General features: G+C 45.6%; 46 protein-coding genes and 1 other annotated feature (2 of these 47 only partly in view). Of the genes, 10 read left to right on the forward strand and 36 right to left on the reverse strand.

Annotated features, from left to right (window positions below; translation table 11 throughout):
• Positions 1–95, reverse strand: partial view of an ATP-binding protein gene (locus NST33_RS19420; protein ID WP_339304754.1) — the 5' end (the start) only. It extends 718 nt beyond the left edge of the window; only the first 95 of its 813 coding nucleotides appear in the window; it begins with the start codon at positions 93–95; its stop codon lies beyond the left edge, outside the window.
• A gap of 344 nt (positions 96–439) precedes the next feature.
• Between NST33_RS19420 and NST33_RS19425 the strand changes: the two genes are divergently transcribed.
• Positions 440–592, forward strand: coding sequence for a DUF1540 domain-containing protein (locus tag NST33_RS19425; protein WP_076209985.1), 153 nt, complete (start codon positions 440–442; stop codon positions 590–592).
• Between the two features lie 202 nt (positions 593–794).
• Entirely contained in the window at positions 795–2,252 is a 1,458-nt protein-coding gene (locus NST33_RS19430; protein WP_221820416.1) for a 4-hydroxyphenylacetate 3-hydroxylase N-terminal domain-containing protein, read from the forward strand.
• A 20-nt stretch (positions 2,253–2,272) separates the two neighbouring features.
• Here the strand turns inward: NST33_RS19430 and NST33_RS19435 are convergent, their stop codons facing one another.
• From NST33_RS19435 to NST33_RS19445, 3 genes are read right to left on the reverse strand one after another with little or no spacing between them, the layout of a single operon-like run.
• Positions 2,273–2,839 carry a nitroreductase family protein gene (locus tag NST33_RS19435; protein WP_221820415.1) on the reverse strand — a complete coding sequence of 189 codons (567 nt, stop codon included), beginning with the start codon at positions 2,837–2,839 and terminating at the stop codon, positions 2,273–2,275.
• Positions 2,840–2,891: 52 nt separating this feature from the next.
• A complete protein-coding gene (locus NST33_RS19440) occupies positions 2,892–3,698 on the reverse strand; it encodes a hypothetical protein (RefSeq protein WP_221820414.1) in 807 nt (268 codons plus the stop codon).
• A gap of 5 nt (positions 3,699–3,703) precedes the next feature.
• A complete protein-coding gene (locus NST33_RS19445) occupies positions 3,704–4,156 on the reverse strand; it encodes a flavodoxin (protein ID WP_221820413.1) in 453 nt (150 codons plus the stop codon).
• 227 nt (positions 4,157–4,383) lie between these two features.
• Between NST33_RS19445 and NST33_RS19450 the strand changes: the two genes are divergently transcribed.
• The 3 genes from NST33_RS19450 (at position 4,384) to NST33_RS19460 (ending at position 6,626) form a co-directional block, all read left to right on the forward strand.
• Positions 4,384–5,247, forward strand: a complete 864-nt coding sequence (locus NST33_RS19450) for a class I SAM-dependent methyltransferase (RefSeq protein ID WP_221820412.1) — start codon at positions 4,384–4,386, stop codon at positions 5,245–5,247.
• A gap of 2 nt (positions 5,248–5,249) precedes the next feature.
• On the forward strand, positions 5,250–5,981 hold the full coding sequence (locus NST33_RS19455; protein WP_221820411.1) for an RNA pseudouridine synthase: 732 nt from the start codon (positions 5,250–5,252) through the stop codon (positions 5,979–5,981).
• 300 nt (positions 5,982–6,281) lie between these two features.
• Entirely contained in the window at positions 6,282–6,626 is a 345-nt protein-coding gene (locus tag NST33_RS19460; protein ID WP_221820410.1) for an MGMT family protein, read from the forward strand.
• A gap of 110 nt (positions 6,627–6,736) precedes the next feature.
• Here the strand turns inward: NST33_RS19460 and NST33_RS19465 are convergent, their stop codons facing one another.
• The 23 genes from NST33_RS19465 to NST33_RS19575 all read right to left on the reverse strand — a co-directional run bounded on the left by NST33_RS19465 (position 6,737) and on the right by NST33_RS19575 (position 40,044).
• Positions 6,737–8,248 carry a DHA2 family efflux MFS transporter permease subunit gene (locus NST33_RS19465; protein WP_221820409.1) on the reverse strand — a complete coding sequence of 504 codons (1,512 nt, stop codon included), beginning with the start codon at positions 8,246–8,248 and terminating at the stop codon, positions 6,737–6,739.
• Complete coding sequence (locus tag NST33_RS19470; RefSeq protein ID WP_036613308.1) at positions 8,245–8,691, reverse strand: MarR family transcriptional regulator; 447 nt, start codon at positions 8,689–8,691, stop codon at positions 8,245–8,247. The genes NST33_RS19465 and NST33_RS19470 overlap by 4 nt, the downstream gene beginning before the upstream one ends.
• 275 nt (positions 8,692–8,966) lie before the next feature.
• On the reverse strand, positions 8,967–9,407 hold the full coding sequence (locus NST33_RS19475) for a MarR family transcriptional regulator (RefSeq protein WP_221820408.1): 441 nt from the start codon (positions 9,405–9,407) through the stop codon (positions 8,967–8,969).
• 228 nt (positions 9,408–9,635) lie between these two features.
• Positions 9,636–12,098 carry a DNA gyrase subunit A gene (gyrA, locus tag NST33_RS19480; RefSeq protein ID WP_339304761.1) on the reverse strand — a complete coding sequence of 821 codons (2,463 nt, stop codon included), beginning with the start codon at positions 12,096–12,098 and terminating at the stop codon, positions 9,636–9,638.
• 12 nt (positions 12,099–12,110) lie between these two features.
• Positions 12,111–14,090, reverse strand: coding sequence for a DNA topoisomerase IV subunit B (gene parE, locus NST33_RS19485; protein ID WP_221820406.1), 1,980 nt, complete (start codon positions 14,088–14,090; stop codon positions 12,111–12,113).
• A gap of 76 nt (positions 14,091–14,166) precedes the next feature.
• Positions 14,167–15,156, reverse strand: a complete 990-nt coding sequence (locus NST33_RS19490) for an ABC transporter permease (protein WP_036613298.1) — start codon at positions 15,154–15,156, stop codon at positions 14,167–14,169.
• Positions 15,149–16,114 (reverse strand): ABC transporter ATP-binding protein, encoded by a 966-nt coding sequence (locus tag NST33_RS19495; protein ID WP_100527270.1) that lies wholly within the window; start codon positions 16,112–16,114, stop codon positions 15,149–15,151. Before NST33_RS19495 ends, NST33_RS19490 begins: the two co-directional genes overlap by 8 nt.
• On the reverse strand, positions 16,115–17,002 hold the full coding sequence (locus NST33_RS19500; protein WP_339304763.1) for a GDSL-type esterase/lipase family protein: 888 nt from the start codon (positions 17,000–17,002) through the stop codon (positions 16,115–16,117).
• A 277-nt stretch (positions 17,003–17,279) separates the two neighbouring features.
• Positions 17,280–18,077, reverse strand: a complete 798-nt coding sequence (locus tag NST33_RS19505; RefSeq protein WP_221820404.1) for a CAP domain-containing protein — start codon at positions 18,075–18,077, stop codon at positions 17,280–17,282.
• A gap of 316 nt (positions 18,078–18,393) precedes the next feature.
• Positions 18,394–18,852, reverse strand: coding sequence for a GNAT family N-acetyltransferase (locus tag NST33_RS19510; protein WP_036613284.1), 459 nt, complete (start codon positions 18,850–18,852; stop codon positions 18,394–18,396).
• A complete protein-coding gene (purT, locus tag NST33_RS19515) occupies positions 18,842–20,029 on the reverse strand; it encodes a formate-dependent phosphoribosylglycinamide formyltransferase (RefSeq protein WP_221820403.1) in 1,188 nt (395 codons plus the stop codon). The genes NST33_RS19510 and purT overlap by 11 nt, the downstream gene beginning before the upstream one ends.
• A 256-nt stretch (positions 20,030–20,285) precedes the next feature.
• Positions 20,286–21,308 carry an NAD(P)/FAD-dependent oxidoreductase gene (locus tag NST33_RS19520; protein ID WP_339304765.1) on the reverse strand — a complete coding sequence of 341 codons (1,023 nt, stop codon included), beginning with the start codon at positions 21,306–21,308 and terminating at the stop codon, positions 20,286–20,288.
• 62 nt (positions 21,309–21,370) lie between these two features.
• Positions 21,371–22,360: an ABC transporter substrate-binding protein gene (locus NST33_RS19525; protein WP_339304767.1), complete on the reverse strand. Its 990-nt coding sequence runs from the start codon at positions 22,358–22,360 to the stop codon at positions 21,371–21,373.
• A gap of 131 nt (positions 22,361–22,491) precedes the next feature.
• Positions 22,492–23,994: an AraC family transcriptional regulator gene (locus NST33_RS19530; RefSeq protein ID WP_339304769.1), complete on the reverse strand. Its 1,503-nt coding sequence runs from the start codon at positions 23,992–23,994 to the stop codon at positions 22,492–22,494.
• A gap of 354 nt (positions 23,995–24,348) precedes the next feature.
• Positions 24,349–26,199, reverse strand: a complete 1,851-nt coding sequence (locus NST33_RS19535) for an ABC transporter ATP-binding protein (protein WP_036613270.1) — start codon at positions 26,197–26,199, stop codon at positions 24,349–24,351.
• Complete coding sequence (locus NST33_RS19540; protein WP_145322364.1) at positions 26,196–27,968, reverse strand: ABC transporter ATP-binding protein; 1,773 nt, start codon at positions 27,966–27,968, stop codon at positions 26,196–26,198. The genes NST33_RS19535 and NST33_RS19540 overlap by 4 nt, the downstream gene beginning before the upstream one ends.
• Before the next feature lie 324 nt (positions 27,969–28,292).
• Complete coding sequence (locus tag NST33_RS19545) at positions 28,293–31,979, reverse strand: dynamin family protein (protein WP_339304772.1); 3,687 nt, start codon at positions 31,977–31,979, stop codon at positions 28,293–28,295.
• 308 nt (positions 31,980–32,287) lie between these two features.
• Positions 32,288–32,560: a hypothetical protein gene (locus tag NST33_RS19550; RefSeq protein WP_017687779.1), complete on the reverse strand. Its 273-nt coding sequence runs from the start codon at positions 32,558–32,560 to the stop codon at positions 32,288–32,290.
• Positions 32,561–32,583: 23 nt separating this feature from the next.
• Positions 32,584–33,279 carry an endonuclease III gene (gene nth, locus NST33_RS19555; RefSeq protein WP_036607558.1) on the reverse strand — a complete coding sequence of 232 codons (696 nt, stop codon included), beginning with the start codon at positions 33,277–33,279 and terminating at the stop codon, positions 32,584–32,586.
• Between the two features lie 163 nt (positions 33,280–33,442).
• Positions 33,443–36,181 (reverse strand): S-layer homology domain-containing protein, encoded by a 2,739-nt coding sequence (locus NST33_RS19560; protein WP_221820396.1) that lies wholly within the window; start codon positions 36,179–36,181, stop codon positions 33,443–33,445.
• Positions 36,182–36,253: 72 nt separating this feature from the next.
• Positions 36,254–36,934, reverse strand: coding sequence for a GerMN domain-containing protein (locus tag NST33_RS19565; RefSeq protein WP_036671957.1), 681 nt, complete (start codon positions 36,932–36,934; stop codon positions 36,254–36,256).
• A 35-nt stretch (positions 36,935–36,969) separates the two neighbouring features.
• Entirely contained in the window at positions 36,970–38,379 is a 1,410-nt protein-coding gene (locus tag NST33_RS19570) for an N-acetylmuramoyl-L-alanine amidase family protein (RefSeq protein ID WP_036607564.1), read from the reverse strand.
• A gap of 258 nt (positions 38,380–38,637) precedes the next feature.
• A complete protein-coding gene (locus NST33_RS19575; RefSeq protein WP_221820394.1) occupies positions 38,638–40,044 on the reverse strand; it encodes an N-acetylmuramoyl-L-alanine amidase family protein in 1,407 nt (468 codons plus the stop codon).
• Between the two features lie 276 nt (positions 40,045–40,320).
• Between NST33_RS19575 and NST33_RS19580 the strand changes: the two genes are divergently transcribed.
• The 3 genes from NST33_RS19580 to NST33_RS19590 are packed head-to-tail and all read left to right on the forward strand — an operon-like array spanning position 40,321 to position 43,613.
• Entirely contained in the window at positions 40,321–40,995 is a 675-nt protein-coding gene (locus tag NST33_RS19580) for a response regulator transcription factor (RefSeq protein ID WP_221820393.1), read from the forward strand.
• Entirely contained in the window at positions 40,980–42,077 is a 1,098-nt protein-coding gene (locus tag NST33_RS19585) for an ATP-binding protein (protein ID WP_339304776.1), read from the forward strand. Before NST33_RS19580 ends, NST33_RS19585 begins: the two co-directional genes overlap by 16 nt.
• 51 nt (positions 42,078–42,128) lie before the next feature.
• Complete coding sequence (locus tag NST33_RS19590) at positions 42,129–43,613, forward strand: serine hydrolase domain-containing protein (RefSeq protein ID WP_339304778.1); 1,485 nt, start codon at positions 42,129–42,131, stop codon at positions 43,611–43,613.
• Between the two features lie 188 nt (positions 43,614–43,801).
• Here the strand turns inward: NST33_RS19590 and leuD are convergent, their stop codons facing one another.
• From leuD to NST33_RS19615, 5 genes are all read right to left on the reverse strand, one after another.
• On the reverse strand, positions 43,802–44,404 hold the full coding sequence (gene leuD, locus NST33_RS19595; RefSeq protein WP_036607574.1) for a 3-isopropylmalate dehydratase small subunit: 603 nt from the start codon (positions 44,402–44,404) through the stop codon (positions 43,802–43,804).
• A gap of 31 nt (positions 44,405–44,435) precedes the next feature.
• The gene (gene leuC / locus NST33_RS19600; protein WP_036607575.1) at positions 44,436–45,857 is read right to left on the reverse strand and encodes a 3-isopropylmalate dehydratase large subunit; all 1,422 of its coding nucleotides are present in this window, start codon (positions 45,855–45,857) and stop codon (positions 44,436–44,438) included.
• A 370-nt stretch (positions 45,858–46,227) separates the two neighbouring features.
• Positions 46,228–47,685 carry a glycoside hydrolase family 1 protein gene (locus NST33_RS19605; protein WP_221820389.1) on the reverse strand — a complete coding sequence of 486 codons (1,458 nt, stop codon included), beginning with the start codon at positions 47,683–47,685 and terminating at the stop codon, positions 46,228–46,230.
• A gap of 45 nt (positions 47,686–47,730) precedes the next feature.
• Entirely contained in the window at positions 47,731–48,570 is an 840-nt protein-coding gene (locus NST33_RS19610; RefSeq protein ID WP_221820387.1) for a PRD domain-containing protein, read from the reverse strand.
• A gap of 36 nt (positions 48,571–48,606) precedes the next feature.
• The gene (locus tag NST33_RS19615; protein ID WP_221820385.1) at positions 48,607–50,505 is read right to left on the reverse strand and encodes a beta-glucoside-specific PTS transporter subunit IIABC; all 1,899 of its coding nucleotides are present in this window, start codon (positions 50,503–50,505) and stop codon (positions 48,607–48,609) included.
• A 368-nt stretch (positions 50,506–50,873) separates the two neighbouring features.
• Between NST33_RS19615 and NST33_RS19620 the strand changes: the two genes are divergently transcribed.
• Positions 50,874–51,794, forward strand: a complete 921-nt coding sequence (locus NST33_RS19620) for a LysR family transcriptional regulator (protein WP_339308730.1) — start codon at positions 50,874–50,876, stop codon at positions 51,792–51,794.
• 234 nt (positions 51,795–52,028) lie between these two features.
• On the opposite strand, the gene NST33_RS19625 is transcribed toward NST33_RS19620, so the two are convergent.
• From NST33_RS19625 to NST33_RS19640, 4 genes are all read right to left on the reverse strand, one after another.
• Positions 52,029–52,214: a hypothetical protein gene (locus NST33_RS19625; RefSeq protein WP_339304781.1), complete on the reverse strand. Its 186-nt coding sequence runs from the start codon at positions 52,212–52,214 to the stop codon at positions 52,029–52,031.
• 90 nt (positions 52,215–52,304) lie between these two features.
• Complete coding sequence (locus tag NST33_RS19630; protein ID WP_339304783.1) at positions 52,305–53,126, reverse strand: carbon-nitrogen family hydrolase; 822 nt, start codon at positions 53,124–53,126, stop codon at positions 52,305–52,307.
• 73 nt (positions 53,127–53,199) lie between these two features.
• The gene (locus NST33_RS19635; protein WP_339304785.1) at positions 53,200–54,822 is read right to left on the reverse strand and encodes an AraC family transcriptional regulator; all 1,623 of its coding nucleotides are present in this window, start codon (positions 54,820–54,822) and stop codon (positions 53,200–53,202) included.
• A gap of 202 nt (positions 54,823–55,024) precedes the next feature.
• Positions 55,025–56,020 (reverse strand): ABC transporter substrate-binding protein, encoded by a 996-nt coding sequence (locus NST33_RS19640; RefSeq protein WP_339304787.1) that lies wholly within the window; start codon positions 56,018–56,020, stop codon positions 55,025–55,027.
• Positions 56,021–56,280: 260 nt separating this feature from the next.
• Between NST33_RS19640 and NST33_RS19645 the strand changes: the two genes are divergently transcribed.
• A complete protein-coding gene (locus NST33_RS19645) occupies positions 56,281–57,489 on the forward strand; it encodes a pyridoxal phosphate-dependent aminotransferase (RefSeq protein WP_339304789.1) in 1,209 nt (402 codons plus the stop codon).
• A gap of 64 nt (positions 57,490–57,553) precedes the next feature.
• Positions 57,554–57,671 (forward strand) — a binding site (T-box leader) (it continues 97 nt past the right edge of the window).

A 57,671-nucleotide genomic window follows, 5' to 3' on the forward strand; every position in this document is an offset into this window, starting at 1 on the left:
TGGGCTTTATGCCTACACTCTTTTGGCGTGTAAAAAGCAGCCATATCGATCCCTTTCGCGCGGGGAATCCGGTTCATATGGTTTATTTTGCTCATGTATACACATGCTCCTTCATTTATAGTTTCGTGTAAATGTTTAGTTCAATTTATATAGAATCAATTAGACTTTTAATCGTAATTATTACTATTAAATAATAACATACTACTGCCTTTTTGCAAATATAACCACAGCACGTCCACTATTTTGCCACAGATGGGGGCATTTGGTTGCAAGCTTCAATTAAATTTGCTATTCTAAGTGTGCATCGTTGTGTATAACGCAAAAAAGCCCTCTAGATTCGTGAGAGCAACAAAATTTTCCAGATTGACAAGCGGCAACTTGTTATATCCGGATTCTTTATACCAACGACTGTAATCCATTTAAAGTGAGGTTAACAATCATGGCAAAAGACGTATTGTGTGAAGTTAATTCCTGTCGTCACTGGGCTCAAGAGAACAAATGTAATGCTTCCTCGATCTACATCGTGAGTCACAGTAACAAAGAAGCAAGTCAGTCTGCTGAAACAGACTGTAAGACTTTTGAAGTAAAATAAGTAATTTCATGTGATTCACTTAAAGGAGCCCTTACCGGTTCCTTTTTTCTTTGTCTATTGTAACAAGAATGATAATTATTATCAAGCCCTATTCTGTAAAAATCCTTCTCACCTCTTCAATGCACATTGGACAGATGACCTACGTACACTACGTAAGAAGTCAGTATGCCCATGAACGATTAGAACCAAGAGGTGAATAACAATGCCTGTTAAAAGTGGCACACAGTATCGCGAACGAATTGATGCACAGTCCGTCCCTTGTTGGTATAAAGGTAACCTTATTACTGGAAAACGCTCTGAACATGTAGCATTTGCTGGTCTAATGGAGACTCAGATGTACATGTATGATCTGCAATCTGATCCTAAATTTGCAGAAACGATGACGTATGCCTCCCCGGCAGACGGCAAACCTGTGGGCATATCCTTCCTGCCTCCAACCAGTGCCGACGATCTCCGTAAACGACGGGAAGGGATGAATATCTGGACAAACGTGCATCATGGCTTTCTTGGTCGCTCACCCGATTACATGAATACAGCCATAATGTCCTTTTACACAGGTGCCGATCTCCTGAACGAACTATCTCCCCAATATGCAGAAAATCTCAAGAATTATTATGCGTATTGCCGTGATCATGATATCACGCTATCCCATGCCTTCATTCAGCCATATGCCAGCAAAATCTCAGGGCAACTGGATGCTACTGAGGATGCTATTGCTGCAAAGGTCGTAGATCGCACCGAGGAAGGCCTCATCATTAGCGGAGCATTCATGATGGCTACACAAGCTGCCACATCGGATGAGATTTTTGTCTATCCGTCACCTTCTCCCGCCCCATTTGATGACGAAAATCCATTTGCATTCTCTTTTGCTGTCCCCAATGATCTTCCGGGAATCAGTCTGGTCTGCAGGGATACCTACGCAGCCGAATCTCACACCAACTATCCCCTGAGTTCCAGATATGAAGAAATGGACAATATCGTCATCTTTGACCGGGTGCTCGTTCCGCATGAACGGATATTTTTTGCAGGAAGTGAGGAAATGTCCTCGCGACTCTTCAGTGGTAGTAACTTTCATATTCACGCAGGTCATCAGGTATTGTGTCGTTATATTGCCAAAACAGAATTTGTTCTCGGTACAATCCAGCTTCTCACGGATACGCTGGATCTGAATACGGAAGCACATGTTGTCGAGAAAACCGCGCGTGTGTTCGCAGGTCTTGAATCGTTAAAAGCATTGGCCTTGGCCGCGGAGGCAGGTGCAATCCCAGACGGAAGAGGATTTGTATTACCTGCTCCCAAACCATTGATGGCAGCCAATCTCCTTTTTCCGAAACTTTATCCTGAGATGATTGAAATTCTGCAGCTCTTGGGTTCGAGCGGGGTGATTATGATCCCTCAGGAAGAAGAGTTTCAATCCGATATCGCTCCTTCACTGAATATATATCTGAAAGGGAACGATATGGCTTCTCACGAACGCAACGCTCTGTTCCGCCTGATCTGGGAGCTTGGGGCTGGATCATTTGGGGGCAGACAGACCCAATTCGAACGATTCTTTTTTGGCAATGTCCTTACCGTATCCAATCGGTTGTTCTCCGTCTACAACAAAGATCAGACGAATCGTCAGCTCGTTCGTGATTTTCTATTCAACACCAGCAAATAAGAGAACTAATGAATCTTTTTTTACACCAGATGGTCATAGACCGTCATCAGTTCAGAGGCTGGTCTGCTTGCATCCATATCCCGCAATGCAGGCTGGTCTCCGTAACCGATATGGAATACCCCCAGCACCTTCTCATCACTTGTCAAACCCATCAAATTCATAAACACAGGATGTTGCTGATAATCATTGATCTTCCAGACAGCATTCAAACCCTGTTCCGCAGCCAGAATACTAAAGCGTTTGCTCCAGGCTTTGGCCGGCAGAAGATCATCCTCACGGGCATTTCTAGGCGCCACAACAACCAGATGGGTAGGGATTGCTTCCGTGTATTGATATGTAGCCCAATCGCCGTAGCGATCAGCCAGATGGGGTGGATAGCTCTGTCTGACCGCTTCCAGATAAAGCTGTCGTCCTTCGCCTGCAAACAACATAAACCTCCAGGGTTCTGAACTCATTACATATAATGAAGGATCTGCTTCATCAAGCAACTTTCGTATAACCGACTGGGGTACTGGCAACGGACTGAATTCGCAAGTGCCTGCACGTCTCTTGCCGCTGCTTATATCTTGACTTAGACCGGTAGACATGGCAACTTCCCCTCCTCTATCTGCATGATATATCTTTATCCTTCAATCGCCTTCACATCAACCATGTTTTCTTCGGTTCAACGGCTTCCGTTCTCCAGCGATCCACCTCTTCGTGGATGCGCGCTTTATCACGCGTCGTAAACTGTTCTGACTCCAACACTTCTGCTTGAGGCATGCTGTCACGTATCAAGCGAATGTAGTCCATGGAACGGATCAGAGACTGGCGTCCAGGGATGTACCTAATTTTGCGTCCTTCCAACAAGCAGTATATCTCGATCATACCCGGTAATTTACCGAAGGCTTCCCAGCAGAATGCACTGACCATATGCTGAAACGCCTCAACTACGTTTGGATCGTGGACAACCATATATTTCTGAATAAGCAGCGAATCCCAGCCTTCTGGTTGCCAGGCCGCCTGAAATATCATCGACAAATGCATGGATAATGAAGGTAACTCCGTTCTCCACTGTTCAAAAAGAATGGCTGGATGCTTCAGATCATCGTTCATTGCAATGGCGAGTGACAATTCATCCGTAATCTTGTTCTTCACATCCCAGTAATGGAGAACAGATTCGAAACCATCCGCCTTTCTGGGCCACCACTTCTCAAGTAAATACTGTACGGGTACCTCTTTGCGAACATCGGGGTCGAGACTGTAAAAGGAATTGACCGCGTGACTCACCGCATATTGTACACGATGCCTCCATTGCAGTGGAGAACGCTGCTCAGACACTGGTTCAGGGCGGATGAATCGGTGTGGGCTGCGCAGCATTTCTTCCAATCTGTAATCTTCAAGCAGACGTCCAGGAAGGTCATTCCTTCCCAATGGTATCGCTGCCTGAACATTATGTCTTAACATGATCTTTAGGATACCTGTAATCCGGCAGCAGCGAAGCGTTTGCCAAAGTCACGGCATGTTTCCTTCTCCTGCTCAAGCGGACTGTATTCAATTTTCAACATCTCTGGAGATACCTCCGCCCCACGCTCTTGCAGCTTGGCAGCCGCGAGATCAACCGCTCCGCAGAACTGCTCATAAGACGTGTCACCACTACCGAACACTGCTGCTCTCTTGCCGCTCAAGTCAAGCTCATCCAACTCTTCATAGAAATCAAGGAATTCATCTGGCAACTCCCCGTCTCCCCAAGTGTAGACGCCGATCATGAATCCGTCATAGTCCAATACATCGGATGCATTACAATCCGTTACGGATTTCAGATCTGCGTCGTGACCTCCCTGTGTAATTCCTTCCACAATCAGTTCTGCAATTTCTTCTGTATTTCCCGTCATGCTTGCATAAGCCACTAACAATTTAGCCATCTATTTTTCCCTCGCTTTAGTTTGATCATGTTATATTCTCTTCATGAAGAAAGAATGAATTTTGGATTAACAAAATCATATGTGATAATGATTATCATTGTCAAATTAATTTTTTGGTTATCTTTGTTTTTCAGTATATGGTACACTCCCGTCCCCCAACTGGCGTACAAGCCCTTTTTTGTTGTACAATAGTATCCAAATGACTTTTGAAGGATGGATAAATCATTATGTACGTAGCTAAGAATTGGAAGGACTATGAAGTAATCGATACAGGAGGCGGCGAGAAACTGGAACGTTGGGGAGATGTAATTTTACGCAGACCCGATCCACAGATTATCTGGCCCCTTGAGCAAGAAACCAATGAATGGCGTCAGGTGCATGGTCACTATCATCGTAGCTCTTCCGGTGGCGGTAACTGGGATATGAAAAAGCCCATTCCCGAGCGTTGGACGATCGGATACGAAAACCTGAAATTCCACATTAAACCTACCAGCTTTAAGCACACTGGCCTGTTCCCTGAACAAGCTGCCAACTGGAGCTGGATGATGGATAAAATCTCCAATGCAGGACGCCCTATTTCTGTCTTGAACCTGTTTGCCTATACAGGTGGAGCAACGGTAGCCGCAGCTTACGCAGGCGCTTCTGTTGTGCATGTGGATGCAGCTAAAGGCATGGTTCAATGGGCCAAGGAAAATGTTCAATTATCTGGACTGGCTGATCGCCCTGTTCGTTTTATTACAGATGATGTATTCAAATTCGTACAACGGGAACAACGTCGCGGAAATCGTTACGACGCCATTATTATGGACCCTCCTTCATATGGCCGTGGCCCTAATGGAGAGACATGGAAACTGGAAGAGAACCTATATCCTTTCTTGAAGTCGTGTATGACGATCTTGTCGGATAATCCATTATTCATGCTGGTTAACTCTTACACTACGGGCATTTCCTCTACGGTTCTGCGCAACATGTTGACCATCACGATGTCTGCTCAGTACGGTGGTGACATTACTGCAGGTGAAATTGGTCTGCCAATCACACGTAGTGGTCTTGATCTGCCTTGTGGTATTCTGGGCCGTTGGGAGTCTTAATCATGTCAGAACATCGGCATGACCACGATGCGATTCCGATTCTGTTCGAAGACAACCATCTGTTAGGCATTACGAAGCCGGTCAATGTACCTACCCAGGAAGATTCATCAGGTGATCCGGATTTGCTTACATTGCTGAAGCAGGATCTGAAAGAACGATACAACAAACCTGGCAATGTGTATCTCGGGTTAGTACACCGACTTGATCGTCCTGTTGGAGGGGCAATGATTTTTGCCAAGACTTCCAAAGCAGCTTCGAGATTGTCCGAGACTGTGCGGGGACGGCATTTCCGTAAAATATACGCGGCTGTTGTACATGGCAAGTTGCCTGCGAAGCAGGGAACGTTAAAACACACGCTTCTGAAAGAAGCACGCACAAATACCGTTACTGTTGTACCTAAAGGTACGGCTGGTGGTAAGGATGCCGTTCTGGATTACCGGGTTATTGGAGAAACAGATCGATACAGCCTCGTTCATATCGAACTGCACACCGGCAGATCTCATCAGATTCGGGTGCAAATGAAAGAAATCGGCTGCCCTCTATACGGGGATCAGAAGTACGGCGCAAGCGTGAATAAACCCGGCCAGCAGATTGCTCTATGGTCTGTGATTGCAGCTTTTCCTCACCCGGTTACCAAGGAAGAAGTTATTTTGCAATCCTTGCCTGCAAGAGAATTCCCTTGGGCAGAATGGCCAGCTGCCGTGTACCAAAAAGCTTTTGGACAACCTCAATAAGTACGTGTTCAAAAAGACTGGTTTTCAGTACCGAGAAGATGGGATGAAGATAGAAATGGAGTAGCGGAGCGTAGAAAAGCTACGTGAGCAACGGACATTTCGGCTGAATTCCATATTCGATGCTTATGATGCCGATAGGCATCATTCGTAATCAAAAGCGGTTTTTTTGAACAACCTCTATAAGTGCACAGGATCAGGTTACATCTGTCCATACAACGTGTCGTTCAGATTCTGTATCTGAACGACACGTTTTTTCATATTTTCAGCTATATACCTAAGATACAGAGAGGAGACATCATAGTGACCCCATTTACCAAACAAGTCATTGCGATCATCGCGGCGATTCCTGAAGGTAAAGTGATGACTTACGGTCAGATTGCAGCCCATGCTGGAAGTCCAAGAGCCGCGAGACAAGTCGTCCGTATTCTGCACTCGATGAGCCGAAAGGAACGTCTTCCCTGGCACCGTGTCGTCAACGCAAAAGGCGAAATCTCCATAACGGACGAACACTCGCGCATGATGCAGGAAACAGAACTGATTAGCGAAGGTGTCGAGTTTCAACTGAACGGAACCATTAATCTCAAACAGTTCGGTCATGAGCCCGATCCTGTATTTCTTATCGATCCAACGATCCAGCCCGAATAATAAAAGTGCTCTCCTCCTATCTACGCACACCAAAAAAAAGAGAACTCAAGCAGTTAGGGTTACCCCTTTTCAACTGCTAGAGTTCTCTTTTTGGTTTTATCTGATGTTCGTTACGCTGTAGCCGTCGCTTTTTCCTGTTCTACAGTAACAGGTTCAATAGCTGGTTTTGTTTTCCGAATAAAGAACGCCATGATCAAAGCAACCACGGTCATTCCTGTAGCCACGATGAATGCATAGTTAACACCGTAAATCGTTGCATCTGCTGTAGCAGCTATCATTGCTGTCTTATCACTAGGGTCAACTTGGCCAGCAGCCACTGCATCCGCCAGATGTGTTTTGAGCTTGCTACTCATGATGGTTACGAGAACGGCTGTACCGATCGCACCGGCAACAGTACGCAATGTGTTGGACATCGCTGTACCATGCGCGTTCAGACGTTGAGGCAGTTGATTCAGACCTGCTGTCTGGATTGGCATCATCAGCATCGACATACCGAACATACGAGCCGTGTAGATAAACATCATGTAGGCGTAGGTCGTATCGATTGCCAGACGACTCAGTCCAAAAGTTGTAATCGCCGTAATGGCAAGACCCGCAACCGAAAGCCAGCGTGCGCCCACTTTATCAAATATGCGACCTGTAATTGGGGACATAATCCCCATCAATATCGCACCGGGCATCATCAGAAGTCCTGATTCAATCGGTGAGAATCCACGAATGTTTTGCAGGAAAATAGGAAGCAGGATCATACCTGCAAACATCGCCATTGTCACGAGCATATTGATAATCGTTGTTAATGTGTACATGTTGTACTTGAAAATACGGAACTCAAGGAGCGGATGATCTGTTGTCAGTTGACGAATAACGAACAGAATCAGGGATATCGCACCTACGACGAGACATCCAATGACAATTGCACTGCCCCATCCATCGGTACCCGCATCACTAAATCCGTAGAGCAAACTACCAAAACCTAGTGTAGATAAAATAACGCCTGGATAATCCAGTTTAGGTCTGGATTGACGTGTTACGTTTTTGACAAAAGCAATACCAATTGCCGTTGCAATAATAGAGAATGGCAAGATGATGTAGAACAACAATCTCCAGGAATAATGCTCAACCACATAACCTGAAAGTGTAGGCCCAATCGCAGGAGCCAGAATCATCGCGATCCCCATGGTTCCCATGGCCTGACCGCGTTTCTCAATCGGGAAGATGGTCAGGAATACAACGGTCATCAGAGGCATCAGGATACCTGCACCTGCCGCTTGAATGACACGACCTACCATCAGAATGGTGAAGGTTGGACTAAGACCACAGACTAATGTACCTATGGTAAATAGAGTCATGGCTGTAATGAAAATTTGACGCGTTGAAAATTTGGCAATCAGATATGCCGTAACCGGAATCAGTACACCGTTCACAAGCATGTAACCCGTGGTTAACCACTGGGCTTTGTTTGCATTGATCGCGAGGTCTTCCATGATTTTAGGAAGTGCTACGTTCATCAGGGTTTGGTTCAGGAATGCCACAAAGGCACCAATTAACAATGCCGCTACAATCGGGCCTTTCTTGATGTTGTCCATCGCTGAGGATGGAGCTGCAGCAGTAGTCGTACTCATATGTTGTTCATCTCTCTTCCTTCTAACTTTTCAATCATTTGACTATGAATTCTAAGTAGGTGCTCAAGGTCTTCCTTCGATATATCCAGAATGGGTGACACTCTTTCCATCCACAAATGGTGCGTTTCCTGTTGGGCCTGTTCCCCTTTATCCGTAATCTGAAGCTTAACGGATCGGCGGTCAGCATCTGAACGTGTCCGAACGATATACTCGCCTTTGACGAGCCGCTCCACAACAGCGCTCATGGAACTGCTGCCCATATGGCATAGCTCAGCCACTTCGTTGATGCCAATGGAAGGACGCTCCCTCAGGATGGATAACACCATAAACTGGATCGAAGTCAGCTCGATCTCCTTGTTTTCATTCCAAAATGCTCGAAAAAGCATTTGATTCACTTGGCGGAACGAATTAATAATATAGAATACTTCATACGTATCAGTCATTGATTCACCCTTTTACTTTTGGAATATAATATTTCGTACACGAAATATCAGGGGAACAATTATTTATTATAACAAAAATATTTACATAGTCAACTCTTTACATATGAATTCACAAAAATAATATTAGGACATACTAACTGTGTTACATCCATGCCTTTACTCAACTAACCTGGACACAGTCTGTATCATATGTAATTTGTAAATAAAATAACCATAGGGTTCCTGCATGAAACGAGCAGGCACTCCTATGGTTATTCAGAAGAATCAGCATGGTATCATACCGAAGTAGATAAGGCAGGCTCTTTGGTCTTGGGTGAGGTCATTTTGCCTAACAGATATACCAGCAATTGTTGATTGTGCATCGAAATGTTACTGAGAACAGAGTTCATGAATTCATTACGGATGGTGATTCCCCGTTCTGTTTCCATTCTTCCTTTCTCTGACAGAGATACCCACACAATGCGTCGATCCTGATTATCCCGATTCCTGCGAATCAGATCATTCTTCTCCATTCGATCGAGCAGCATGGTTACAGCAGCTGGCGTAGTAGACAGATAAGGAATCAGATCCGAAGGTTTCATCTTCTGATGATCTTCAAGTACCTCCAGAACAGCCAGCTGAGCCTCCGTTAATGAGGGTGCCAGCTCTTGATCCATATGCAATTTATAATCTTTGGTCAACCTGGACCAGCACTTGGCAAAATCGGAATTATACATCTTCCATCGCTCCTCTCTGCAACCGGTTATCACTTCACCTGCTTAAGTTTTCGCGCTCCAAAGCCGCATTCCTGCTGCCTTTTTTCAATTTCCTAGCGATCGACCGTAATCGACGAAGGTTGTTAAACTTCGCATGAATGCCCTCTTCTAATCCGCCTTCGAACAACAAAAAAAGACTCCTCGCATGACAGGATTAGCTGTTCTGCGAAAAGTCTCGTTTGTTTGTTTTTATGAAGATGATGCTGGTTGATTCTCATTGAAGTCCCTTAGAAGTTCAACGATCTCGTCCTGTTTATCCACATGAACGATCAGCTTGCCAATATGTTTGCGCTCTGTAATCGGAACACCTTCCGAAGAGATCGGGAACACTTGGCCTTCTTTGGTCATTACAGTGATCTTACGTTGCTCTTTGCAATAAAATGCTCCAGCAATACGGCTACCATTCGGTTTCACACGTTTGCCTTCTTTGAACTCGAATGTGGCAAGCCCCTTGCCTCCACGGCTCTGTATAGCGTAATCCAGAAGTAATGATCGTTTACCATATCCCAGATCGGACAACACGGCAACTTCACCTTCATCTCCTTCTACCCATAGAGCGGATACAACTTCATCTGTATCTCTTAACTGAATACCACGAACACCACCGGATACACGTCCCATTGGATTAACCTCATCCTCTCGGAAACGAATCGCCATAGCTTCTTTTGTAATCAACATAATATCTTGACCACCTGTACTTAGATGTACAGATAACACTTCATCCTCCTTGCCCACTTTACAAGCCGCAACTGCACCGGAACGCTTGGTAACGTAATCCTTCAGCTCCGTTCGTTTCACCTGTCCTCTTCGCGTAACGAAGACCAGACTGTGATTTGGCTCTTCAAAGGATTTCACAGCAAGCACACTTGCAATACGGTCATCTTTCGCAAGGGGAATGACATTCACAATGGCTGTGCCTGGATCTTTCCACTTGAATTCAGGTACCTGGTGAACAGGTAACAGGAAGTACTGACCTTTCCTCGTAAAGACAAGCAAGTTCTCAAGCGTATTTACTTCCAGAACCTGAGCGATATAATCGCCGTCTTTCACACCACTTCCGCTCCGTTCACCACCAGAACGTGTAAAGGACTGCATGCCTGTACGTTTCACGTATCCTTCTTTGGATAACGTAACAAATACATCTTCCGCGTTCACAAGTACTTCGAGATTAACCTTGAGTTCTTCCACTTCACCCTGAATCGCAGAACGACGGTCTATTCCGTATTTATCGCGAATCTCCATCAATTCTTTGCGGATGACTCCGATGAGCTTGCGGTCACTATCCAGAATGGATTGTAGTTGTGCAATCTTTTTCATCAGTTCACCGAGTTCCTTCTCCAGAGAATTGATCTCCAGATTCGTCAAACGGTACAATTGCAACGTAAGGATGGAATCCGCTTGGCGTTCCGTGAATCCAAACATCCACATCAGGTTATTTTGAGCATCTTGACGGTTCTTCGACGCTTTGATAGCCGCAATGACCTCGTCAAGGATGTTAAGTGCTTTTACCAAGCCCTCGAGCACATGCGCACGGTCTTGCGCCTTCTCCAGCTCAAACCGGGTACGGAATGTTACAACTTCCCGCTGATGGGCAATGTAAGCCTCGAGAATCGATTTCAATCCTAATTGATGAGGTGCTTTATTCACAATCGCAACCATATTGAAATTATAGGTGACCTGCAGGTCGGTTTTCTTCAGCAAATAAGCCAAAATACCTTGTGCGTCCGCTTCTTTTTTCAACTCAACCACGATTCGCAGACCTTCACGTCCGCTCTCATCACGCACTTCGGCAATACCTTCAACCTTCTTCTCAAGTCGGATGTTCTCCATCGCTGTAACCAGACGAGATTTCACGACTTGATAAGGAATTTCGGTAATGACGATCTGCTGTTTGCCACCGCGCATGTTTTCAATCTCGGTTTTGGACCGGATATAGATCCGTCCCTTACCTGTGCGATAGGCATCCAGAATGCCGTCACCGCCCATAATCAATCCGCCTGTTGGAAAGTCAGGACCCTTCATAAACATCATGATTTCGTCCAGCTCAATCGACGGTTTCTCCATCACAGCGATCGAAGCATCAATGACTTCACGCAAATTGTGTGGAGGAATCTCCGTTGCAAATCCAGAGGAAATGCCGCTGACGCCATTAACCAGCAAGTTCGGATAACGGGATGGCAATACAACCGGTTCTTTGGCCGTATTATCAAAATTATCCTTAAACAGAACCGTCCGTTTCTCGATATCGCGAAGCATCTCCATCGCGATGGGCGACAAACGGGCCTCCGTATACCGCATCGCCGCTGCCGGGTCATCATCCTGTGATCCCCAGTTACCATGACCGTCCACGAGCATATGGCCCATTTTCCATGGCTGAGCCATCCGCACCATGCCCTCATAGATGGATGAGTCACCATGTGGATGATAATTACCCATTACGTCCCCAACGGTTTTGGCAGACTTGCGGTAAGTCTTGTCAGGCGTATTACCTGAATCGTACATGGCGTACAGAATACGCCGTTGTACTGGCTTCAACCCATCCCGGACATCCGGAATGGCTCGATCCTGAATAATATATTTGGAGTAGCGACCGAAACGGTCCCCAACGACCTCTTCGAGAAAGGCCGGCATAAATTGTTCTGATGGACTCATTCCAAGCACCTTCTATTCTTCGTACTCTGTAAAGTCGACGTTCTCTACAATCCAGCGTTTTCGCGGATCAACCTTATCACCCATGAGCGTAGATACACGACGTTCTGCTTTTGCTGCATCAACAATCTGTACCTTCAGCATCGCACGAGTTTCCGGATTCATTGTGGTCTCCCACAGTTGATCCGGGTTCATTTCACCTAGTCCTTTATAACGTTGAAGCTCAACATTATTACCGAATTCCTTCATGTAATTAGCCAGCTCTTCATCCGTCCATGCATATCGAACTGTCGCAAGCTTACCAGACTTACGAGTAAGTTTGTATAATGGCGGCTGAGCAATATATACTTTGCCTGCATCAATTAAAGGCTTCATATAACGATAAAAGAAGGTCAACAGCAGCACCTGAATATGTGCACCATCGGTATCAGCATCGGTCATAATGATAATTTTGGAATAATTGCTGTCTTCAACTGCAAATTCGGTTCCAATGCCCGCCCCGATCGCCGCTGTAATAGCGCGGTATTCTTCATTTTTGAGAATATCAGCCAGCTTCGATTTTTCCGGATTGAGCGGTTTTCCCTTGAGCGGCAAAATAGCCTGAATCTTCGAGTCGCGTCCCTGTTTGGCAGAACCACCTGCGGAATCCCCTTCGACAATAAATAACTCATTTCGGGTAAAATCCTTCGATTGCGCCGGCGTCAACTTGCCGTTCAGGTTGGAACTTTCACTGCGCTTTTTGCCTGTACGCATATCATCCCGTGCTTTGCGAGCCGCTTCTCTGGCTCTGGAAGCTTGAACCGCTTTGCGAATTAACGTTTGCGCTACCTGCGGGTTTTCTTCCAGGAACCGCTGAATATTTTCGGACACGACCGAATCCACTGCACTTCGAGCGGAAGCGCTGCCGAGCTGATCCTTGGTCTGACCTACGAACTCAACATCTGACATTTTGACACTGATGACGGCCATCATACCTTCACGCAGGTCATTACCTTCGAGATTTTTATCTTTTTCCTTGATCATGCTGGTACGCCGCGCGTAATCATTCATTACACGGGTATACGCAGCCCTGAATCCGGTCTCATGAGTACCGCCGCCCCGAGTAGGGATTGAGTTCACGAACGAAGCCAGTGTTTCCGTATAACCCGCGTTATACTGGATTGCCACTTCGACTTCAATGTCATCCTTCTCCGCATAGAAGTGAATTACATCATGCAACACATCTTTATTTTCGTTAAGAAAAGCAACAAACTGGCTTGCTCCGCCTTCATACATGTATTCATCCTGATTGCCCGAACGTTCATCCTTGAGTACAATTCTCAGACCCGAATTCAGAAAAGCAATCTCCTGAAGACGTTCTGCCAATGTATCATAATTGAATTGAATGCCGCTCTGGAACACCCGAATATCCGGTTTAAATGTAACTTTTGTACCTGTCCGATTGGTATTGCCCAACACCTCGAGACCGGAGACCGGTTCACCGACATGTTCAATCCCTTTTTTGTCCTTCCAATACTCGAATCGCTGACGATGAATCTTGCCATCACGGAAAATCTCGACTTCAAGCCACTCGGACAATGCGTTTGTAACTGACGCACCTACACCGTGCAAACCGCCTGATTTTTTGTATCCTGATCCACCGAACTTTCCGCCTGCGTGCAAAATCGTAAACACGACCTGGGGAGTAGGAATCCCTGTTTTATGTATACCTGTCGGAATTCCCCTTCCGTTATCCTGAACCGTAATAGAACCGTCCTTATGCAGCGTGATATCGATTTTGGAGCAGAATTTGGCGAGATGTTCGTCGACAGCGTTGTCGACAATTTCCCATACCAAATGATGTAAACCTGAAGTGCTGGTGCTGCCGATATACATCCCCGGCCGTTTCCGTACCGCTACCAACCCTTCAAGTACTTGAATGTCGTCCGCGTCGTAGCCTGAAGACCCCTGTCCTCCGCCTGTCGAACCTGCCGACATATCGATTTGCTCGACCATTCATGCTCCCCCTTCTTAACTTGCAACTAAAAAAATGCCTAAAATGCAAACAGATGTTTTCTTATCCTTGTCCATTTTAATTCAAGATATCCCGTTTCGTAAAGACAAGGAATGACACAATGAGTGAAGCAATGCCCCAAACACTAAGCACAATAAGGGAAAAACCTAAATTCATACCCTCGATTGGAGGTAACCCGCCTGACAAATAATTCGGAAGTTCGAGGTTAACCATGAACAAATACTTCGCTGTCTGCCAAGATGCTGCCATACTGGTCAAGATTGTTCCTGCAATCAGCGCGGCCATCATGATAACGATACTTGCAGCAGTACTGCGCACGAGCACGGATACCATAAATGCAAGCATAGCCACAATTACACTCACAAACCAGATCAGTCCTGCCTGCATGAGCATATACAGCCACTGGTCTACAGCATGCACTGCCGACATATCGACATCTGTTCCCACAACTTTGAATCCTGTGAAGATTGGCATGTTGAAGCCTTTATAACCAAAGACCGCACCCGATATGACATAACATATAATGTAGGCTGATACCACTATGATCGAAACAAACATAATCAGCGTAATTAATTTACTCAGAAGCACTTTCCAGCGTCTAACCGGACGCGTTAAAAGCATTTTAATCGTCCCTGTCGTACGTTCACCAGAAACAAGATCTGAAGCAATAGCCATGATTAACAGTGGAATAAACAATCCAACCGCGTTGTTCATGAACTCCCGCGTAAAGGTGACACCGCCCGGTTCTTTGGGATTGATGTCATTCTCAAGATAATACTGCATCTGCTGGATATATACTGTTCTATATTTTTTGTACTCTTCAGGTACCCGATCGCTACCGAGCGAATTTTGATTGTCTGTGATGGCCTGTTGCAGTTCAAGACGCCAATCGCCGCCAAACTTGTCGCGATTATTCTCCGCAGATTTCATCTGGGCATACGTAAACATCGGTACGAGGACCGCAAGTACAATAAATATAATATAAAGCCGTTTTTTCTTCACCATCTTAATCGTTTCATTGCGGATCAGCGGCATGATATTACTCAATGGATTCACCTTCTGTCATTTTTAAGAATAGTTGTTCAAGCGTAGGCTGAATCCGCTGTACCCCTTCAACCTGTACACCAGCTTGAACCATCTGTTGCACCATATCAGGAATTCGATCTTCGTGCATCTCGGCAACCACAGCGTTGGGACCAAGGCCCGCAACAATGGTATCATCCATCACATCCGCAGGTCGACCTACCAGAGCAATGCCTGCATCCTGCAACATTTTTTTGCCTTGCTCCAGTGGTGAAACATGCCATATGGCCAACTTGGAATGATCTTCAATCAGTTCGCTTACACCTCCAACAGCAAGCACACGCCCAGCACTGATAATGGCTACTCTGTCACAGAGAAGCTGGATCTCACTTAACAAGTGACTGCTGACAAATACAGCCATACCTTCACTGGCAAGTTGCTTAATAAAGACACGAAGTTCCTTAATCCCTTTTGGATCAAGACCATTTGTCGGTTCATCCAGAATAAGCAGACGCGGTCGCCCAAGCAGCGCTTGTGCAATACCGAGCCGTTGACGCATACCCAATGAGTACGTTCTGACTTTATCGTGAATCCGCTGATCCAGACGCACAATATCTACAACTTCCTGAATTCGTTCATTGTCCACACCTGGTTGCATGCGAGCGAAATGCTCCAGGTTCTCCCACCCTGTCAGATATGTATATACCTCCGGATTTTCAACAATGGAGCCTACATACTTCAAAGCACGCTCAGGGTCCCGATTCACATCATAACCACAGACTTTAATTTTTCCTTCTGTTGGTTTGATCAGATCGACCAGCATCCGTATCGTAGTTGTTTTGCCGGCACCGTTGGGACCGAGAAATCCGAAGATTTCACCCGGTTTCACGTCAAATGTAACGTCCTTAATGATCCATTTGCGTCCGATCCGCTTTTTCAGATTCTGTACGGATAGGACGGAATCATACTGCTGCTCTGCCATTTAATTTCCGCTCCCTTCTGCCGATGTATCTGCCTGGAATTCCTGTGCAATCCGAACTGCAATTTGCTCATAACCTTGTCCGTTGGGATGGAAATGATCTGACGAGAGATACTCCCCCAGATGATTTTCAAATAAATCGAATGTAGGGACCAGTGTCATCTTGTCCTCATTGTTCAAAATAGCCAGTGCAGCATCGTTCCATGCAGCAACTACTGCATTACCCGGCTTCTCCAGTTCCTTCACATCACCAAATGGATTGTACAGCCCTATGTACGCAACCTGTGCATCGGGATTAATTTCTTTGACTTTCTTCAATATCTCTTGAAGGCGCTTGGACGTTTCCGGCAAAGCCGCTGCCAGCTGCTCTGCTGTTGGCGGATCTTCCCCCTGGAGAACTTGTCCTCCCTGGAACAAATCATTTGCGCCGATCGAGAGCAAAATAAAATTGGACTGTTGCAGGACGTAACGCACGCCTTGCTCATCGAGTTTTTCCAATAAAGCATCTGTTCTCAAACCGTTCACACCCAGATTATTAAGAACCTGAACATCATATCCTTTATCTTTAAGCAGATTCCCTGCACGTCTCACAAAACCGAGTCCTTCATCATCCCCCGTGCCTCTTGCCAGGGAATCGCCGATGACGGCCATCCGAATCTTGCCATCTTCCACGACAGCGGGTTTCCCCTCGATATCCTTAGATGGAGCAGTTGCCTCCTGACCTGTAGTTAATGCGGAATCTCCCTCGGGGAAAATCACGTCTTTTATGGCGTATCCAAATCCAAATAACAACAGCAAAGTTGCCAAGATGGATACTGTACTGACAGTTCTCCAGATCCATGGTGCTGAATCAAGGCTTTTTTTCTTTTTCATCATCACATCTCCGCTCATGTACACCAATCCGGGTGCTTTATAATTTATAATGACTTTACATTAAGGCGTGTCTGAAAATCCGCTTACTTCGGAGTTTTCAGACACGCCTTGATGATGCTATTCCTAAATAACATAAATGTTCTGTCGTTAATTTGCAAACTTTGGCGCTGCATTCGCAGAATTCATTTTTTATATGTCATTTTACGGAAAAAAGGTTATACCATACACAGATATGAACTGTGTACTGGCATAACCTTGTGGAAAAGAAAATCATACTTTCTTCATTATAAATCGATTACTTACCGATAAACTCTTGTGCCCAGTATCCGTTATAGAAACCTACACCGATATGTGTAAAGTTTTTGCTCAAGATATTAGCGCGGTGACCTTCACTATTCATCCAAGCTGTAACCACTTCCTGTGGTGTTTTTTGTCCTTGGGCAATGTTCTCACCTGCATAGCTGTATGTTACTCCGAATTGTTTCATCATATCAAACGGAGAACCATACGTAGGTGACTGGTGGTCAAAATAGTTGTTGTTACTCATATCTTTTACTTTCGCAACAGCTACTTTGTCCAGAAGTGCATCTGAAGTCAGTGCGTTCAGACCTGCTTTAGCACGCTCAGCGTTCACAAGTTTTACAACTTGAGTAGCAAAGTCGGATTGTGTGCTTTCGCTACCATTATTACTTGTATTGTTACCTGTGTTTGAAGGATCTTTTGCCGGTGTAGTTGCCGGTTTTTCTTCTTGAGCTGGTTGTGCTGGTTTAGTCGGTTGCTCCGGCTTAGTTGTAGGCTCAGCGGGTTTTGTTGTTGGTTGAGTTGGTTTTGTGGTCGGCTCAGCAGGTTTTGTCGTTTGATCAGGCTGCGTAGCAGGTTTCTCTACAATTTGCCCCTCGGATACGGTGTATCCATTTTGTTTGAGCCATTTCTCAATATAAGCTTTCAAGCTGTCTGTGCTTGTAATTTTGTACGTTGTGATAGTCTTATATGTTGAATCTGCAGCAGACGCGGAAGCAGGAAGCATTACCCCTACGGCCAGTACGGCTGTCAGACTACTCGTTACGACAGTTTTCATCCATTTCTTTTTCAAATTCATTCATCTCCTTAAGATTAGTTATTACAACTTTGTAATTAATACTCTAGCAGTATATCAATTCAACCGGAGATTGTGAACCTATAAAATATGGAAAAGTAACTTTTTTGTCATTTTTTAGAATGTTACAGATTTGACTGAGGGCTTATCCTGTAAGGCTCTCCCCCCATCGACAAAAGCATAAAAAAAAGACATTCGGACTAAAAATGCTAGTCGAATGTCGCTTCACCATCTATTTATCATTCACCACACAAGAATCTGCAGATCAGGATATCATGAGAATTTCCATGCAATAGAAGAAACTTTATTTATACTATAGAAGAACTTTACTGAACCGATAACCTCTCTTCTGAAAACCAATGTGCTCATAAAAAGAGTACGTTGTTGAAGTCACTTCACGGTTTGCACCCGTGACAAACAGTTGTTTACCACCTTGCTGTCTGCCCCAATCTTCGGCACGAGCCATCAGACGACGGGCAATCCCACCACCACGATGTTCTTGACCTACAATCAGGGAAGTAATTTGTGCGGCAGGTTCTGGATAGGCATGACTTTGCACGCATTGCAAGCCAATCACACCAATAATTTGTTCATCCACTTCGGCAACAAGCATGCATGCATTTGGATTGGTTTCCAAACATTCAATACGTTCTTTCATGACATTGGTTGTTGTCGGATAGCTGACCTCTCGCATCAGTCCCGTTACCGCTTCAGCATCTCGCAGCTCACACTCTCGGATCATCAGTACAGGGGCCTCAACATTATTGGACATGATTTACCTCCACTTTCAGCATATTAGCGGCTTGCACCGCTGTTTTACGAGCTTCTTCCACATCTTGGCCAGCACTTAAGGCTACAGCCATTCGGCGTCCTACTTTGGTCTCAGGTTTGCCAAATACACGAATCTGAGTACGAGGAAGAGCCAGTGCTTCTTCAATCCCGCCTACAGTAAAGTCAGATGTTTCATCATTAGCCTTCAGCGTTGCTGAAGCTCCCGGTGTCAACAGATGTACACCTGTGACCGGAAAACCAAGAATTGCACGTACATGCAGCGCAAACTCGGAACTGTCTTGCGTCACCATTGTAACCATACCCGTGTCATGCGGACGAGGAGATACCTCGCTGAACACAACCCCATCCGATGTGAGGAACAATTCCACTCCAAACAGTCCATACCCGCCAAGTTCATCCGTGACGGATTTGGCAATATGACAAGCTTGCTGCCATTGCTCAGGAGTCATTGCATGAGGCTGCCAGGATTCGACATAATCCCCATCCTTTTGAATATGACCAATCGGAGGACAAAATACGGTGCCTGATACAGATCTAACGGTGAGTAATGTAATCTCACTGTCAAATTGCACAAAGCTCTCCACGATAACACGAACGGATTTGCCACGAGCCCCCGAAAGAGCAATATTCCAGCAATCCTCCACGTCGTCCGGTGTTCGGCATACACTCTGCCCTTTGCCGGAAGAACTCATCAATGGTTTAATGACACAAGGTGTGCCAAGCTTACGTACGGCTTCCTGAAGTTGTTCCAGGTTGTCCGCAAAAAGGTAGTCAGCTGTCGGAAGTTTCAATTGTTCGGCTGCAAGCCGACGGATGCCTTCGCGATCCATCGTTAAACGTGCAGCTCGGGCAGTAGGTACTACACAAAATCCCTCTTCCTCAAGCTCCAGTAAAGCTTCTGTTGCAATAGCTTCAATCTCAGGTACGATGTAATGAGGTTTTTCTTTACGGATCAATTGTTTCAAAGCTTCGGCATCCAGCATGTCGATGCAGTAAGACCGGTGCGCGACCTGCATCGCAGGTGCGTTCTCATAACGATCAACAGCGATCGTCTCTACTCCCAGTCGTTGGGCCTCAATAACGACCTCTTTTCCCAATTCTCCACTGCCTAGTAGCAGCATTTTTTTGGCTTGAGCCGTAAAAGGAGCACCCCACATGTTCTTTCCAATCCTCCCAAAGAGAAATCTTCTATATCTGTCTGTCTCTCTATTTTCGGGGTTTTGGTTAAAGATTGCAAGAGTGCTCCCTATTTTTCTTGTGAATTTTACAAGATTTTTTGTGTTTTTTCGATCAAATTTTACAATTACTGCTCTCGGATTCGATACTCCTTCCATTCCTCCCAAAATTAAGGAAATGTTAACAGAGCAGACTTTAATACTCCAACGAATCAAAATACGCAAACAAATCCCAAGTTTAAAGACTTGGGATTTGTCGATTTTTTTCTCTAAAGATTTCATTATGGGAAGAAACATAAGCCATCTTTGGTGCACCTGGCGTCATATATTGTTTCGCACTATTAACTGCCACGATCGCATCATTGAAGGCTCCTGCAATGAGTCTAACTTTGCTTTCGTGCGTCGCACAGTCTCCTGCTGCAAAAACACCCGACAGACTCGTCTGTGCATGATGACTCATTAGAACCATTCCATCGTCCATTGCTAAGCCACAACTGACAAGATCACTTAGATTGCTTTTATACCCATGACTAATGACGACTTCATCCACATCTAAAAATACATTGTCCTGACTCTCCATATGCGTAATTACAACCTGATGGATACGTTCACCATGATTATGAAGCCGTGTGATGCTATATGGTGTTCTGACATCCGTTACATTGTTCATCTCGCTAACATTGCGTTCCATTGCACGAAACTCATTATTCCGGTGGATTACAACTACACTGCGAGCAAGTTGAGCAAGTTCAATTGCCCAATCTACTGCACTGTTGCCTCCTCCTGAAATGAGCACACGTTTCCCTGAAAAATGTTCTGGATTTTGGACGGTATAATGAAGATTTTCATACTCACATTCCATTGGCTCTTGAAGCTTCAATTTTTGAATTTCTGCGATACCGCGGCCCACTGCAACAATGATCGTGCGCGTATAATGTATCTTCCCTCCAGTGGTATACATACTCCATATTCCGTTATCCAGTCGAGTGAACCTTTCCACTTTGCAATTCAATACAACCGTTGGATTAAATGTATTTGCCTGCTGAACAAGCCACTCGATCAACTTCGAACATTTCATAGGCGGTAGACCGCCTACATCCCAAATTGTTTTTTCCGAATAGGTGTGCAGAAATCCACCAAGCTGGTCTTTACCTTCGATGATTTTAACTTTCATATCACGCATCCCTGCATAAAAAGCCGCATACATGCCAGCAGGGCCGCCTCCGATGATGGTTACATCATAGATATCTTCTTCATTCATTTTAAACACACCTTGTTAATTTAGTTATGAACTCTAGATACATGTCACTTTACCCGTTTGCTTTATTTGTTTTTTGCTTCAAAAGTAGCAACAATATCATCAATGACATATTCATCGGCAAGTGGAGACATTCCCAGATTGAACCATTCCTTGCCACCCACCATATAGACGTGGTCCTGCTTGACTGCTTTCAGATTTTTCCATAATGATGAAGATAACATATCTTCAAATTTCTTTTTAATTTCCGGATTAGTCTCATCATCCAGCTGAACGATCAGATGATCTGCGTTGTATTCAGGCAGTACTTCCAAGGATACGGACATGGCAGTTTGATCTTTCGGGAAATTAGGAAGTGGATTCATTCCCAATCGTTTGTGGACAAAGTTTCCTCGGTCAAGGTTCTCACCATGAAGTACGATTTCTTTTTCCATCACTCTAATGTAGAGAACAGTCTCCTCTCCAATCAGCTTATCCAATTTGGCAGCAGCTACCTTCTCCTTATCCACCAAATCCTGAATCACCTTTTCTGCCTGTTCTTCTTTGTCCAAAATTTTGGCCATATCCCGCAGTTCATCGCGCCAATCATCACGCTGTGGCAAAAGTACGGTAGGTGCAATCAGAGTAAGCTGATCATAGTCCTTTTTGGACCACCAGTCAGGAGCGGTAATTAAATCCGGAGCTGCCTCCATGAGTGCTTCAAAGTTAGGCGTTCTTCCTATTCCCATTTTCATCGTGTTTGCGAATGCTTCTTGCAAGTAAGAAGGAAAATCCTCATGGTAGTTCTGTACAGCAATGGGTACGATGCCAAGTGAATATAAAAATTCTGGATATACAACCGACAAACCAACTATTTTTTGTGGGTTCACCGGAATTTCAACTTCTCCCATTTCCGTGTTCACTTTTTTTACCTGACTTGTTTCTGTTGTGGATGTATTGGTAGAACCAGTCTTCTGACCTTCGCTCGTAGCCTCATCTTGCCCCGCTGCACCACAAGCCGAAATAATGAGCACCAACATCATGGTGCATAGTACCGTTAACCATCTGAATCTCATTCTTTATGTACCCCCTATATGGCATTTAGTTATGACAACGTCTAATTAATAATAATTATCATTATCATTTGATATAGGAGTAAGTATATTAAAATATGTTCAGGTATGATATTGACTATTCAGACTTTTTGCTATGGACGATCTTGCCATAACTTTAATATTTCATCCAACATAAGCTCATGGGTAAATGCAGTGTAGTCCAGCAGGACGCTCGACAAAAGCATATCCATTCTGCCATTCTGTACCGCTAACAACGCAAGCCATTCTTCAGACTTACGCACAGCAGACCATGTCTGCCTGGATGTCTCATCATCACCCACAATCAGTAATATTCTTTCAACGTTGAGAACAGACAACTCCCTAATGGTTACTGTGCCCCGTTCCCAATAAGTCTCAACTCCTTCGGGACCCTCCATTTGCATATCAACGTAAAAAACGGAAGCAATACTCCTTGGGCCTAACATCTGCAACGCTTCACCATAAACTTTGAGTACAACTAATCTGTCTTTTCGTATGAAATCCTCAAGCTGGTCCTTTATGGTCGTTGCCTTCTCTTTATATCTTTGAAGCCATACCTCTGCAATATCAGACCTGTCCAAAAAGCTTGCAACATATCTCAAATGCTCTCTCCAATCTCCTTTTCCCAACGGGAGGTCACACACAGGAGCAATGGAATGAAGCTGTTTTTGCAAATCCTCAGACTCCGTCCCAACAGTAATAATATAATCAGGTTTAACTAATCGAAGCTGTTCCAGCCAGGTGGTCTCACTCTCTGCGAGTGGCATAACTTTGTCCGTTTCATATTTACGTCGGTAATAGTATGTCCACGGATGACTTGCCGGCGCGGCACAGGGAATGATCTGCAATGCAAGCAGTATACCAATGCTCACAGAATGAACCGCAGCAATTTTTTGTTTGCTATTACGTATAAACGCTGCTGGTGGAATGCCAGAGATTTGCTTGAATTTACGCCGGAAATACGTCTCATCCTGATAACCCACGTACGATGCCACATCCTTGAGTCGATAACTGTGATCATTTCTCATTAAGATCTGGGCTTGTTTAATTCGGTATAGCGTTAAATAGTCCACTGGACTGTAACCATACCTTTTCTTGAATAAACGCATGAAGTGTCGAGGGCTCATTCGTGCCACATTTGCTAATTCCTCAATGGTTAATCTCTTCGAATAATTCTGCTCCATGTAACTTTTAACATGTTCAATTGGTGAAGCCAGATCCGTCTTTTCGGCACAGGCCACCTCGTAAAACATGGTATACAATAGTTCCTGAAAACGAATCTGACCATAGTACCTTTGCAAACCATCCTTCTTCAACGTGTGGTGGTAAATCATCTGACAGATCACGCCAACAGCAACGAGCGAAGATGAGCTGACCTCGCCATTCACTTCATTACGTAAAAGTTGCTTCATCATTTCAAGGGCTGTTCCACCCTCCTGCTCCAGTGCGTACATGACATCAAAATCCATGTGATACACACCTCGTTCATCCAACGAATGCACAGTTGCCTCAACCAGTTGCCCCGGGAAGCCTACATACAGTCCTCCCGCCTTTAATTCAATGAAACTGCCATCTATTTTCAACCACCCTTGTCCACTGGCTACAAATATTAACATGTATGTTTCAATGAAGTGTTTCCTCAGAAACCACTCCGTCGCAGGATCACTTGTATAATTCACGTGAAGGAGCCTAAAAATCATATGATCCAGGTGATCCAAATGCTTTGAATTTATTTCGTTGTTGTCCATCTGCATTGATCTCCCTCCAGCCATGAACGATAGTATTGATTTCATTCTTCAAAAATATAACATACCACACTAACGTTTAAAAAAAACACTCCGGCTATCCTCTAACCTGTCTTCAATGAATAAGATGCACTTATTATTGAAAGAACAGGCTATAGAACACCAGAGTGTTATAAGTTCATAGATGTTCAGACGCTTCACAAGCATCCGAAGTTTTCATTTTCATCACAAAAATCTGTATTGAGCTTCTATTAATCCATTATAGACGCCTTGTTTTTGGATAAGCTGCTCATGGTTGCCCTCTTCTTTAATTTCACCATGATCCAGGACGATAATGTTATCTGCATTCCGGATGGTTGAGAGACGGTGAGCGACCATAAAGGATGTTCTTCCCTGCAACAGCACCTTCAACGCTTCCTGGATTTTAAGCTCTGTCTCTGTATCAATACTCGCTGTAGCTTCATCCAGAATCAGTATGCGTGGATCAGCAAGCAGCGCACGGGCAAAGGATAACAGTTGTCGTTGTCCCATGGATAATACGTTCCCGCGTTCCTCTACTTCGGTATCATATCCGCCAGGCAGCTTCATGATGAACTCATGTGCATTGACTGCTTTGGCTGCGTCCTCCACCTCTTCATTTGTTGCATCCAGTCGTCCAAATCGAATATTGTCACGAATCGTACCCGAGAAGATGAAAGTATCCTGTAATACAATGCTGATCTGGCTCCGTAAACTCTCTACCGTTACATCCCGCACATCCTGTCCGTCAATGGTGAGACGTCCGCCGGATATATCATAGAAACGACTGATCAGATTGATGATCGTACTTTTACCCGAGCCCGTATGACCAACAAGTGCAATCGATTGTCCCGCAGCCGCCGAGAAACTGATTCCTTTCAGCGCCTGTCTGCCCTTCTCGTATTCGAACACCACATTTTCGAATGCGATATCTCCTTTAATAGAAGGAAGTGGCTTGGCACCTGGTTTATCCGCGATACTTGGTTTTTCATCCATGAATTCGAAGATACGCTCCGATGATGCCATCGCAACCAGCAACTGATTGTACATCTGTCCCAGACGGTTGATTGGGTCCCAGAAGTTGCCGACATAGTTGGCAAAAGCCACAAGTAATCCCACAGTCAACTGACCTTCCTGAATCAGGTAAGCACCAAACCAGAAGAGGATTAATGTACCGAAACCGCCGGTAATCTCAATCAGCGGTCCGAAGCCTTGGTTCATCGCTGATGCTCTATCCCATGACTTTTTGCTGGACAGGTTCATGTTGTCAAAGTATTTCATGTTCTCTTTTTCCTGGGTATAAGCCTGAGTCACTCGAATCCCCTGAATGGATTCATTCAAGTGGGAGTTAATCCGAGAGTTCTTCATGCGCACATCCTGCCAAGCCCGACGGATCAGCACCCGCAGTTTGGTCGAGATGATAAACATGATTGGCACCGTAATGATCACGGCAAGACCCAGTTTCCAGTTAATCAACAGCAAGATCACAATGATGCCGAGCAACTGTACGCAGTCGATCATGACGTTAACTGCACCGTTCGTGAACAGATCCTGAAGGGAGTTAATATCATTTGTAACACGTACCAGTACGGAACCTGCCGGTCTTTTGTCAAAAAAGTTAAAGGACAGCTTCTGGATATGCTTGAACAGATCCGAGCGAAGGTCATAAATAACACGCTGTCCGATAATGTTTGTCAATTTGATCCGGTACGTATTGGCAGCCCACTGAATGAGATACAACACAAATATGGAGCCTGCGATAAGATATAGCATAGTCATGCTTGGCAACCCCGTTGCCGGTGCGATGGCCCGGTCAATCGCCAGACTGATTAGAAAAGGTACGGACAATTTCGTAATGGTACCCAAGATCATCATTAGAATAACGAGTGGTAACAATTGTTTTGCATAAGGTTTCATGTATGCAAATAAACGTCCGAACTCTTTCCAGTTAAACGGTTTTTCAATAATTTCATCATCCTGATACACAAATCGTTCATTCAGTTTCTTCTCAGAGGCCACTTTTGCCTCGCGCCTGTCTGCTATCGTTTCGGCACTCATGAATTCACCTGCTCCCCAGCCTCCCGCTTACCGCGGGCAATATAATCTGCATATTGAATTTTATAAACATCCTGATATGGTCCAGGCACTTCAATGAGTTCGGTATGTTTGCCACGTTGTACCACGCGACCTTCATCGAGCACCAGAATCTCATCTGCATGTCGTAGTGAAGATATCCGGTGTGCAATAATAAATGTTGTTCTGCCGCGCATAACTTCCTGGAAACCGGACTGAATCTCGTGTTCTGTCTCCATGTCCACGGCGCTGGTTGCATCATCAAGTACCAGAATTTTCGGATTTTTCAGCAAAGCCCTTGCGATCGCAATCCGCTGTTTCTGTCCACCCGATAATCCCATACCGCGTTCACCAACCACCGTGTCATATCCGTCCGGGAACTCCATAATGAATTCATGAGCCTTGGCCAGCTTGGCTGCACGGATAATTTCATCCATAGTGACGTTCTTAAGTCCGTATGATATGTTATTGCGAATGCTGGATGAGAACAGGAATGTTTCCTGGAAAACAGAAGCGATCTGACTCCGCAAACTACGGATACCTATATCTTTGATGTTTTTGCCATCCAGCTTGATCGTTCCCGAGTTCACGTTATAGGCACGCATCAGGAGCTGAATAATGGTCGATTTACCTGACCCTGTTCCCCCGAGGAAACCGATTACAGAACCGGGTGCAGCATCAAAATTAATATCGGTTACCGCTGGCATTTTATTGCCGTAGGCAAAGGTAACGGATTCAAACGTTACATGGCCGTTGACCTGATCTGCCTCCACAATGACCGGATCTTGCGTTTCTTCCACATCCACTGGCGTATTGAGCAGTTCGAGCACCCGTTCACCTGAAGCTTTGGATTGCGTATAGTTGTTGATATGGAACCCAAGGTTCCACATTGGACCGATTATGTACCAGATCAAACTGAAAAAGGCAACGAGTTCACCGAGTGTCAGCGTCTTCTGTATAACCATTCTTCCACCGATTATCAGCAACAGAACGATACTCACCGAAGCAAGAATCTCCATGATTGGAAAATAGCGACTCCACAATGTTGCGGCATGAATCTGATTTGTCTTGTAACGTTCATTACGTGTAGAGAACTTCTCCACTTCATAAGGCTCACGTGCAAAGGATTTTACCGTACGTACTCCAGTGATATTCTCCTGTACCGCTGTCGTCAGTGAACTGAGCGCCAGCCGCATCTCCTGAAATGCAGGGTGAATTTTGGATTCGAATCTCAGCGCAACGAAGGCAAGTAATGGGATGCATATGAGCGTGAACAGCGTAAGCTGCCAACTCATGGTCATCATCATGATTGCGCCGAATACGACCATCAAAACCATGTTGAGAATCTGGGCGAAACCAAATCCGATAAAGTTACGGATGGCTTCCAAATCTCCCGTGAGGCGGGACATCAGATCACCTGTCTTGGCCGTATCATAATAACGGAAGGATAAAAATTGAAGCTTTTCGTAACATGCGTTACGAAGTCTGTACGCCAGGAAGTTACCCAAGCGTCCTCCAAAAAAGCCATGTAAAAACTGCATTCCCGCTTTCAAAATAACTACACCTAACACAGTCAAAGCAATGATGGGAACGTCTTCAAAAGTTCGCGGAACAATAATATCATCAATCAGTATCCTCAGCATGTACGGATACACCAACCCAAGTGCGGTCGCTAAGGCGAGGAACAAGATTGATACAAATAAATACGTTCTCTTTTCCCAAAAAAAGGTTTGCAGTTGCCTAAGAACATCCATGTTTCTCCTCCTCTTATGTCGTTCAAAAATACTATGAACATTTATGAAGTTTATCACCGTACCCCTTTCGCGGCAAAGCGAATAACAGACCATATTCTGCCTGCTTTCAGCTTATTGACGCATTAACGAAGGTAAATACCCACCTTTCAATCAAATGTTTGAATATTCTCTTTATTTCAGGTTGTTCGTACCAAAAAAAGGCTCCCTATATGCCTTTTCGGCAGGGGCCTTTTTGGGTTGATTTTCGCAACATTTTCAATGTGTTGCTGTATCATTCATTTTGTTTTACAAAGACTTCCAGAGAATACGCGTTATGCTGTGATTTTAACTGTGTTCGATCTGTTCCAGTTGGTTAGACAAGCTGGTCCATTGCTCCGCCGGAATTCCGCTTTCCAGTGTATCTTGAATTCCACTTACCGCCTCGTCTAGACGCTCTTCCAACTGACGGGATTGGTGTTGCAATGATTGACAAAGCTGGTTGTCATAAAACTGAATCAGTTTTTCTTGCGCAGCAGGAAGAACTTCAATGATCATCTGTTTGAGGACAGGATCAAGTGCCCCCTGTAACCGCTGACGTCCATCCCCTTCGAAGAACTGTTTCGGATTGCGGAAATAATTCAAATAGCTTTTCCATCCAGACGGTTCTTCCAGACGAACTTCTTCAAGCACAGGTGTAGTCCAGCGTTCGTTCAGTGGCAGTGACACATCCACGCCCCCTGATAACTGTCTCACCTCATCTATACATTCCGTAACTTGCTTCATCAGCCAGGTCTGACCTGCCTGTTCAAGTCTGAGGGTGGTAGCAAGCAGTTCCTGCTCCAGTTCAATGGCAATCATGCGTAACAGTTCACGTCCACAGGCTGCAAAAGCCATCTTCAGATTGCCTCGATCCTCCCGAAGTACGGATGGATGGAATGCTTCTGCCATGAATAGACCAAGGCGATAGGCAAGCCGCTGCCGCACATGGAAGAGTAATTCTGCTGTTTCCTGTGACAGTTCTTCCTTCATCGATCTTGCTGCAAGTTGCTGTATGCGCTGACGTGACTGCCCCTGAATAGTCCCTAGTTCATCCCGCCGCTGCTGCAATACTTCTTCACCCTGAGCCGCATCCTCTGCACGATTCTTCAGCCGCTGAATGACACGTGCCATCTCTTCCCAAGCTCCACTTACAGCAAGATCGGCTAATTCTCTGCCTGCAAATTGGTTGAACTCTTCCTCAAAACGGTTAAAACCAGATTGCTCAAGCAACTTCGAATCACCTGCCATCTTGCCTTCCATCGCCAGTATGCTAGATACCGGGAAGAGTCGTGGTGCCCGAATTCCATTACTGCGCAGTTGGGTGCTCACATGATCGAGAACCTGCTCCAGTTCTTCCTCGGAGGAAGACAGGTCACTGGCATTCACAACAAAGAACATCTGATCCATGGCAGAACTATCCTTAACGCGTCCCAACTGATTGAGGAACTGGCGATCTCCTTGTGAGAAAGCATGGTTGTAATACGTTACAAAAATGAGTGCATCCGCATTCTTCATATAATTGAAGGTTACACCCGTATGACGAGCATTCACGGAGTCCGCTCCTGGTGTGTCTACCAGTACAATGCCTTGTTCAGTCACATCGCAACTGTAATAGAGATCGATACTGTCCACAAAACAGGACTTCTTCTCGTTTGCGACAAAGTTACGATAACCGTCCAGATCCACCAGCACATCCTGACCTAACTGGTCCGCTGTTTCTTCCCAGCCGGCTGCTGCCGCCTGCAAAAAGCTGTAATGCGGGCGCCCCGCCGGATGCACATCCTGTGGTGAGAGGGAGCGTACTCGCTTCTGCCACTCCGCTCCAGGCTCACCCAGTCCGAGCAAACGGAAGGAATAAGCGAGGTCTTCCTGGAAGGCGTCCCGGGTCTTCATGCGGACCCGGGCTGTTCCATGCTCCGCGCCCCCGGCAGGAGCCATGATTCGGTTAATCGCCGCTGTTGTTGGATGCGGCGAGACGGGTAGTACAGCTTCGCCCAGCAACGCGTTGGCGAAGGAGGATTTGCCGGCGCTGAATGCTCCGAACAGCGCCAGAGTGAACGTGCCACCCGCAAGCGAAGCCGCGCGGGCACGCAGATCCCGTACCGCCGACCCCATGGCGGGGTACGGCTCTACCAGCGCAGCAGCGGCTTCAAGGCGTGCCGCTGCTGCGTCCAGGCGTCGCCGGCGTTCAGCGCCAGCCGCCGCCGATGGCCCAGGCACCGCCGCTGCGACTGCGCGCTGCTGCGGCGGTGCCTCTGGCGTCTGTGGCTGCGCAGCCACAGACGTTGACGTGCCCGCATGCGGACCGGGGGCTTCGCCCGGTTCAGGCACCGCGGGCACGTGCGGGCCCTTCACCTCCGGCAATAGCCCGGAGGGGAGGGGGCCCGCATCAGGCAGCAGGCTGCGCAGCCCTGCTGCCTCTGCGGCGGCGCTGCGCTGGAGCGCCGTGTAGCGCGCCGCCGCCGCGGATTGCGCCAGCAGCGCTGCGCGGCTGGCGTCCAGCGCCTGGAGCGCGGCTTCGCCTTGCGCTGCCAGCGCTTCCAGCATGCGGTCGGCCAGCATCATGGCCGATCTGCGATAGCGGGCCTCAATCTCGCCCCGCACATCTTTACTGAACTGAATCACATACTCTGGAGATACCTCTGCACTGGCACTGCGTTTCATCTCCAATAGTGCTTCATCTACAGCAGGCAGCTCCGTATTAAGCGCCTGCTCCCACTCCGCTCCCCATAGCTGATGGGACTCACCCAGCTGTCTAAGCATCGTACGAATATGTACCTCAACTTGTCCGGAAGCCTGATCCTGTAACAGTCTGACCAGCTCAGAAGCTCGGCGTTGTTTCTCCTGCTCGGTTTTGCCACCTGAGAACAATAAACCTACCCTGAAACCTGGTTTGCGGCTCTCCAAATAGGCAGCAGCCGACGCACGAATATCCGCAGGTGTAAGATTTGCATTTGCCAGAAGAGGTTCAAGCTCCGCCCGGAATTTCTCACGCACTCGCGAAGGCCCAGTACGAATGTCTGTTGCTTGTATATCAAGAAGCTCCAACTCTCGTTCCAAGCGTTCAATTCCTTCCTTGCCACCAATCTCATCCAGCAGGGAATTCTCTTCGTCTTCACGTTTCTCCGCTTCTCTCGTCAGATGTTGCTCCGTTACATGACTGGCCGAACTTGCCAAACTGTGCGTAATTAACGCTTCCTTCTCTTGCATCATGTGTCCAATAAGTTCCGGCAGCATATCCCACTGGTTGTAGCGATGCTGCTTGTCGCGTAAGGAAGTAAACAATAGTCCGTCATATCTGACTTCCCAGGCCGCAAATATAGCTTCGACACCTTCGGTATATTGGTCAAAGGAAAGCTCACGCTCCCGATGCTTGTCGATCTGATTCACGATCAAAAACAACGGTTTGCCCCAATCCGACAGACTCTTGGCAAATGAAAGGTTTGTCTCGGACTGAACATGATTATAGTCCATGACATAGAAGACCACATCTGCCAGATGAAGCGCGGAATGGGTCGCGAGACTATGTCCGCGATCTGTTGAATCCACACCTGGTGTATCCAGCAGGACAGCATCATCTTTCAGCAGAGGAATATCATCCCATACCTCAATCGAGCTGTAAGCTCCACCATTTTTGCAATACGCCTCCAATTCCTCTGGAGAAACTTCAAGTGTTCCTGCTCCATTGTCAGCGCTTACGTTTGGCGTAGTGTAAATAAGCGCTCTTGGCTTACCATTACGTATGGATACCACATTTGCACTTGTTGGCACGGGACTTGAAGGCAGGACCCGTTTACCGCATAAACTGTTGATGAGACTCGATTTGCCTGCAGAGAAATGACCACAGAACGCAATCGTCAGATGTTTCATTTCAGCCTTGCTGATTAAATCCGTTATAGCCTGTACAGCCGTATGGTCCCCTGTCTGCTCCATCGCTTCACGCAGCGGAAGCAGAGGTTTGGCCATTTCTTTTGGGTAATCTGTTCTGGACATGACTGGCCTTCCCCCTGGCTCCTCTAATTTGACATCCGTTTCGACGTCTATCTCTTTTACAACATTTATTTTAACATTATCAAGTTTGAATTTGAACGGTTGGAATTGAATATACATAAATGGACGTATAAGTTCTATAATCTAAAAAAAATAAAACCGAACAAGTCGGTTTTATCTGTAATACGTTTTATACTCGGTATTTAGCAAATGCTTACGCCAAGTGTCTGTTGCATGAATGCGATGTGATCACCTTAACCACAACGATCCTCATGACATTAATACAACAGAAACAATAGTGTAATCACTTCTTATGAAACTGCGTTCTCCATGGAAGGCAGCAAGATTTCAAATACTTGTCCATGTTGCAGAATTGTAATGTCTCTGCCTTTGTCTCTCATAACAACAACTTCTGGTTTAACGGACATACGCTCCAGATAATGTTCAGGCACGTCGCCAGAGTGGCTTACTGTGATACCTTCTACTTCTTTTTCTTCATTTTCAGCCATTTCCTGTTCAACGATTTGTTCAAAGATATCGGAGAAGGCCTCAAAATTGTCAGTGTACACGGAAATGCATTTCATGATTATTCATCCTTTTCTACTCATTAATTTATTTTTCGTTTTCGGGTGGTGACACGTTCCTTATCTTTCCTGATTTGGGACGTTTTCATACGTTTTTTCCCTTCCCTGCATATGTCCAGCAATGGACAGATATGACACGCAGGGTTCTGTGCCTTGCAATGGTAGCGTCCAAAAAATATAAACCGGTGGTGAGTTAAAGTCCACTCGTCCCGGGGTACGCGCTTCATTAGTTTCTTTTCGACTTCAAGTACGGAGTCATCCCAACCCGCAAGCGCCAGCCGCTTGGATACACGTTCAACATGAGTATCTACCGCAATTGCCGGTACTCCAAACGCATTGGAAACAACTACATTCGCGGTTTTCCGCCCGACACCTGGTAGCGTCACAAGCTGATCATGTTCCTGCGGTACATCACCGCCATACTGCTCTATTAAAATTCGGCACATGTTCTGAATATGCTTGGCCTTGTTCCGGTACAAACCGATTCGCCGAATATCCTGTTCCAACTCTTCGAGAGGAACTGCCAGATAATCTGCTGGGCTTCTGTACTTCTGGAACAAATCTGCGGTTACCTTGTTCACCGTTTCATCGGTGCACTGGGCAGACAAAAGGACAGCTACCGTCAATTCAAATGCATTGCTGTGATTTAATTCGCAATGTGCATCAGGAAACATTGCTTCCATAGTTTCGAGTATATGTCTAACCGTCGCTGCATTCATGAAGAGCTACCTCCCACAAAATGACTCCACTCTGCGGAGCCTTACTTCGAAGCTTCATCCGAGTACTTTGCGGGGACCTCAAAAAGCTTGCAAAAAAAACGTCTTGATGCGGGAAAGATCCCGTATCAAGACGGTCATTCTTTTGATCCTCGAAAAGAAACGATTACTGTTTTTGAATCTCCAGAATAACATTGTTCAGGAGATACAATACAATATTATCATTATCTCTGAGAGATTGCACGCTTAAAGTATTGTCACCCTGGTGAACAAATACACTTGATCCGAGTGCAAAACGATAGTTGGTGTCTGTTGTCGTTTCCCGTTTAACCAAAATCTGGTTACCCACGCCATCATAAGACCAGAATTGTTTGCTCATGACAGTCAGTACTCTGAAACGTGTGGAATTATCCGTATCTTTTGTCATTTCCACACGATCTCCGACCGTAAGACTAGTCAATGAAGTTAATATGGAGCCAGATTTTACGACTTTAACCGAACCGCTAACAGGCACGGTTTCAGTCTGGCCGTTAAACTGCTTGAGCGTTACAGATGAAGCATCCACCGCTGTAACTTCAGCCAGCGTACGCTTCACGACTTGAACCGCTTTTGGCGCAGCTCCTTCAAACGTTACATTAATCAGGTTGCCTGCTGTCAGTTGTGAAGGTGTGATCGTCTGACCACTCTCTCCTGTCAGTACCGCTTGATCCACGTAGAACTGACTTGTCAACAGATCGGATTTTACGCGAATACGACTATTTGCTTCCAAGGCAACCACTTCGAATTGAGCCACAGTGTTCAGTGCAACCTTCTGCACTACATCCTGATTTGCCCCAAGCGTTACAGTCACTTTGTCACCAATCTTCAAATCTCCCAGACTTGCGCCCGATTTGTTATAGATCTCAACCGTAGGTGCGGTAGTATAAGGCACTGTAATCGTCTGATTACCAGACAACAAACTGATTTTTCTGCCCGATGTGTCAATGTTGCTGATCGTACCTTCGTACTTGTAAATCACTTTAACGGACAACGCACGTGTTCCCACATAGGTCAGATCCAATTTGCGGCCATCATTTAAAATCGACTCCAGACCAGCGAGTGTAGGTTTGGTCGTATTGTAGTCCAGTTTGGTTTTCTCATCCAATGTAAATACAAACGGTTTCTTGTTGGTGTCCAACACGGTAAGTACCTTTGTTTTGCTGTTGTAAGATACAACCTTTACTCCGTTCATAGGTTCCATTTGACGTCCAATCACCTGAATACGCGTTACCTGGTCGTCAGAGTTCAATGTCAACTCCACCTGATCCCCGTTCGTTGCATCCGTGATGAGATCATTCAGCGTTGCATCCTGAATGCCATTGATAATGACTTCCGGCTTTTCAGTCAGCAGTTTCGCCTCAAGGGAACCCCCTTCACGTTTGAACGTTAACGTGGACTGGTTGCCACCGATCTCAACCAATGTTCCGCGCACAGATTGCTCCACACCTTGAGACAATGCGATAGTTTGCAGAACACTGTCCTTTACAGTGTATTTCACGGCACTGCCGGCTTTAAGATCAGCTACTGACATGATACGGTTTTGATATGTGATAAGCAGATTGTCATTGTATGCAAACTGCTCTGTTGCACCCGCTGCATTGACAAGTTTGATCGTTTTGCCAGAAGTGGATACTTCAGCAACTACGCCATTGTCACTCTTGTTAACAATGCCGGATTTCACACGAATAGCAACTGTTTTTTTGTCAGTCGAGAACGTCTCACGCAGTACTTCGATGATGCTATCTGCCGTAATATCGGATAGTTTGATTGCATTACCATTCTGATCGATGAATGCAGTTGCCTCATCATAACTGTACGTTTCGTAATTCTCGCCCACAAAGATACCAATTTTATTACCAGACAATGAACGTGCAAATGTACCTTCAACACTTTCCACCTGCGGTGTAGCATCAACAACTTCCACATAGGAAGCCACACCTGCAGAACCTACAACCATAACTTTCGTATATAGCTTCACATCTGTGGAGGAAACACGAGTTTCACTGTCTTTCGTAAAGTAAGGTGTACTGCTGTTCACTGCGAAGTTAACGGCTTTGCCGTCCACAACCAGCGTGATCTGCCCATCTTTCAATCCTGTCACATAACCCGTGGATGTGTTCGGGTACGCTGTATCCGTTAACGATTCACCACGACTGAAGAAGGTAGCCAGTTGAGCACGGGTTACGGAACCGGTTGGATTGAATTTGTTGCCTTCCACACCTTTGGCCAGATCCAGGCTAACAGCCAGATTAACATAACCTTTACCACTTTCGGAAATACTTGCATTATCAGCAAATCCGGTAGATTGATTGTTTTGTGCCTTCGCTTCAGCATCCTTGTCCAATGAACGGATTAACAATTTGGTAATCCATTCCCGTGAAGCCGGTTTTTGACCCCAGGAGGTCTTGGATACATCCACCGTTGATTCTTCCGTCTTGTCAATCAGTCCCAGTTGAAGTGCCAGCGCGACATATGGCTTGAAATAATTTCCCACTTCCATGTTTGTCGGTAATGCCGCAGCCGTGTCGGTATTCAACTGGCCCTCTTGATTCATAAAACGGATTGCCATCGTTACAGCTTCTTGCTGTGTTACCGCATCTCCTGGACGGAACAGGCCGTTGTTACCGAGAAGAATACCTTGATATGCCAGTTTGTAGACGTGTTTTTCAGCCCAGTATCCGACCTTGATGTCACTGAACAAACCAGTTGGTGCAGCCGTATTTGTTATTGCAGCAGTCTGACCCTGCCCCGTTTCTGTTGATTCTGCTGCCATGGCAGCTCCGCCGGCGCTAAGGGCCATCATGCCTGCAAGCACGGCTGATACTACTTTTTTAGAGTGTGATGGATTGTTATATTTAAAAGTCACCTATGATTCCCCTCTCTCATGTAAAACGACCCATATTCCGTGGATTCACGGTACAACAGCATGCTGTACAGCCTATTCGGATCTTGTCATTGGATGTTCAAGATCCACATGGCCCATCAGACTCTCCGTCTGCTGACCATCCACCAGTAAATCAAGTGATTTTACTTCATCAAACTGGAAGAACGTTTGTTTTAGAGCATCCAGTGCATAAGACTCTCCACCTGCTCCAAGACGTGCCGTATCTGGCATATGAATATCCAGCGTAAGAGCGCCATCCTTGAACTGAACAGACTTCAATTCAATTTCTTTAGACCACAGCGGAACAAGTTTAGCGTCTTTGCTCTGTTGCAGTGATTCAAAGGCAGCTTTATATTTGGCATCATCTGATGCGTATGAAATCTCTGCCGAAGCTTTGTGCAACTCCAGTTCTTCTTCATCCGTATAGAATACAGTGATCGTTTTCTTTTCATTACTTTCGGAAGTTGCCGGCTTCTCCGTAGACGTTTCGCTTGGCGGAGTAGTTGTAGTCGCTTCCTCTGAGCTGCCTTCCTCCGTGGATTCTGTAGGCGTTGTATTCTCTTCAGGCTCAGCAGTTACCGGTTCGGTAATTGTTTCACCTTCAACCTCGGTTACATTGTTTTCAGTTCCTGCGCCTTGCGTCTGATTCGGAGCAGCTGTTGGCTTGCTTCCACATCCAGCAGCAACTGCCATAACCGTTACCAGCAAGGCTGCAATCCATATTTTCTTGTTCATTCTAACTCCGCCTCCTCAACATAAGGGCTTGTCCCTTATTTAATTCCCAGATACTCCTTGATTCCTGCAACAATCCCTTTGGCAACACTGTTCTGAAAACTCTCCGTGAACAGGGCTGCTTCGTCGCTCTTATTGCTAAGGAATCCACCTTCCAGCAGAACTGCTGGCATTGTCGTTTCACGGGTCACATGGAGACTTGCCGTTTTCACTCCACGATCTTTCAGTCCGGAAGACTGTAAAAGATACTTGTGCATCACTGTAGCAAGTGCTTTGCTGTTGGAGCGTGTATAGAATGTCTCTACACCGTTCGCAGCAGCAGGGCCACTGTTAGCATGAATAGAGATGAAAATATCCGCTTTTATGTCTTGTGCAATCTTCACACGTTCTTTCAATGCCAAAAATGTATCATCGCTGCGCGTTAACACAACGTCAATTTTGGATTCTTTTTTCAACAAGGCTTCCACTTTCAGAGCCATTGCCAGATTGAAGTCTTTTTCACGTTTACCAGTTACACCGATTGCCCCAGGATCATGATCTCCGTGACCTGCATCGATAACGACAACTTTTTTGCCATTATTACCAACCGGAGGAGCAGGTGTACCACTTTGATTGTCGAGGTTAATCATAACCAGTCCGGAATCATTTTGCACACTGTACCCTTTTGAACTGGACAGATCGATTACAAAACGAATTGTAGATGGACTGTTGCTGTATAACGAGTAACGAATCTTCGACACATCCGGATAACCGCTAACGACGAGTTGTCCATTCTGGTTGCTGTCTAAAGCCTGTCCTTCACTGAACGAATCAGCAAATGCGGTATTCGGCAAGTCTATAACGATTCGATCTGGTCCTGTCATCGTGAAGACGTTCGGCTTCGTACTTCCGCTTGTTGCAATCATGAAGCGGTTGTCGCTGAAGCTGATGCCGTTCACCAGTACAAGACCTTCTTGATCCGATCCTCCGCCTTCATTGCCAGAGTTCGGAGGTGTGGTTGTCCCGTTTCCGGAACCTGAATTCTGGGTAACTAATGTTACCGTCTTCGTGGTATTGTTCCAACCCACCTTAAGACCCATTTCCTCACCAATAAATCGGAGAGGTACGAGCGTAGTACCATTTTTCACGAGTGGCGGGGCATCCAGGTTTACGTTACTGCCGTTCACCGTTGCCGTCTTCTGTCCAACAATCATCTGCATGGCAGTGTTGTCTTTGCTAATAGTCACCGTTTGCGTTTGCTGCTTCCACTCCACGCTATACCCAAGATTTTCAGACACAACCCGGATCGGAACCATCACCTTGCTGTTGATAATTTCCGCTTTTGTATCCGATGGCTGTACGATTTCTTTTCCGTCTAGGATAATTTTCGTGTCTGTTGCTGCGTGACTATAGCCCGGGAATACGAGCCCAAAGACAAATAACAGTACCAAAAAACCGAACTTCTTCATCCTTCACCCCTACCATTCTCATATTTTTTTGCCGCATGTTGTCATTTTCCAACTCCGACTGACCGCTTGGGCATTACCAGACACCTATTAGACGCCCCTCGCTCTCAAAAGTTGCGAATATATTCCAACATAACAGAAAAAAAACGTTGTCAGATCAAGCTTTTTTTACATTTTAATGTCTTCTTTTTTCCTTATTTATCAAATATACATCTCTAAACAACGCACTACCCTAACCTTCATATTTGCGCACAATTCAATTTACAGTCCCAAAAATTCAACAATTCCGTCCACAATTGCCTGTGCACATTTGTCCTGGTATTCTTCCGTGAGCATGACTGCTTCATCTGTAGGGTTACTTAAAAAACCAAGTTCAAGTAACACAGCAGGCATGGTTGTTTCACGCGTCACATGCAGACTAGCCGTTTTGACCCCACGATCCTTGAGTCCTGTTACCGGCAACACATATTTGTGAAGGGTGTCAGCCAAAGTCTTGCTTTCTTTACGACTGTAGAGCGTTTCAATGCCGTTTGGTACCGGTGTAGTGAATTTGTTTCCATGAATGGATACAAAAACATCTGCCTGATTCAATTCGGCAATATCCACACGCTGTTTGAGCGAAAGTTCTGTATCATCCTGGCGTGTAATGACTGTTTGAATATTTGGGTATTTTTGAAGGATCGCCTGTACCTTCAGTCCTACAGCCAGATTGAAATCCTTCTCATAAGCTCCTGACAAACTCACTGCACCCGATTGACGACCACCATGTCCAGGATCAATGACCACAATCGTTTTACCATCATTCGTAGGTACTGCCGGTTGACTTGTCGGTTCTCCACTCGTGGCGGTCAGGTCAACGAGCAAGACATTGTTCTCTCCAACAGACCATTTGGCTGTAGCCGTCTGATTCAGATCCAGAACGACACGCACGGTAGAAGGCGATTTACTGAACATTGCATACCGGACTTTGGAAACTATTGATGAATCCGTAACGGGAATCTGTCCACTGCCATCCGGGTTAGAGGCTTGTCCCTGAATGAATTCCTGAGAGAATGTCGCTGAAGGCAGATCAACAATAATTCGGTCTGGCCCACCAATACTGGATACTTTGGGGCTAATATTACCGTTGGTTGCTACAATCAAGCGATCTCCGCTGAAGCTGATGCCTTGAAGTTCTGTCAAACCATCCGGGACAGGTGCCTCGACGGGGTCACTGTCACCTTCCGTTTCAACTACGGGAGGAATACTAAATAGGCTTACTGTCTTGGTTCCATTGTCCCAGCCAACACGCAGACCCATGCCTTCCCCAACAAAGCGTAACGGAACAAGCGTAGTTCCCTGTTTGATCAGTGGGGGCGAATCCAAGTTCACCACGTTTCCATTCACTGTAGCTGCATCTTTGCCAGCCGTCATTTGAATCATGCTGTTTCCTTTTTGAACCTGGACTGACTGAGTTTCCTTCTCCCACTTCACCTTATAACCCAGGTTCTCGGATACAATTCGAATTGGAACCATGACCGTTTTCCCGATATTCTCTGCAGGTGCACCCGTCTGCTGGTTAATGGTTACACCGTCGAGTACAATCGAGGGAGTGGTGTCTGCATGGGCCAAGACTGGGAATAAACATAGGAACAGAAGAAAAACGACTGCTGCCGACCATTTTTTCATACCTCATCCACCATTCTTTTTGTCTTTTGAACATCCGACCTGACTCTCTGCAGCGTAACATCAATGACAATATGTAACCTTCCATAATCTACTAATCAGTTTATCAGATATTGTCTGATCATCCGGTTACAACGTTGTCATATTTAGTCGGAAACAGAGTGGCGAAAAGCTTACTTTCTTCATTAGTCCAGTTCCCAAAATCATATGGAAATTACATTCCTCATCCATTTTTGCTATGCTGAGTTCAAATACTTGAATACAGGAGATTGAGCCTTGATGCCTAAAATACTGATTGTGGACGATGAAGCAGATCTTCGAAAGCTACTGACTGATTATTTTGAAATTAACGGATATTCCGTGATGACGGCCAAGGACAGCCGGGAAGCGCTGCGGAAAGTGGAAAAACAGCCCGATCTCGTTTTGTTAGATATCAACATGCCTGAACAGAACGGCCTTCAATTATGTGAGAAAATTCGGGACTTCGTCTCTTGCCCGATCTTATTTTTAACGGCCCGAATCGAAGATGCTGATAAAATAGCGGGATTTCGTGCCGGAGGTGATGACTATATTCTGAAACCTTTCAGCATTCGCGAGTTGGGCGCCAGGGTCGAAGCACATATACGCAGGGAACAACGAATCCAAACTAAATCTTCGGTAAGGTTTAGCAATGAATTGGTCATTGATTATACGGCCAGGGAGCTCTACTACCTGGATAAGCGAATTTCACTGCCCAAAAAAGAGTTTGATATTGTCGAATTGCTGTCCACGCATCCTGATATGGTGTTTGGAAAGGAACGCATATACGAAAAGATATGGGGCATGGACGAGCAAGGCGACAGTAACGTCATCGCAGAGCATATCCGGCGAATTCGCTACAAATTAAAGGAATACGGCTGTGATAATCAAATCGAGACCGTTTGGGGAGTAGGCTACAAATGGCCAAGTTCATGACTAGACTCCTGTTTTTAAAGCGATTGTCCTTACTGCACTCTTTTATGCTGTTGTGTGTGGTCACACTCGTTGCCGTGCTGGCCGTTATAACTATGGAGTTTGCTTGGGCGGAGAAGCTGCGGCTACGTTTCGGAGAAACGGATTGGGTGATGCCCTCCCTCGTCACGGCGGTTCTGCTCACCGTAGCGACTGGAATTGTCACCATGGCCGTTCTATTTTACAAATGGAAGCTAAAACGTCCGCTGGAGCTATTAAAACGAGCATCCGAAAACATTTCGGCCAACGATCTAGACTTCCGCATTTCCTATGACAGCCAGGATGAGATGGGTGAGCTGATCGCGCTATTTGAAAACATGCGCTCACAATTGGAAAAAAACCTTAAGACACTTTGGCGTTCGGTTGAAGAGCGCAAGCAGATCAATGCTATTTTTGCCCATGATCTGAGAACACCCCTGTCCGTGTTAAAAGGAAACGCCGAGCTTCTCGCCACCTATCTTCCCGAGAAGAAGTTGTCGGAAGAAAAGGTGCTGGACCTGATCCATACCATGAACCTTCACATCTTGCGTCTGGAGAGTTATACAGAGGCCATGAACTCCATTCAGAGGCTGGAGGATGTGCCGTTGAACATCCAATCGATGGATACGATCTCATTGACGGTTTTGCTGGACGGCAGCGCTGAACAAATCGCGAAACAGTACGGTATACGTTTCGTCTCTTCCGTGGAAAATGATAATGCCTCAGTACATGTAGATCCCTATTTCGTCATGCAGATTTTCGAGAATATAGTGGCTAATGGGGCAAGATACGCAGCCAGTCAATTAAACGTTCACTATGACGTGCAGGGGGGCATTATGAAGATTACCGTCTCCGAGGACGGTCCTGGTTTCTCTAACGAAGCCCTGAGTAAGGCTATTCTCCCTTTTTACCGAGACGAAGTATGGGATGCGAGCGAACATCGCGGGCTGGGCCTTTACGTTTGCAAGGTGTTTTGCGAAAAACATGAAGGTAGTCTTCGGATTGCAAACAGTCCTAACGGTGGCGGAAGCGTGACGGCAAGTATTGGGACCCAAGTTGATAAATAGTTGAAAATGATCTGATAACATCTCCTTATCTTGAATTCAAGGAGTGTTAACATGCTAAAACTGAAAAAAAGAATGTATATCACCATTAGCTGCTTGTTGTTATGTACCGCGTGGGCGTCCCCCTTATCCGCCAATGAAGCCAGAGACAGGACAGAAGTTCTGCAGGAGATTGACGAATATATGAATCGGAGCATGAAGGCCAATCACATTAAGGCTGCTTCACTAGCAATTGCCAATAACGATGAGGTCTTTTACGCAAAAGGCTACGGGACATTCGCGGACGGCAAGAAGGTTACGGGCAACACCCCTTTTCCCATTGCTTCACTAAGCAAGTCCTTTACTGCATTGGCTGTTCTGCAGCTAGTGGACAAGAGTCGGATCAACTTGGATGCTACTTACGCTTCCTATTTTCCAGAGCTTTCTCCACAGGACCCCCGCGTTCTTGATATCACGGTTCGTCATTTACTGAATCAGACGAGTGGTCTCAATGACAAGATAAATCCCGATATGACAAAGACTCCGCAATTCCAATCGCTGGCTGAAGCGAACCAATTATTAAACACGGTTCAACTTGCTCATATCCCCGGAACAGCCTACAGCTATCATAATCCCAATTACGTGCTGCTGGCGAACCTCGTGGAAAGTGTTAGCGGAGAGCGCTTTTCGGATTATCTGAAAAAACATATTTTTGAACCGCTAGGAATGAATCATACCTTCAGTGTCAGCACGACGCAGCAATTCTATGAGAATAATACTATCCCGCTAGGACATTACCTGAGTTTGGGACGCGCTATAAGTCAATCCGAACCGCTTTGGTTCATTGAGGGCCCCGCCGGCATCGTTTCAACCGCAGAGGACATGTCCCTATGGATGCTTTCCCAATATAATGGCCGCCTCGTTTCCCCTGTGCTGATGAAACAATATCATGCCTCAGGAGCGATCGGTCCGTACGGCATGGGCTGGCTTGCAAACCAAGATGCATCTAGCGGCCAAACGATCTCCCACAGCGGCATTTTCTGGACTTACAAGTCAGAAGAACTGGTTTATTTGAACGAGCAAATGGGCATTGCCGTAATGTTTAATTCTGGTATAAACGCTTATGTGAATTACTCGGCATTTATTGATGGGATAGCGGATATTATGAGGGGGCAGGAACCCCAAACCTCTTTTTTAAACGGTCGGAATATGGAAACGATCATGATTGCGCTGATCATCGCTACGCTTGCATGGGGCATCTACGCCTATTTTCGCATACTTCGGAACAACCCCCGCCTAACGATTAGCAAATTGATTCTGATCACGGTTGGTAGACTAATCCCGATTTTAATTCTCTTGTTTCTGTTCCCATTGGTTACATTCATCGGCGGAGGACGTGTGCTGCCTTGGTTTGGCATCTGGACTACCCTATCAACTCCAATCATATGGCTTATCGTATGGTCATTTGTGAATTTCGTACATTTGGCTTGTTATATCTATGTCTATTTTCAGAATACAAAAAACGACCCTTTGGAGTTACCTCCAGTAATGGATTTTTAGATTCTCTATTTCGTCGGCTGTTATTGTACCTGTTGAAGTGTTCGGCCAAGAAGGATTAAGAGTTCTATGTATAGCTAACTTATTAAGCTAAATTAGCTTCTAAAATTTACAAAAAGCTTCTGTCTCACCGATGGGAACAAGGTCCCTTTGGCGAGGCAGAAGCTTTCTGCTATGCGATACTTTAACGATTAACCGAACAGTTTTGCCGCGTGGCGTTGTTCGTAAGCAGCGATTTCATCATCATGTTGAAGAGTCAGACCGATATCGTCCAATCCTTGCAACAAGAATTGACGACGATGCTCATCCAGATCAAAATCGATATGCAGTCCGTATGCATCAGTAATCGTTTTGTTTTCCAGATTTACATTCATCTCATAGCCTTCATGTGTCGCTGTACGTTGGAACAAGTCTTCAACTTGCTCTTCTGACAGCTTGATTGGCAAGATTCCGTTCTTAAAGCAGTTATTATAGAAGATGTCTGCATAAGATGGAGCGATGACACAACGGAATCCATAGTCCAAAATCGCCCATGGCGCATGCTCACGGGAAGATCCACAGCCAAAGTTGGCACGTGAGATCAGGATGGATGCCCCTTCATAACGAGGTTTGTTCATTTCGAAGGAAGCATTATTGTTGCCCTCTTCATCGAAACGCCATTCATAGAACAAAAATTGTCCAAATCCGGTACGTTCAATCCGTTTCAGGAACTGTTTTGGAATGATTGCGTCTGTATCTACATTGACCCGGTCTACCGGTGCAACGATGCCTTGTAATGTTTTGAATTCTTCCATATTAAACGTTCTCCCTTCTGTCTGTTATAGATTAGATCGCTGCTTCTGTTTTGAAATTCCAATCCCGTACGTCCACAAAGTGACCCTTAACCGCTGCTGCTGCTGCCATTGCCGGAGATACCAGGTGCGTACGTCCTCCACGTCCTTGGCGTCCTTCAAAGTTACGGTTGGAAGTCGAAGCACAACGTTGTCCTGGCTTCAACACATCCGGGTTCATCGCCAGACACATACTGCATCCCGCATCACGCCATTCAAATCCGGCTTCCGTAAAGATTTTATCCAAACCTTCTTGTTCAGCCTGAATCTTAACACGTCCTGAGCCTGGTACAACAATTGCTGTAACTTGGCTGGATACCGTGTGACCTTTAGCCACTTGTGCTGCTGCACGCAGATCTTCGATCCGTCCATTGGTGCAAGAACCGATAAATACATAGTCAATTGGAATCTCGGCGATTGGTGTTCCCGGTTCAAGTCCCATATATTCAAGCGCTTTTTCAGCCGCTTTGCGTTCGTTTTCTGTAGGCAATTCAGCCGGAACAGGAACTTTCGAAGAAATGTCGGTTCCCATACCTGGGCTTGTTCCCCAAGTTACTTGCGGAATCAATGTCTCCACATCGATTTCAACCACATGGTCGAACTCGGCACCTTCATCTGTTACAAGTTGTTTCCAACCCTCTACCGCTTCATCAAACTTCGCATCCGCTGGTACGTATTCACGTCCACGCAGATATTCAAATGTTGTTTCATCCGGCGCGATCAATCCTGCTCTTGCTCCACCTTCGATGGACATGTTGCAGACCGTCATACGCTCTTCCATGCTCAACTCACGGATGGATTCGCCTGTGTACTCAATAACATAACCTGTTGCAAAGTCTGTACCGTATTTGGCGATGACTGCGAGGATCATGTCTTTTGCCGTTACACCCGGGTTACGTTTGCCGACAAAACGAACTTCCATCGTTTTGGCTTTTGCTTGTTGCAAACATTGCGTTGCCATAACGTGCTCAACTTCACTTGTTCCGATTCCGAATGCCAGTGCGCCAAACGCACCGTGTGTGGACGTATGACTGTCACCACATACAATCGTTTTACCCGGGTGAGTCAGACCCAGTTCAGGTCCCATAACGTGTACAACGCCTTGATCAATCGTGTCCAGATCATACAATTTCACGCCGAAATCACGGCAGTTTTGCGAAAGTGTATCAATCTGTTGTTTGGAGATAGGATCTGTAATGTTGAAACGGTCTTTCGTTGGAACGTTGTGGTCCATTGTTGCAAATGTCAGTTCAGGGCGACGAACTTTACGTCCGCTGAGACGAAGACCTTCAAATGCCTGTGGAGAAGTTACTTCGTGCACCAGATGCAGATCGATATACAGAATGCTTGGTTTGCCTTCTTCTTGATGAATTACGTGATTTTCCCAAATTTTCTCAAACATCGTTTTTTTACTCATCATTTTCACCTCATTATAAGTTCGGTCCTTGGAAGAGCCTCTGTTTTCTTTAAAAAGTGAAGCTCTTGAATGACATAAATATATCACCCCGTCCTTCATTGTTCCAAGATATAATATCTATAGATGTAATAGGTTTAACCTATAATGTAAGAAAGACAAATAAACCAATGCTCATCGCAGAGGTTTCAATTGATAACAATTATCATTATCAGATAAGTCTTATACTACGTTTCCGCTGCTTCGCTGTCAATGCTTTTTATCTAGATCATAACAAAACAGCCCTGAATCCAGAGCTGCTTTGTTAGTTTCTGTTATAAAATGAAAATTATCATATCAACGCCTTCTATAGAGTACTTGTCCGACTACTGTATTACAAACCGTTATTCGCAATCACATCTTTGTACCAATAGAAACTCTTCTTGCGTTTTCTCTCCAGTGTTCCATTGCCATCATTATCCTGATCTACATAAATAAAACCATATCGTTTCTCCATCTCTGAAGAAGAATAACTAATCAGATCAATCACTCCCCAACTGGTATAGCCCAGCAGTTCAACACCGTCCAGAATCGCCTCATGCATCTGTTCAATGTGAGATCGGAAATAATCAATACGATAATCATCCTGAATGCTGCCATCAGCTTCAATCGTGTCTACCGCTCCAATCCCATTTTCAACGATAAACAAGGGCACCTCATAACGGCTATACAGTTCATTCAGTGAGATGCGCAGACCTACCGGGTCAATCTGCCAGCCCCAATCATTCGTTTGCAGATACGGGTTCTTCACCCCTCCAGTTGTATTGCCACTCACCTGCTCCAATCGGTCGCCATCCACACTTGATACCAGGGACATATAATAACTGAATGAGATAAAGTCCACAGTGTGCACTTTCAGAATCTCTTCATCCCCCTCAAGCATATCCAGGTTAATTCCTTTTTCGGCAAAAAATCTCTTTGTAAAGTACGGATACGCTCCACGTACCTGTACATCCGTAAACATAAGATTGAATTGATTATCCCGGGAAGCAACGAGTACGTCTTCGGGATTACATGTATGAGCGTATGTTGTCAGTTTGGTAAGCATACATCCGATCTGGGAACCGGGAATGATCTCATGACAGTATTTCACTGCGAGCGCACTCGCTACAAATTGATGGTGTAACCCCTGATATACAGCCTGCTCCACATTTTCGAAACGCTCCGGAACAATACCACCACTCGTAAACGGATGACGAACAATGCTGTCAATTTCATTAAATGTAATCCAATACTTCACTTTGTCCTTATAACGGCTGAACACGGTTTTGCAAAAGTGAACAAAATACTCGACGACTTTCCGATCCGTCCATCCACCGTAGTGATTCACCAGATACATCGGCATCTCATAATGCGACAACGTAATCAATGGTTCAATCCCTTGTTCCAGCATGCCATCAATAACGCGGTCATAGAACTGCAAACCGGCTTCATTCGGCTCAGTTTCATTGCCATTAGGGAAAATTCGGGTCCATGCTATGGATAGTCGCAACGTTTTGAGTCCCATCTCCCCAAACAGGGCAAGATCCTCCTCGTAACGGTGGTAGAAATCAATGCCTCTGCGTTTCGGGTATTCTCTATCCGAGGTAGACTCCATCGCAGTTTTGATCTGCTCTTCATTGATCGCATTATGTTTTTTATACTCACTCTTGGCTACACCTTTTCGATAGATAGCAATGTCGGCTGTAGACAGACCTTTGCCATCCACATTCCACGCTCCTTCTGCCTGATTGGCAGCAATCGCTCCTCCCCATAGAAAATCTTCTGGAAATGTTCTTGTTGTATTGGTCATTGTGTATTCCTCCTTGGATTATCTCTGTGACTCTTTCATTCTTGCTCAATTGCGACTCATGACCCGATTGATATGAATAATCAAATACATCATCTCTTCATTGGAGATCGTATGTTCAAACCGGGCTTCAATATAATCCTTGATTAGTAGTACGCAGGCTTCTTCCTGCGGGTATTTATTCGCGATCTGCTCAAAGAGCTCATGATCCTGCGTGTTTAATGTTTTATGCTCAAAAAGCCGTTGAATAAAAAACTGCAAATGGGTCAAAAAGCGTGAATAGTTGATGCTATGTGTATCCAGCTCCACTTGATAGTGAATTTTGATAATATTGAGTACATCCTTAACTGTATTGGTCATCATCATGACCTGATTCATATTGTCATCATTCTGCTGCGCATTAACGAGATGAAAGGCAATATTCGCCGCTTCCTCCTCAGGCAGGGAGAGTCCAAGCTGTTTTTGAATGAGAGACAGACCATGCAACCCGATACTGAACTCCTGCGGATAGAACTTTTTCACTTCCCACAACATTCGGTTCTGGATCGTCATATTGTCCTTGAATCGCTTCATGGCCATATACAGGTGATCTGTTAATGCGACATAGAGATGATCACTCAGATGGCGGGACAATGTATGTTTGGCGTGAGAGATGATTTCATCAGCCAGAATCAGATATTCTTTTGGCGTTTCCTTCATCAGAGCGGTGAGATCCGAAGAGATCGTTTCATTTTCAAGGACATAGATCTTCTCGATCTCATCCTCGCCCACGACATCTCCCGGTTTGCTCCTGTAGCCGATGCCCTTTCCCATCACAATAATTTCCTTATCATCCTCACCACGTCTGGCAAGAACAATGCTCGAATTCAGTATTTTTATGACTTCCATATCAGGCTGCCTGCCTTTCATTCATATTTCAGCGGTTTATAACACCGTAATTAATGGTTTTCCCGGTCCCGTCATCGCTGCAGATTCATTGCCCAGTACCTCCAGATAATCGGAGGAATTGGTCACAATTACAGGGGTCGTCGTGTCATAACCTGCGGCTTGTATAGCTTCAAGATCAAACTCGATCAGGAGCTGACCATGAGAGATCTGTTCTCCTTCGTTCACTTTTACATCAAAATGCTGGCCTTTCAGTTTCACCGTATCCAATCCGACATGAATCAGAAGTTCAACCCCTTCTACCGATCTCAGACCGATGGAATGTTTAGTGCGGAACACCGTCTCAACGGTACCGTCAAACGGTGCAAACACCTTGCCAACACTTGGCTGAATCGCCATACCTTGTCCCATGGCTTCTTGCGAGAATGCCTCGTCCTTCACCTCACTTAATGGCAGAACTTTACCTTCCAAAGGAGCAAAAACGATCTTTTTCGATTTGATCCCTGTAGATGGCTGGATTTCAGATTCACCTCTCGCTTGGTTTGTAGGACTGCCTTCCATCGACACTGCTGTTGGAACAACATCCTGAAATCCAATGACATATACGGCGACAAACGCGACAATGGCAGAGATCAGCATGGTAATGATCGCATAGATAATATTCATATGATCTTCACTGATAAACATAGGCATAGATGCAATCCCCGGACCCACGGCAGCATATGCCTTGAGATTCACAATACCTGCGAACAACCCAGCGACTCCGGCGCCGATCATGCAGGCAAACAGCGTTTTCTTGAGCCTTAAATGTACACCGTACAGAGCAGGTTCCGTGATACCGAATACACCTGAAATTCCTGCAGACAAAGCGACTTGTTTCAGCTTGATGTCTTTGGTTTTGAATGACACCGCCAGTGCGCCTGCTCCCTGCGCCATATTGGATGCCAGCATCGCAACCAGCACCAGTGTTTCATATCCAGGTGAAGCCAAGGCTGCGAAAATAATGGGATAAAATACTTTATGCATACCGAACATGACAATCAGAGGCATCAGTATAGCCATAATGACAACGGTCAACCATCCAATCTTATCCTGAATCCAGTAGATCAGGTTGGACATTCCCGTTCCGAGATACATCCCCAGAGGTCCAAGTACAATCAGGGCAACTGGAGCAACAATGAGAATAACAATCAAAGGTTTAAGGAAAATTTTGACCGGCCCTGGTGAGATCTTGTCCGCGAACTTTTCAATGTAAGACATGAACCAGACCGTTAAAATAATGGGTACTACGGATGTCGCATATTGAACGGATGCAACAGGTATGCCAATAAAGGACACCGGATCTTCACCACCAAGCAGACCAATCATATTCGGGTGTAACATGATTCCACCAAACAGAACGGCAACAAAGGGGTTGGTTTTAAATCTATTTGCACTGGAATAAGCCAGTAGAATCGGAAGAAAGTAAAAGGCAGCATCAGACATGACACTCAAAACGGTATATGTCTGGCTCTCTTTGGACATCAGGCCGGTCACGGTCGCCAGTAACAACAGTGCCTTAAGCATACCCGAGGCAGCAATGGCTGGGATAATAGGTTGGAAAATGCCTGCAATGACACTGGCAAAAGTATTAAACAGTCCTTTGGGGCTATAATCCGCTTTTTGTTTCTCCTGAGTTTCGTTTGATTGCCGAGTATCCATCATCTTGGCAAGTTCATTGTAGACGTACGCGACGTCATTACCGATAATAACCTGATATTGCCCGCCGCTATTCACTGCGCCAATAACACCATCAAGGCTCTTAATTTCTTGGGTCTTCGCCATATCCGGATTCTTCAGGGTAAGTCTGAGCCTGGTAGAGCAATGAATTAACGTGTTGATATTATCATTGCCACCGACCAGTTCCATAATCGATTGGGCTAATTGTTTGTGATTCATGGTGCACCTCCGCCATTTTTTTCTTGATGGGAACAAAAAAAGACCTAAAAAGGGTAGGAAAAGAGAAACTCTTCCCACCCAATCTAGGTCTTGCCTGCCGAACAGTAACACGCCATCGTTGGATGAATGTTATTCAATTATATAAACGAAAAAGAATATGAACATTTGAAATGGTTCCGTACTAACATTTGAAACTGGCACGCATGAAAACGTTGATTTTGTTTTACCCGGGTAAGTGATTCTTATTAAGCGTTTTCAAAATCAGTATATCAACTCTTCTGATGGAGTGCAAGCGGTTAAGCGAAATTAATGATTTCTTCACCTGTAATGATATAATGGTGGCATAACGAAAGGACTGACCAATGACGATGGAATTCAGACAACTTCAATATACGCTTCAAATTGCGGCCGAACGCAATTTCTCCCGGGCAGCAGAGAAGCTGCATATTGCCCAGCCTTCATTAAGCCAGCAATTATCCAAATTGGAAAAAGAATTGGGAGTCCTGCTATTTCAGCGTAATACAAGTACCGTGGAGTTAACCCATGCGGGTGTTACGTTTGTCGAGCAAGCCCAAAAGATCGTAGATGCCATGGAGCTATTGCGTCAGGAAATGTCAGACATCTCCCAGCTTCGCAAAGGTAAAGTCGTTGTAGGCAGCATGCCGATCACGGGCTCACACTTGCTCCCACATGTGCTTCCAGCGTTCCAACAAGCTTATCCCGAGATTGAGGTCACCTTATTGGAGGACTCCGGTCTTACGCTTGAGAAATTGACAGCAAGCGGCAAAGCAGATCTCAGTCTGTTATCTCTTCCTTTACAAGAGCCAAGTCTCGCCTACGTTGCCATTGGAGAGGAAAAGATTGATCTGGCAGTTCCCCCGAATCACCCTTTGGCACGCAGGGCAGATCCGGAGTATCCGATTCCTGTGCGAATTGAAGAACTTCGGGATGAACCCTTTGTTGTATTGAAAAAAGGTCAAGGGTTCCGCAAACTTACATTTGATCTCTGTGAGCAGGCTGGTTTTGATCCCCAAGTTGTGTTTGAGAGCACCAATATTGAAACTGTTCAGTCGCTGGTCGCCACTGGTATGGGCATTACCCTGGTTCCACGCTTTATTGCCCGTGCGCCGCGTAGTGAGTTCGTGCCTGTGTATGTGCCACTTGCTGAGCCAACACCCAGCAGAACACTTGTTGTGGCTTATCGTCAAGGCAGAGTGCTGTCGAAGGCAGCCGAGGCATTCATCCATACGTTTCAACAGACCGTGGCCGAACTGTCTCAAGGAGACTAATGAATTGCACCTATGGATATGTAGACATATGGTACTGAACCAAAACAAAGGCTTGACCCAAATGGGCCAAGCCTTTGTCATATACTCGTTTCCCGCATCCGCAGGATAGAGTTCTTACATTGCAATCACAGTATCTGGTTACAGTACAATGTTGCTTGTTAAATCGTTTAGCTTCAATGCTAATTTATAATGTTAACGTAGAAACGTACATAAGAAAAATTCATGTTTGGCGGTTTATTTACGTAAATTACGATCGCTTGTCAGCCTGTTTTGCTGATTCATGACACGGCCTTCGTCCTGAACAGTTGAATCAGGGGGTGATAGCCCTCCTGCTCCATTCTCTAAGAATGCCCTTAAGTGATCTTCCCTTGTGCTATCCTGTTCCAGTCTCCTGAGCGTATCTTTCACATGGTTGTCCATTGATTGATCATCCTCCTTGGTGACGGGATAGTTATCATTACCCGCCTCCTGGAAGAATAAACGCTCCGATGAAAATTTTATTCCACTTTTTTATTTTTCACCAAAATAAACGCCAGGTCGACGGTCTTCAAATACGGGAATACGCCCACGTACCTCATCCACCAGAGATGGACGTATTATTCCGGTCACGATCTCTTCCCCTTCGCCACCTTCAGCTACAATCTCACCCCAAGGATCAATGATGAGAGAGTGTCCGAAAAATTCGGTCTCCCCCCCTTTACCTACGCGGTTACAGGCGATCACATACATCTGGTTCTCAATCGCTCGTGCCGTAAGCAACGTACGCCAGTGGTGTAGACGAGGGTTCGGCCATTCGGCCGGTACGATCAATGCCTTGGCACCATTCAAAGCAAGTGTGCGGGCAAGTTCCGGAAATCGGATATCATAACAGATCGAAGCACCCGCTGTAAGACCGTTCTCCAATTCAAAAATTTCTGGTTCCGCACCAGGCTGTAGATATTTCTCCTCATCCATCAGACGGAACAAATGTAATTTATCGTATCGTGTTACCTGTTTTCCTTCACGATTATAAGCGTACATTGTATTGTATATTTGAACATCCCGTTTCTCGGCGATTGAACCGCCAACGATGGAAATTTGATGTTTTTGAGCAAACGCAGACAGCCACTCCCGTGATTTCTGGCCTTCCGGGTCAGCGAGTTCATGAATTTGCGTCAAAGCGTAGCCGGTATTCCACATCTCAGGTAGCACAGCCAGCCCCAGATCCGGATATTGTTCTACCGCACGTTCAAGCAACGACTGCATATGTTTATGATTGGCCTCAGGGTCTCCGAGCTGAATATCGCCCTGAATCAGGGCTACACGCATTTCTCCCTGTTGTTTTTCTGTCATGACAAGCACTCCTCTGAACCGTAATACCTGCTATCATAGCTTGATCTTACTGAGGACTGCAAGCCTGTTTTCGTTATGAACTTCCACATAATAACTCAGGCAGCAGGGTCAGCAATCGATCACTCGTCAGCGCGTCACCCACATTCCAGATCGACTCCTCCACAGGGTATACCCGTCCATTCTGCACAGCCGGAAGAGCCTTCCAACTGGGACTTTTCATCAGCATCTCTGTAGCCTGCCGGGCTACGATTTCCTCAGGCAGCATGACAAATACATGATCTCCCGCATACTGACGTACTGCTTCAGCCGAAATTTCCTTATAGGCTCTGCCAGCCGTAAGTGCTTCCTTCACTTTGGTAACTGGCCTGAATCCCATCGGATGATATAACATAGGCGCCAGACCGATATTGCCCATAACAAATAATCGTGCACCCCGATGGTATGTAAATACGGATGCCGTTTCCCCTGCTTCAATCGCCGTATGGATCTTCGCCCACATCTGCTCAGTACGCTTCCCATAGGAGGTTAGCCATTGTTCAGCCTGAAGTTGTCTCCCAAACCAATTGCCCAAACAGCGCATTCGCTCGTCCAACATGGCATGTGAATTGTAAGCAAGTGTAGGTGCAATCCGAGAAAGTTGTTCATACTGCTGTTCATTGCTGCTATCAAAAATAATCAAGTCCGGCTTCATGATAACAGCGGCTTCCACATTAACCGGAGCAACCGCGTCATATGTCTGATCTCCCAGCAACTGAATGCCCAGCATCAGCAGATCTCCGGCGGAATCTCCATAATACATAATTCGCTCCGGATTTACTGGAATATTCACATCATGACCTAACCAATCTTGTACCAACGTCTGCTGCTGAATAGATCTGTCATATTGACGAGGAGACAATCCGGTCATTTGGCGAAAACGCCTGCTGAAATAATACTCGTCCTTAAAGCCCACGCGGCTTGCTATATCCCGAAGCGGTTCATCCGATTTGCGAAGCCATTCCTTGGCATGTTTAATACGCACATGATTCACATAATCGAGCGGCTTGTGACCCGTGAGTTGTCTGAACAGGGTCGTATACTGTACAGGTCTGATTTCCGCAAGACGTGCCAGTTTCTGTACAGTGATTTCTTCAGCATAATGATCGTCCACATACTGAATCGTACTGTGTAGCCTTGCTTCCATGCTCTGCTCCGTCTTTGGAGACGTGTACCGGGTAATGATCATCTCCATCCATTTTTGGAACTGTGCATTCAGATGACTGTATTCTGCATCTGTTTTATAATTCCGAATGACATACATCTGCTCCAGCAGCCCACTTAACGGAGCATAGGGATAACCATTCAATTGGTTTCTGTGCTCAAATACAGGGCGTGTAAAGAGCTCCGGATCACCCGTCAACACATGAATAACATCAAAATCCATCATGATATATTTCAATTCCGAGTGATTACGATGTTCAATCTGGTACCCCTCTCCCGGAGAAAGCGGATAAACACATCCCGTAGTAAACGGAAACTGTTCATGTCCAATATATAAACGCCCATCCCCTTCTTCGCAGATCAGGAACGAATGTTTCTCGCAAGCAACTTCCAGCATCACCTGTTCAGGTGGTTCAATTCGTCGTACCAGATGATCCAGCCGAAACATGAATGCTGAAAAGAACAACGTTCCCCCATCGGCATCCAAAGCCTGCATGTCGGTTCACCTCGTTTTTCTAAAATGAGAATAATTATCAATCATTCTGTATGATCTGATTATAAGCGAGCAATTGTTAATAATCCAGATATGAGTTTAATCAGCAAAAAAGAGCGTTCAACGAAATGTTGAAGGCTCCTTTTACTTTTATAAAACTGCATTCCTCAAAGGTGTTACTGTTGCCTTACTAGCTCATCACCAATTATTGGATCATCTGTTTCGGCAGCTCTTGCAGCAGCCACTCCCTGGAAAGGGCATCACTAGAAGCTTTTACGATATTAAAACGATATACTTTTCCTTCTTTCACCGCAGGCAGGTTCTTCCAGATTGTACTATCCAGCAATTCCTTAGTGGATTGTTTCGCATCGTCGGTCACGGGATCCAGAATAAATATCCGATCACCGGCAAATTCAGATAATTTTTCAGTTGAAATCTCTACGAATCCCATGTCTTCATCCAATACTTTCTGGATTTCCGCGGTTGGCTTCAGCCCGTCTTTTCCGTATAACAACTGTGGCAATCCTGCACCCGCCATGACAAACAGACGATTCCCGGGATACATGGTGAATACCGAGGCTGTCTCCCCTTCTTTTAATCCGTTCTCATGAAGTTGCGTCCACATCTCTTCCGTCGCTTTTTGATGAGCTGTAATCCAGTCCTCCGCTTCTTGCTTTTTATTCAACAAATCGCCAAGGATACGCATGCGATCTTCTATTAAACCAAACGAATCAAATGTAACCGTAGGTGCAACCTTTGCGATTTGATCATATTGAGCCTCGTCACTGTTGGAGAAAATGATCAGATCGGGATTTAGGTCTAACGCCTTTTCCACACTGATCGGAAATCCTACATCTTCTGACTGAGCAACCTGATCATCGAATACGGTTCCCTCTTGACGAAGTATGCCGACAGGAACAACACCAAGCGCAAGCAGATCCCCTGTAACTTCTCCATGATAGATAACTCGCTTCGGATTTACAGGAACCTCAACCTCATGGCCTGTCCAATCTTTGAATACGCGGGTCTCGCCCTCGTTCGTCTCTTCCGTTGCAGTTTGGGTCTCTGTGGTTTTTGTGGCTGCTTTGGAATCATCTGCGCCAGCAGCAGGTGTTGTAGCCTGATTTCCACAAGCCAGTAGCAAAATGGATAACCACGTAACCGTAAATAATACTGCCGTATTTCGAATGCCCTTTTTCATTTCTATTTCTCCCCCTATATCATGTGCGTTGTGCAATGAATTAATGATATTGATTATCATTATCGGATATTATCATAAATCAGGGTCTCTCCCATCTCAATGGACAAAACTAAATGAGCACTTTCAGTTTTGTACAATACACCGCTCTTGACTGCCATTTACTGCATAACCAAGTGGATTTCCCTCTATACAGCTCGGGATTGACGTGATAAATTAATGAGAACTATTTGCCATTATTAATAACCGGAGTGATGAATATAATGACCCATTCAGACCATACATCTGCTCGTTCAGCTTTTACGATACCGACTTCTGATGTGATGACACAGCTGCCAACGCAATTTTTTGCTACCCTTGTTCAAAATGTAAATCGCGAAATCGCAAGTGGACATGACGTGATTAACCTGGGTCAGGGGAACCCGGATACACCTACACCACCTCATATTGTGAAAACACTGCAAGAGTCGGCTGAAAATCCCCTCTACCACAAATATTCACCCTTTAGAGGATACTCTTTCCTGAAGGAAGCTGTCGCCAAACGTTATAAGGAAGATTACAACGTTGATCTGGATCCCGAGACTGAAGTTGCCATTTTGTTCGGGGGCAAAACAGGCCTGGTTCAGTTACCACAGGTACTGCTTAACCCCGGCGACACCGTTCTTGTACCAGATCCGGGCTACCCGGATTACTGGTCTGGTGTTGCACTCGCCAAAGCAAACATGTCATTTATGCCTTTGCTCGAGTCCAATGCATTCCTGCCGGATTACGAAGCTGTTACAGCCGAAGATCGGGAGAAAGCCAAGCTGATGTTCCTGAACTATCCTAACAACCCAACGTCAGCAACAGCTCCACTTTCGTTCTACGAAGATACGGTTGAATTTGCCATTCAAAATCAAATCGTCGTTGCCAGTGACTTTGCTTACGGTGCGATTGGATTTGACGGACATCGTCCCGTAAGTTTCCTGCAAGCCCCTGGTGCCAAAGAAGTGGGCATTGAGTTCTATACGTTATCCAAAACATACAATATGGCTGGATGGCGTGTTGGATTCGCGCTTGGTAATGCAGAGATTGTCTCTAAAATCAATCTGCTTCAGGATCATATTTATGTCAGTCTTTTCGGTGGAATTCAAGCTGCGGCAACAGAAGCACTTACTGGCTCTCAGGAATGTGTTACTTCGTTGGTTTCACGTTACGAATCCCGTCGCAATGCGTTTTATGATGCTCTTTCCTCCATTGGATGGCAAGCTTCGAAACCCGCAGGTTCATTCTTCAGCTGGTTGCCTGTACCTGCAGGTTATACCTCCGCTTCATTTGCAGACTTGTTACTGCGAGAAGCCAAGGTGGCCGTAGCCCCAGGTATTGGTTTTGGCTCACATGGTGAAGGCTATGTGCGCGCAGGACTGCTAAGTGATGAAAACCGATTACGCGAAGCTGTGGAGCGGATTGGCAAGCTGAATTTATTCAAGTAATTTACAGGACCATAACCCCTTTGCATATGCTAAGTTTCCATGGTATGTTATAAGAAATATTGAACGAAACGTGATGACGGGACCAGTAAGAGAATATCAGTCGCGCCCAGAGAGTAAATTCCACCCTGCTGAAAGAATTTACCGCGACTCTTCTCTGAAACCTACCCCTGAGCGGCCTGTTA

The organism is Paenibacillus sp. FSL L8-0435 (assembly GCF_037965655.1).
Lineage (GTDB): Bacteria > Bacillota > Bacilli > Paenibacillales > Paenibacillaceae > Paenibacillus.

Coding starts and splice junctions, on each gene's coding strand:
- NST33_RS19425 (WP_076209985.1), top strand. CDS start 440: ATGGCAAAAGACGTATTGTGTGAAGTTAATTCCTGTCGTCACTGGGCT.
- NST33_RS19430 (WP_221820416.1), top strand. CDS start 795: ATGCCTGTTAAAAGTGGCACACAGTATCGCGAACGAATTGATGCACAG.
- NST33_RS19435 (WP_221820415.1), bottom strand. CDS start 2,839: ATGTCTACCGGTCTAAGTCAAGATATAAGCAGCGGCAAGAGACGTGCA.
- NST33_RS19440 (WP_221820414.1), bottom strand. CDS start 3,698: ATGTTAAGACATAATGTTCAGGCAGCGATACCATTGGGAAGGAATGAC.
- NST33_RS19445 (WP_221820413.1), bottom strand. CDS start 4,156: ATGGCTAAATTGTTAGTGGCTTATGCAAGCATGACGGGAAATACAGAA.
- NST33_RS19450 (WP_221820412.1), top strand. CDS start 4,384: ATGTACGTAGCTAAGAATTGGAAGGACTATGAAGTAATCGATACAGGA.
- NST33_RS19455 (WP_221820411.1), top strand. CDS start 5,250: ATGTCAGAACATCGGCATGACCACGATGCGATTCCGATTCTGTTCGAA.
- NST33_RS19465 (WP_221820409.1), bottom strand. CDS start 8,248: ATGAGTACGACTACTGCTGCAGCTCCATCCTCAGCGATGGACAACATC.
- NST33_RS19470 (WP_036613308.1), bottom strand. CDS start 8,691: ATGACTGATACGTATGAAGTATTCTATATTATTAATTCGTTCCGCCAA.
- NST33_RS19475 (WP_221820408.1), bottom strand. CDS start 9,407: ATGTATAATTCCGATTTTGCCAAGTGCTGGTCCAGGTTGACCAAAGAT.
- gyrA (WP_339304761.1), bottom strand. CDS start 12,098: ATGAGTCCATCAGAACAATTTATGCCGGCCTTTCTCGAAGAGGTCGTT.
- parE (WP_221820406.1), bottom strand. CDS start 14,090: ATGGTCGAGCAAATCGATATGTCGGCAGGTTCGACAGGCGGAGGACAG.
- NST33_RS19495 (WP_100527270.1), bottom strand. CDS start 16,114: ATGGCAGAGCAGCAGTATGATTCCGTCCTATCCGTACAGAATCTGAAA.
- NST33_RS19500 (WP_339304763.1), bottom strand. CDS start 17,002: ATGAGCGGAGATGTGATGATGAAAAAGAAAAAAAGCCTTGATTCAGCA.
- NST33_RS19510 (WP_036613284.1), bottom strand. CDS start 18,852: ATGTCCAATAATGTTGAGGCCCCTGTACTGATGATCCGAGAGTGTGAG.
- purT (WP_221820403.1), bottom strand. CDS start 20,029: ATGTGGGGTGCTCCTTTTACGGCTCAAGCCAAAAAAATGCTGCTACTA.
- NST33_RS19520 (WP_339304765.1), bottom strand. CDS start 21,308: ATGAATGAAGAAGATATCTATGATGTAACCATCATCGGAGGCGGCCCT.
- NST33_RS19525 (WP_339304767.1), bottom strand. CDS start 22,360: ATGAGATTCAGATGGTTAACGGTACTATGCACCATGATGTTGGTGCTC.
- NST33_RS19530 (WP_339304769.1), bottom strand. CDS start 23,994: ATGTTAATATTTGTAGCCAGTGGACAAGGGTGGTTGAAAATAGATGGC.
- NST33_RS19535 (WP_036613270.1), bottom strand. CDS start 26,199: ATGAGTGCCGAAACGATAGCAGACAGGCGCGAGGCAAAAGTGGCCTCT.
- NST33_RS19540 (WP_145322364.1), bottom strand. CDS start 27,968: ATGGATGTTCTTAGGCAACTGCAAACCTTTTTTTGGGAAAAGAGAACG.
- NST33_RS19545 (WP_339304772.1), bottom strand. CDS start 31,979: ATGTCCAGAACAGATTACCCAAAAGAAATGGCCAAACCTCTGCTTCCG.
- NST33_RS19550 (WP_017687779.1), bottom strand. CDS start 32,560: ATGAAATGCATTTCCGTGTACACTGACAATTTTGAGGCCTTCTCCGAT.
- nth (WP_036607558.1), bottom strand. CDS start 33,279: ATGAATGCAGCGACGGTTAGACATATACTCGAAACTATGGAAGCAATG.
- NST33_RS19565 (WP_036671957.1), bottom strand. CDS start 36,934: ATGAACAAGAAAATATGGATTGCAGCCTTGCTGGTAACGGTTATGGCA.
- NST33_RS19570 (WP_036607564.1), bottom strand. CDS start 38,379: ATGAAGAAGTTCGGTTTTTTGGTACTGTTATTTGTCTTTGGGCTCGTA.
- NST33_RS19575 (WP_221820394.1), bottom strand. CDS start 40,044: ATGAAAAAATGGTCGGCAGCAGTCGTTTTTCTTCTGTTCCTATGTTTA.
- NST33_RS19580 (WP_221820393.1), top strand. CDS start 40,321: ATGCCTAAAATACTGATTGTGGACGATGAAGCAGATCTTCGAAAGCTA.
- NST33_RS19585 (WP_339304776.1), top strand. CDS start 40,980: ATGGCCAAGTTCATGACTAGACTCCTGTTTTTAAAGCGATTGTCCTTA.
- NST33_RS19590 (WP_339304778.1), top strand. CDS start 42,129: ATGCTAAAACTGAAAAAAAGAATGTATATCACCATTAGCTGCTTGTTG.
- leuD (WP_036607574.1), bottom strand. CDS start 44,404: ATGGAAGAATTCAAAACATTACAAGGCATCGTTGCACCGGTAGACCGG.
- leuC (WP_036607575.1), bottom strand. CDS start 45,857: ATGAGTAAAAAAACGATGTTTGAGAAAATTTGGGAAAATCACGTAATT.
- NST33_RS19605 (WP_221820389.1), bottom strand. CDS start 47,685: ATGACCAATACAACAAGAACATTTCCAGAAGATTTTCTATGGGGAGGA.
- NST33_RS19610 (WP_221820387.1), bottom strand. CDS start 48,570: ATGGAAGTCATAAAAATACTGAATTCGAGCATTGTTCTTGCCAGACGT.
- NST33_RS19615 (WP_221820385.1), bottom strand. CDS start 50,505: ATGAATCACAAACAATTAGCCCAATCGATTATGGAACTGGTCGGTGGC.
- NST33_RS19620 (WP_339308730.1), top strand. CDS start 50,874: ATGGAATTCAGACAACTTCAATATACGCTTCAAATTGCGGCCGAACGC.
- NST33_RS19625 (WP_339304781.1), bottom strand. CDS start 52,214: ATGGACAACCATGTGAAAGATACGCTCAGGAGACTGGAACAGGATAGC.
- NST33_RS19630 (WP_339304783.1), bottom strand. CDS start 53,126: ATGACAGAAAAACAACAGGGAGAAATGCGTGTAGCCCTGATTCAGGGC.
- NST33_RS19635 (WP_339304785.1), bottom strand. CDS start 54,822: ATGCAGGCTTTGGATGCCGATGGGGGAACGTTGTTCTTTTCAGCATTC.
- NST33_RS19640 (WP_339304787.1), bottom strand. CDS start 56,020: ATGAAAAAGGGCATTCGAAATACGGCAGTATTATTTACGGTTACGTGG.
- NST33_RS19645 (WP_339304789.1), top strand. CDS start 56,281: ATGACCCATTCAGACCATACATCTGCTCGTTCAGCTTTTACGATACCG.